Raw genomic sequence first — 56,249 nt, 5'->3', positions numbered from 1 at the left:
CGTGGCGCCGGGTGGTGTGGGTACGAAGGCGTTCTGGCACCTGATCACCGCCGGCCGGACCGCGACCCGGCCGATCACCGCTTTCGACGCTGCCGCGTTCCGGTCGCGGATCGCCGCCGAGGTGGACTTCGAGGCGGCGCAGGCAGATCTGTCCCACCGAGAGCGTCGTCGACTGGACCGAGCCGCCCAGTTCGCCCTGGTCGCGACGAGGGAGGCGATTGTCGACAGCGGCCTGGAGCCGGACCGGTTCGATCCCACCCGGGTTGGGGTGAGTCTCGGCACTGCCGTCGGTTCCACCTGCAACCTGGAGTCCGAGTATCTCGCCCTCAGCGACACCGGTCGGGAGTGGGTCCTGGATCACCGGTATGCCAGCCCACACCTCTACGACTACTTCATGCCCGGCTCGATGGGGGCGGAAATCGCCACGGAGTGCAACGCCCAGGGGCCGGTCACTGTGGTCTCGGCGGGATGCACCTCCGGCCTGGACGCGGTCGGCCACGCGGCCGATCTGATCCGGGAGGGCGCCGCCGACGTGATGGTCACCGGCGGTACCGACGCGCCCATCTCGCCGATCACGGTCGCCTGTTTCGACGCCATTCGGGCAACCTCCCCGAGTAACGACGATGCCGCACACGCGTTGCGGCCCTTTGATCGCACCCGGAACGGCTTTGTTCTCGGCGAGGGCGCCGCCACGCTGGTGCTGGAGTCCGAGGACCACGCGCGGGCCCGTGGCGCCCGGATCTATGCCGAGGTCGCCGGCTTCGCCTCGCGGAGTAACGCCTACCATATGACCGGCCTCCGGCCGGACGGCGCCGAGATGGCCGCCGCCATCACCGCTGCCCTGACCGAGAGCCGGCGCTCGCCCCAGTCCGTCGACTATGTCAACGCCCACGGCACGGCGACCAAACAGAACGATCGACATGAGACCGCCGCGCTCAAACGGGCACTCGGTCCGCACGCGTACCGGACCCCGGTCAGCTCGATCAAGTCGATGATCGGTCATTCGCTCGGTGCCATCGGCTCGATCGAGATCGCCGCCTGCAGTCTCGCCCTCGAACAGGGCGTTGTCCCACCCACCGCGAACCTGCGCGAGCCGGATCCGGAGCTTGACCTGGACTACGTCCCGCTACACGCCCGGGAGCAGCGGCTCGACACGGTGTTGAGCGTCGGCAGCGGCTTCGGCGGTTTCCAGAGCGCGATCGTGCTCACCCGGTTGGGCGCGGGTCCGGCATGACCACAGCGGTGATCACCGGCATCGGCGTCGCGGCGCCGAACGGCGCCGGGACAGCGAACTTCTGGGCCGCGACGCTCCGCGGCGAATCCGGCATCGGCCCCATCCGCCGCTTTGACGCACGGGGCTATCCGGCTCGACTGGGTGGCGAGATCGACGACTTCGATCCGGCTGAGCACCTGCCCCGCCGGCTGCTACCGCAGACCGACCGGATGACCCAGCTCGCCCTCACGGCGTCGGCGTGGGCGTTGGCCGACGCCGGGGTGGAGCCGGGCACCTACGACCCGGGCGAGACCGGGGTGGCGATGGCCGGGGCGTTCGGCGGCTTCGAGTACGGCCAGCGGGAGCTGGAGAACCTCTGGTGTTCCGGCCCGGAGCGCGTCAGTGTCTACATGTCGTTTGCCTGGTTCTACGCCGTCAACACCGGGCAGCTGTCCATCCGGCACGCCATGCGTGGCCCGGCCGGCGTCGTCGTGGGTGACCAGGCCGGCGGGCTCGACGCGGTGGCGCAGGCCCGGCGTAACATCCGCAAGGGGGCACGGCTGATGCTCTCCGGCGGTTTCGAGAGCTCCTTCTGCCCGTACGGGTGGGTCGCCCGGATCAGCGACGGGACACTGAGCACCGACGAGGATCCGCGTACCGCCTACCTTCCCTTCGACCTCCGCGCCCGGGGCCAGGTTCCCGGCGAGGGGGGCGCGGTCCTGGTGGTCGAGGAGGCCGCCGCGGCCCGCCGTCGCGGTACCCGGATCTACGGGGAGATCGCTGGATACGCCGCGACGTTCGACGCCGCGGCCCGGCATGGCGGTGAGCGGGGTCTGGGCCGTGCGGTGGAGGCCGCTCTCGCCGATGCGGGGGTGAGCCCCCGGGAGGTCGGGGTGGTCTTCGCGGACGGTTCCGGCCAGCCGGCCGACGACCGCGCCGAGGCCGAGACCATCGCGGCTGTCTTCGGTCCGCAGGGGGTACCGGTCACGGTCCCGAAGACCATGACGGGACGGATGAGCTCCGGCGGCGCCCCGGTCGACCTCGCCGGTGCGCTGCTGGCGATGCGAGACGGGCTCATCCCACCGACGGTCAATGTGCGAACGGTGGCCCCGGGCGCGCGGCTGGATCTCGTCACCGGTGTGCCCCGACCATGGCAGCCGGGACCTGCGTTGGTACTGGCCCGGGGCCGGGGCGGCTTCAACTCCGCCATGGTGCTCCGGCCTGGCACCGTGGCCCCCGGCCGCACCGGAGCAGCCGGAGTCACCGACCGTGAAGCACCCACCCGATCAGGAGGGAAACGGCATGGAGCAGATGACACTGTCGGCCCTGGAGGAGATCATGCATAGGTGCGCGGGGGACGACGAGTCCACCGAATCGTTCCAACAAGCCCCCGAACGGGCCTTCGCTGACCTCGGTTACGACTCCCTCGCGCTCCTGGAGACCCAGAGCGTGATCCGGCGCGAGTACGGCGTTGACCTCTCCGAGCAGGCGGTGAGCGCGGCGGAGACGCCGCAGCAGCTGGTTGACCTCGTGAACCGATGGCTGTCGGCCGCCTGACCGGCCCGCTGGCCCTGTTGATGCCGGGCCAGAGCGCTCAGTACCAGGGGATGGGTACCGGGCTGTACCGCGACCTACCAGCATTCGCGGGGGTGATGGACGAGCTGTTCCTGCTGATGGGGGCGGCCGGAGACGAGCTCCGCTCGGACTGGCTCGCCGCGTCGCCCCGGGTACCGATTGATCATGCCGACCGCTCCCAGCCGCTGCTCTTCGCGATCGACTATGCGCTCGGCCGGCTCCTGATGGATTGGGGACTGCGGCCGGCAGTTCTACTCGGGCACAGCATCGGCGAGCTGGCCGCGGCGACGCTGGCCGGGATCTTCGATCCGGCCAGCGCGGTCCGGATCGTGCGGCATCGGGTTGGCCAGTTCGCCACGGTGCCGGCGGGCGGGATGGCGGCCGTCGCCGCGTCCCGGGACCAGGTGCAGCCCCACCTCCGGCCGGGGGTCGACATCGGTGCGGTCAACGCCCCCCGGCAGACCGTGATCGCGGGTGCGGCCGAGCCACTGCGGACCACCTTGGACGCGCTCCGCCGTGCGGGCTACACCTGGGCGCCGGTGCCGTCAACGGTGCCGTTCCACAGCGAGCTACTCCGTCCGGTGGCCGTCGCCGCCGGCCCGTTGCTGGCCAGCCTGCCGGCCCGACCGCCACAGATACCCCTGGTTTCCGGGTACACCGCTGGCTACCTGACCGACGCCGAGGCGGGGGACCCCGGGTACTGGGCGCGTCATCCGGTGGACCCGGTGCTGTTCTGGCCGGCCCTGACGACCCTGGCGGACGCCGGGCCGCAGCTGCTGGTCGAGTGTGGCCCGGGCAACGGCCTGGCGACACTCGCGCGGCGGCTGCCGCAGGTTCGCTCCGGGCACAGCAAGGTGCTTGCGCTGCTCGGCCCGCCGGCGGGCCCGTACCGGGAGGCCGAGCAGCTCGCCGCCGCCGCTGCCCGCCTCGGGATTTCCCCGCCCTGACCCGGCTTTCTCCGAACACCAGCCACGGAGGGGATATGCCCCTCCAGAATTGTGGAGGCGAGATGGTGACCTACCAACCGGCCCCGTTCACCCAGGTCGGCCGCCCGGCGCTGGTTCGCGGCCCGGGCGACTGGTGGGGACGCGTCGAGTTGATCACGCCGGCGATGTGCGGCCCCAACTCGCTCTTCGTCGGGCAGCTCGGGGACTGGACGTGGGACGCGGTGGGCGCCGCCTGCCACCTTGACCCCTACTCCGCGGTGGATCCGGACGGTAACCCGGTCTATCTCTCCTTCGCGTACTTCCGGGTTCAGGCCTGCCGGGAGTTGTCCGTCGAGCAGTTGACCTTCGGTGACCGGCTGCGGGTACGCTCCAAGGTCTTCTCCTGCGGTGGTGATTCGGTGCTGACCGTGCACCAGATCAGCCGCCATGAGGGGGCATCCGGCACGGCACTGAGCGGGGACGCTGCCGGCACGGACGCCTTCTTCCGTTACGACACGCCCGGCTGCCTGCATGTCGAGACGTTCAACCGGTGGATTCAGCGCTCCGGTGCGGGAACGAACCATGGGTTGCGGCGGGCCACGCCGGTCGGCTTCCGGGTGGATCACCTGGAGCAGATCGCCGACGAGTACACACCGCGGCGCATCGTGTCGAATGTCCGCCGGGCCGCCGGGTTCCGGTCGGTGGGGGAGCCACCGCCGGAGGTTCGCGTGGCGCTGACCTATCAGGTGAGCGCCAGCCGCGATCTGAACGGTGTCGGCCTCCTGTACTTCGCGTCGTACTTCTCGATCGTGGATTGGGCTGTCCTGCAGCTGTGGCGCTCGCTCGGCCGGTCGGTGGCGGGCTTCCTGCGCCGGCGGGTCCTGGACCGACAGGTCTGTCTGGTGGCCAACGCCAACGCCGACGACGTGCTCGACGTCGACGTCATGATGTACCGAGATCTCTCGGGGGAGGAGGTGGTCGATGTGAGCCTCCGTCGCGGCCAGGACGGCAGCCTGCTCGCCGTGGCGCGTCAGCGGATCACCCCGCCAGCGGACTGACGGCGGGCCGTTCCGCCGTTACGACCCGAGGTGGTCGTTGATGAAGTCGACCAGTGCCCGGGGCGTGTGGACGCGTTCCAGGTCGTCCTCGGAGATCGGGACGCCGTAGTCGCGTTTGATCCGGCTGTGCGTCTCCAGCAACGCCAGCGAGTCGTACCCCAACTCGTCAAAGGGCTGGTCTGGGGCGTGCTCGAACGACTGCCAGTCCCCGTCCCAGACGTACTGGCGCATGAGGAGCTCGAGCTCCCGCAAGGTGATCGGCGGCACGAACGACTCCTTCGCCCAGCGGTCGATGCGGCTGCCGGCACCCGGTGCCGCATCCGGACCATTGTTGGATCGCGTCGTGCCGATCCTGTGGCCCCGACCTCCGGGTGCGCTCGAGGGCGAATCGAACCTCGTCCCGGCGAGTCGACGGCGAACGGCTGGACGGGGGCGGGGAGTCTCTGCAGAATACGTGCGTGCGTGCTCAGCAGCCGAACCCGGACGAGGTCCGATCCCGCCTGCGCCATCTCGCGCGACTGCGGCAGGTTCGGGACCGTATCGACCGGGAGTACGCGCAGCCGCTGGACGTGCAGGCGTTGGCCCGCGGGGTGAACATGTCCGCCGGGCATCTCAGTCGTGAGTTCCGCCTCGCCTACGGTGAGTCGCCGTACGCGTACCTGCTGACCCGGCGGGTGGAGCGGGCGATGACGCTGCTGCGACGCGGCGACATGACCGTGACGGAGGTCTGCTTCGCGGTCGGCTCCTCCTCGCTGGGGACGTTCAGCACGCGGTTCACCGAACTGGTGGGCGTGCCCCCCAGCACGTACCGACGGATGGCGTCGGAGGCGACGGCGGGGATGCCGTCGTGTGTGTCGAAGCAGGTGACTCGGCCGGTGCGGAGCCGACCGGCGGGGGAGCGGCAGCCGGCCTGAAACCGGGACGACCCGAGCCCGGCTTGAGCGCTGCCGGAGCACCGCCGATCAGACTTCGGCCGGGTAGCCACCGGTCGGCTGGGAGTCCTGGTGTGTCCGGTTTCAGGTCGAGGGGTGGCGGCGCCCGCCCGCGGCACTGCCCGGCGGGACGACACGGAGACATCCCGTCGTGAGGAGGACTCAGGTGAAGGGCATCGTCCTGGCTGGCGGCTCGGGGACGCGGCTGCACCCGGTGACCCTGGCGCTGTCGAAACAGCTCCTGCCGGTCTACAACAAACCGATGATCTACTACCCCCTCTCGGTGCTCATGCTCACCGGGATCCGGGACATCCTGGTCATTTCCACGCCACGGGACCTGCCGCTGTTCGAGCGGCTCCTCGGCGACGGCTCCCGGTTCGGCCTGTCGATCTCGTACGCCGCCCAGCCGGTTCCGCGGGGCCTGGCCGACGCCTTCATCATCGGTGCGGAGCACGTCGGACCCGACCCGGTTGCCCTCATTCTGGGCGACAACATCTTCCACGGTTACCGGTTCTCGGAGCGGCTGCAGGCGGAGAGCCGGGACATCGACGGGTGTGTGTTGTTCGGCTACCCGGTCACCGATCCGCAGCGGTACGGGGTGGGGGAGACCGACGCGACGGGTCGGCTTATTTCCATCGAGGAGAAGCCGCGTGTGCCCCGGTCGAATCGGGCGATCACCGGGTTGTACTTCTACGACAACGACGTGGTGGATATCGCCAAGAATGTTCGTCCGTCGGCGCGTAACGAGGTCGAGATCACCCGAGTCAACCAGGTCTACCTGGAGCGGGGTAAGGCGAGACTGGTCGATCTGGGCCGTGGGCTGGCCTGGCTGGACGCCGGTACCTATGACTCGCTACTTCAGGCCAGTCACTACCTGCAGACCCTGGAGCAGCGGCAGGGCATCCATATCGCCTGTCTCGAGGAGGTGGCTCTGCGGATGGGATTCATCGACGCCGAGGCATGTCACGCTCTCGGTGCCGAGTTGGCGCACACCGACTACGGTCGGTACGTCCTGAACGTGGCGGCGGACGCACGCTGAGCTTTCGCTGCTCCTGGCCGGCGGAGCCGGCGCGGTGCCGGTGGTCCGTGGTCGGTGTGGTCATGCGGACGGAACGGACCGGTCGGGCGAGAAGAGATTGATCAGGGACGCTGTCAGTGCGATGGCGAAGAGCCCGACGATGACCAGCACCGGTATGCGGAAGGCGGTCAACCAGTCGCCGGTGCGGTCGAGGCTCGCGAAGAGGGCCGTGCCGACGAGACCAACTCCCAGACCGCCGCCGAGTGCCTGCCCGGCCTCGAGCATCCCGCCAGCGCTGCCGCCCTGGGTCCGTGGCACGGGAGAGAGGGCAACGGTCAGGTTCGGGGCGATCACCAGGCCGCCGGCCACCCCCGAGGTGATCAGTCCGCCACCCAGCCCGAACAGGAGCAGCGGCAGCGTGGCCGCGTGCGGGGAGTCCGGGTCGGGAAGAAGGAGGTCGGCGACGAGTAGGGCGGTGAGCCCGACCGCCGCGAGGAGCAGGCCCGCAACCACCAACGGTTTGCCGAGCCGCCCCGCCTTGGACCCGGAGATCACCGCACTGATGGCGGCTCCCAGGGGCAGTGGGGTGAGCGCGATCCCGGTCACCAACTCGTCATGGCCGAGTCCGTGTTGTAGATATTCCGACATCAGGTAGTAGATGCCGTCGTAGCCGGCGGCGTAGCAGATGGCGATGATGATCCCCGCCGAGAAGGAGCGGAACCGGAACAGCCTCATGTTGAACATCGGTTCACCGTGCCGGGCGTATCGCGTCTCCCAGCGTACGAACCCGACCAGCACCGCCACCGCCGTGGCCAGGAGCGTCCAGGTCAACCAACCCGGCATCTGCTGACCCTGGATCAGCCACACCACGCCCAGCCCGACCATCAACAGGACGGCGCCCACCAGATCCATCCGTGGCCGCTCGGCCTGCTCCGCGACGGGGAGAAATCGCCACCCGAGAACCGCGATGACGATCCCGATCGGCACGTTGACCAGAAAGGCCCACCGCCAGCCCCACTCGGCACCCCCGACGGCGATCAGCCCGGCGCCGAGTACCGGACCGATCAGCCGGGCGACGTTGATCCCGGCGGCGACCGCTCCGAACGGAAGTCCCCGTTCCCGAGGGGGAAATATCCGCTGAATTGCCCCGAATACCTGGGCGAGTGCCAGCCCGATGCCCGCGCCCTGAACCAGTCGGGAGGCGATCAGCCACGCCTCGTGTGTGGCCAACGCCGCGGTTGCGCTCGCCACCACGAACGCCACCACGCCGGTCACGAAGATGTTGCGCCGGCCGTGTATGTCACCGAATCGGCCCGCGGGTACCAGCACCAGGCCGATCGCCAGATAGAACGCCGAGACCAACCACTGCTGGGTGCTCGAATCCAACTCGAGTGCAGCGCGGATCGTTGGCATCGCGATCACCACCAGGGCGATGTTGAGGCCGGTGATGAAGGTGATCAGCGTACTCACCGCCACCACCGGAACCCGCTGCACCGGACGACCCGATCCGGTCCGAGGCAGTCCCCGCTGATTCTCCGTGGTCACGACAGAGCTGCCCGAAGAGCTGAGCGAAGGGTCACGTACGCAATAACGATCCGTGGCGGAGCTAGGCCGCGCCGGAGGGAAGCTCCTCGCGGTGTCCACGCACCGGTGCTGGCGCGTGGTTGTCCGCCACCGAACGTGGTGCGCTCCGCCCGGCTGCTTCCCGGCCAGCGGCGAATGTCACTGGTCCGCGGGATCGGTGTTGGGGCTGGGGCAGCGGGCTGGCAGCATCGGAGGTGTTGCCAACCCGGAGGAGGCCCACCCTGAGCGCCCAACATCCCGCCGCCGTCCTCTTCGACATGGACGGCACGCTGGTGGACAGCGAGAAGCTGTGGGACATCGCACTGCACGAGCTGGCGGTCAGCTACGGCGGCGTGCTCGCCGCGACCACCCGCCAGGCCATGATCGGAACGAGCATGGCGGCCTCGATGCAACTCCTCCACGAGGACCTGGGCCAGCCGGAACGCGACCTGCAGGCCAGCGCCGCGTGGATCAACGCACGGATCCTGGAGCTGTTCCGCGACGGGCTGCAGTGGCGGCCGGGCGCGCTGACCCTGCTGCGCGCCGTTCGTGCCGCGCGGATCCCGACGGCCCTGGTCACCTCCAGCGCTCGGGCGTTGGTGGAGGTTGCCCTCGACACCCTGGGGCGGGACAGCTTCGACGCGGTGGTGTGCGGGGATGAGGTGGATGCGGCCAAACCACACCCGATGCCCTACCTGACCGCGGCCCGACTGCTCGGCGTGCCGATCGGCCGCTGCGTGGCGATCGAGGACTCCCCGGCCGGGGTGGCGAGTGCCCTCGCCGCGGGTGCGGCGGTCCTCGCGGTACCGGCGGAGGTGCCGGTGCAGCCCTGCGCCGACGTACACCAACTGGCGAGCCTGGCCGCGGCCGACCTGGAGCTCCTGGCGGCGCTGCTCGGGGACCGCTCCCCAGATGCCGCCTTCGGCGCTCGGTAGCGCGCCGTCGCTCCGGCCTTCCCACAGCGTGCGGAAGGGCCCCGGTGCCCGGGGCCCTTCCGAGCTGGCTCAGTCGTGGGCGATAGCGCCCAGGACATCGATGCGCGCGGCGCGGACCGCGGGAATCACCGCGGCGAGGACGCCGACGAGCGCGCCGAGGCCGACCATCGTCCCCATGTCCGCCCAGGGCAACACCAGGTCGGTGATGCCCTCGTCGCGCAACGCCTCGACGACGGCCGCGCCGAGGCCGGAGCCGACGGCGATGCCGAGCAGCGCACCGAACACCGAGATCACCACCGCCTCCACAGTGATCATGCCCATGGTCTGCGCCCGGCCGAGGCCGACCGCGCGGAGCAACCCGAGCTCCCGGGTCCGTTCGAGCACCGACAGGGCCAGGGTGTTGATGATGCCGAGCACCGCGATCACGATGGCCAACATCAGCAGGATCTGGATCATTCGCAACAGGCCGTCGAGCTGGGAGGTCTGCTGCTCGATGAACGCGTCCCGGTCGGCCACCGACACCTCCGGGCTGTCCGCCAGAAGCGTCTCCACCCGCGGCAGCACGTCAGCGGCCTGGGCATTGGGCGTGAGCTGGATGAAGCCCATCATCGGCTGGGGGATGGTGAAGCCCTGCGCCGCGGTCGCCGGCAAAGTGATCGGATCGAGGAAGTCAGCGGCTTCGTAGATCCCGCTGACCGTGTAGGTCTTCGCCTCGGCGCGGGCCAACTGCACCGGCACGGTGGAGCCGACGGAGAGTCCGCGCGAGGCCGCCACATCCGAGCTGACCAGCATCTGATCCGGCCCGAGTCGACTGATGTCCCCGGCGGTGGCCCGCGCGCCGAAGATCTGCGTCAGCGTCGACACGTCGCTGTTGGCGCCCACCCAGGTGCGCTCGTCGCCGACCTGGGCCAGATCGCCGTATGATCCGCCGACCAGCGCCACCTCGGGAAGCGCCGCGGTCTTCTCCAGCACCGCCGGGTCGAACGTCGACGGTCGGGGCCCGGTCTGCGCGCCGGCGATCACCAACTCGGCCTTAATCGTGTCCTGGGCCAGGCCGCTGATGCTGCTCTTGGTGGAGTCCAGAATGACGGTGACCCCGGTGACCAGGGCGATGCCGACCATCAGCGCGGCCGCCGTGATCGCCGTACGGCGTGGGTTTCGTCCGGAGTTGAGCCGGCCCAGCTTGCCCGGCATCCACCAGGAGAAGATCCCGCCGAGTAGACCGACCACCGGCCGGCTGATCAGCGGGGTCAGGAACGCCACCCCGATGAAGGCGAAGAGCACGCCGCCGAGGATGGTGATCAGGGTGTTGCCGCCAGCGTGTCCGCCGAGGCCCAGGAAGAGCAGCGTGGCGCCGATCGAGGTCACCGCCGCGCCCGCCACCGTGACCTTGGTCAGCGACCGGTCCGGTGTCGCGACATCCTGCATCGCCGCGATCGGCGGGATCCGGGACGCCCGCAGCGCGGGCAGCAGCGCCGCCACCACCGTGATGATCAGGCCGACGCCGAACGCCCCGACAACCGCTGCCGGCGGTACGCCGATCCCCGCCAGGTCCAGCCCGCCGGAGAGGTTGCCGAACAGGTACGCCAACAGCGCGCCGATGCCGACGCCAGCGCCGAGGCCGAGCACGGAGGCGAGTAGGCCGACCGCCACCGCCTCCAGGATCACCGAGCCGATGATCTGGCGGCGGCCCGCCCCGACGGCGCGCATCAGCGCCAACTCCCGGGTGCGCTGCGCCACGATGATCGAAAACGTGTTGATGATCAGGAATGTGCCCACCAGTAGTGCCACCGCGGCGAAGCCGAGCAGGATTCGGTTGAAGAAGGACAAGCCCTCTTTCAGCGTCGCCGCGGCGTCCGCGGAGAGCTCGGCACCGGTCTTCACCTCGAAGTCGGCCCCGAGCGCGGCGGCGATGTCGTCGCGCAGCCGATCGTTGGTGACGCCGTCTGCGGCGGTGACCGTGACGTTCGTGAAGGCGTCGCCCTGGCCGAGCATCAACTGCTGCGCCACCGGAGTGGTGAACATGATCTCGTTGAGGCCGCCGATGGAGTCGCGGCCTCCGCTGTAGCCGAAGACACCAACGATGGTGAACTCCTGCTTCGGCTCGAGCGTGAGCACGCCCACCCGATCGCCGACGGCGACCCGGCCGGCTTTGGCCAGGGCGGCATTGACCAGGATCTCGTCGGCTGCCTGCGGCTCCCGGCCCTCGCGCAGCTGCACGAGATCGCTCACGCCCACCCAGTTCGCACCGATTTGGGGCGGCCCGAAGGAGGTGACCACCTTGCCATTGCTGCCGATCAGGCGCGCGCCGTCGGCGGCCACGATGCCGGTGGCGTCGGCCACCCCGGCAACGCCCCGGATCCGCTCCACCGTCTCGGCCGGCACCGGCGCCGCCACCGCCTCGCCCTCGAAGTCACCCACCTCCATTCGCGGCTTCGCGGAGACGTTGACGTCCACCCCTTCGTACGCGTCGGCGAAGACGGCGTCGAAGGAACGGCCGAGGGTGTCGGTGAGCACGAACGCGCCCGAGACGAACATGACGCCGAGTACCACCGCCAACCCGGAGAGGAGCAGCCGGAGCTTGCGTGCCAACAGGCTTTTGAGGGTCGCCCGGAACATCAGTCGCCCACCTCGACCTGGGTGTCGAGCTTCTTCATCGTGTCCAGCACCGTCTCCGCCGTCGGCTCGATCAACTCGGAGACGATCTGTCCGTCGGCGAGGAAGACCACCCGGTCGGCGTAGGCGGCAGCGGTCGGGTCATGGGTGACCATGACAATGGTCTGCCCGTGCTCCCGCACCGAGTTGCGGAGGAACTTCAGCACCTCAGCGCCGGCCCGGGAATCGAGGTTGCCGGTCGGCTCGTCCGCGAAGATCACTTGTGGGCGGCTGACCAGTGCCCGCGCGCACGCCACCCGCTGCTGCTGCCCACCGGAGAGCTGCGCCGGCCGGTGACCCAGCCGATCCTGCAGGCCGACGGTCTCGATCACCGTGTCGAACCAGGCCGGGTCCGGCTTACGCCCCGCGATCGACAGCGGCAGCAGGATGTTCTCCTTCGCGGTCAACGTCGGCAGCAGGTTGAACTGTTGGAAGATGAATCCGACCTGATCGCGCCGCAGCTTGGTCAGACCGGCATCCCCCAGGCCGGTGACCGTGGTCTCGCCGATCGAGACCGTGCCTCGGGTTACGGAGTCCAGCCCGGCGAGGCAGTGCATCAACGTCGACTTGCCCGAACCGGATGGACCCATGATCGCGGTGAACCGGCTCTGCTCGAACTCACAGCTGACCCCGCGAAGTGCGATCACCTGTGCCTCCCCGCTGCCGTACACCTTCCACACCTCGCTCGCGCGGGCCGCGGCCTGCGCCTGACGGCCTACCGTCGCGGTCACGTCTTCTCCCTCTCGTCGTTCGGTCCACGCCGTCCCCCTCGGCCGGCGCGGCAGTCCCATCATGGGCGGTACCCTGCCCGGATCCCTCTGACTTGGGGCGGACCCGTGGCGGATTTTGTGCTGCGGGTACCCCCGATCGCCACTCCGGGTTGTCCCTGAGCGTCCGTGATCTCGAACCGCGTCGCGACGGCTCGACCCTGCATGGTGAGGTCCAGTGATGGTCAACCCGTCTGGCCCGCCGTTGGTCACGGTAGGTGAGCGGGACAACCTGCGGCGCGGGGCGGGCCGTCAGCTCCGGGGCCGGATCAGCCGGACCCGTACGCGGGCACCACCGCCGGCACCCGGTGTCCACTCACACGTCGGCGCCGGGCGATATCGGCCGGGGTCGCGAGTCACGGAGCGGGTCGGCCGGGTCCGGGCCGACCGGGAACGGCGGCGGCGTGCCCCCGAAACTCGGACACAACCGCTGGTGGCTGCACCAGTCACAGAGTCGGCTCGGCCGCGGGCGGAAATCCCGGGCGGCGGTGGCCGCCTCGATCGCCCGCCACAGCGCCACCACCGTGCGCTCGAATCGCACCAATTCGTCGGCGTCCGGGGTGTAGTCGCAGACCTCCGCATCTTTCAGGTAGAGCAGCCGCAGTACCCGCGGCACCACGCCGCGGGTACGCCACAGCACCAGGGCGTAGAACTTGAGCTGGAACAGCGCCCGCGCCTCGAACGCCTCCCGCGGTGCGCCGCCGGTCTTGTAGTCGACCACCCGCAGCGCGCCGTCCGGCGCCACGTCCAACCGGTCCAGGTAGCCCCGGATCAGCAACTCCTCGTCCACCACCGCGGAGACCAGACTCTCCCGCTCGGCCGGCTCCAGACGGCGCGGATCCTCCACCGCGAAGTAGCCCTGAAGCAGCCCCGCGGCCGAGCGCAGGAACGTCGACCGGGCCTCGGTGTCGTCGGTGAACAGGGCGGCCAGCTCCGGCTGCTCGGTGACCAGCCGTTCCCACTGCGGAGCCACCAGGTCGCTGGCCGCCCTCGGGGTGCGCTCCGCGGGGGACAGGTCGAACAGGCGCTCCAGTACGGCGTGGACCAGGGTGCCCCGGGCCTGCTCCACGCTGGGCTGCTCGGGCAGCCGGTCGATGCTGCGGAATCGGTAGAGCAACGGGCAGGTCTTGAAGTCGGCCGCCCGGGAGGGGGACAGCGAAGCCCGTACCGTGGCCGGCACCTCCGCCGTGGCCGGCACCTCCGCCGTGGGCGAGAGCTGCTGGGCTGTCACCGGATCCGCTGTCATGACCGGAAAGGGTAGGGCACCGGGGTGACAGCCTGACCCGCGCCGTCTGCAGGGCATGATCCGCTCCCGCGTAGCATCGGGCCGGTGGAGTCCAGAAGGCGAGTCCGGCACCGGCCGGCCGGGGTAACCGTCGGCCGGGTGATCGGGGTGCCGCTGCACCTCGAGTGGTCGATGCTGCTGCTCACCCTGGCCGTGACCGTGCTGTACGCCGAGTTCGCCCGTCAGGAGCTCGCCCTCTCTCCGGCCAGTGGCTACCTGATCGGCCTCGGCTTCGTCGTCTCCCTGCTCGGGTCGGTGCTGTTGCACGAGCTCGGTCATGCCCTCACCGCCCGGAGATTCGGGATCGGGGTCAAGGGCATCACCCTGGAACTGCTCGGTGGCTACACCGAGATGGACCGAGATGCCCCGACGCCCCGGATTGATCTGCTGGTGTCCCTCGCCGGGCCGGCGGTTTCCGCGGTACTCGGTGCGGCGGCGGTCGCCGTCACCCTGGCGTTACCCGAGCACACCTTGGGTCATCAGCTCGCCTTCCAGCTCGCGGTGAGCAACGTCGTGGTCGCGGTGTTCAACGTGTTACCCGGGTTGCCGCTCGATGGCGGCCGCGCACTGCGGGCCGCCGTCTGGGCCGCCACCCGGGACCGGCACCGGGCCACCGAGGTGGCGGGCTGGGTTGGTCGGGTTGTCGCCGTCGGCACGGGCGGGGCCGCCGTCGTACTAGCCCTGAGCGGTCCCTCGACGCCGCTGGTGCTGCTCGCGATGCCGCTGATGTTGCTGGTCGCGTTCACCCTCTGGCGCGGCGCCGGGCAGTCCATTCGGCTGGCCCGGATCACCCGCCGGCTTCCGCTGATCGATCTCCCCCGGCTGGCTCGTCCGGTCTGCGCCGTTCCGGCCGGCACTCCACTCGCCGAGGCGCAGCGCCGCGCCGCCGGAACCGACCCACCGGCCCCGCTGCTGGTCACCGACTCCGCAGGCTGCCCACACGCCCTGGTCAACCCGGCTGCCGCCGCGGCGGTCCCGGTCAACCGTCGGCCCTGGTTGACGGTGGACGAGGTGGCCCGGCCGTTGGCCGAGGTACCGACCGTGCCGGTCGGTCTCGACGGCGAGCAGGTGATGGAGACCGTGCGGCAGCACCCGGGCGCACAGTACGTGGTGACCTCAGGCGAAGATGTCGTCGGCATCCTGTACCTCGCGGATCTTGCTCAACTGCTCGAACCCCACCGGAGATGAACACGTGACCGCACCGCCCTCCGACGTGCCCGACCAGCACGTCCCCGCACCGCCTCCAGCGCGCCGGGGGCCGTTTCAGCCCGGTGACCGGGTGCAGTTGACCGACCCGAAGGGTCGAATGCACACCGTCACCCTCGAGCCGGGCAAGGAGTTCCACACCCACCGCGGCATCCTGCACCACGACGCACTGATCGGTCAGCCCGACGGCAGCGTCGTCAGCACCGCCGGTGGTGGTACGGCGTTCCTGGCTCTGCGCCCGCTGCTCGCCGACTACGTCCTGTCGATGCCGCGTGGCGCCCAGGTGATCTACCCGAAGGACTCGGCCCAGATCGTCGCGATGGGTGACGTCTTCCCCGGCGCGCGGGTGCTGGAGGCGGGGGCCGGGTCCGGCGCGCTGAGCTGTTCCCTCCTGCGTGCCGTCGGCCCCACCGGAGAGCTGCACTCGTGGGAGGTGCGTGACGACTTCGCCCAGATCGCCCGACGGAACGTCGAGGCGTTCTTCGGTGGCCCGCACCCGGCCTGGCGGCTGCGGGTGGGGGACGTGGCGGCGAATCCGGAGACCGGCTTCGACCGGGTCATCCTGGACATGCTCACGCCCTGGGAGAAGCTCGACATGGTCGAGCGGGCCCTGGTGCCCGGTGGGGTGCTGATCGGGTACGTCGCCACCACCCCGCAGCTTTCCGAGCTGGTGGAGGCGCTGCGGGAGCGGGGTGGCTGGACGGAGCCGCGGGCCTGGGAATCCCTGGTCCGGGACTGGCACGCGGAGGGGCTTGCCGTTCGGCCCGACCACCGCATGATCGCGCACACCGCGTTCCTGGTGTCTGCGCGTAAGCTCGCCCCGGGGGTTACCGCCCCACCTCGCCGGCGCAAGCCCAGCAAGGGGATGGAGGCCTACGCGCAGCGCCGTGCAGCGCTGCGGGAGGCGGCGGCGGCCCAGGCCGCATCGGCGGAGGAGGGATGACGGTCATGACGGTCGAGCAGGACGGCGGGGAATGACGCAACAGCGGCCGACCGGCGTGGACCGGTGGTGCGGGGAGGCGGAATGAAGCGGCCGGGCCTGGGCGGTGGTGACGTGCCAGCGGTGTTTCCGGACTGGTCGCCGTATCGGGACCTCGAGTCCGCGGCACGCGCCTACCTGCGCGACCCGGATGTGGCCCTGGAGACTCTCGGCGGGGTGCTCCGCGGCGCCTCCGTGCTCGGCTTCACCCTGGAGCGGTTCGTCAACGAGGTCAACGGAGTCTGGCAGGAGGTGGTTATCTGTGACGGCAGCCGCCTGATCCTGTGGCACGGCGAGGACATCCCGCCGGGAGACGGCCCACCTGGCTCGATGACCTCTTCGCTGCGGGTGGTTCCGGTCTCCTCGGTCACCGAGGTCGGCTGTCGGCGGCGACTCACCCGCGCCGACGACGGCACCGTGCGGGTGGATGGCATCGATGTTTACCTGTTGTTGAAGTCGCTGGACGAGGCACCGTCGGGCGAGGAGGGGGCCGGTGCTCCCCGGCATGACGCGTTGCGCTTCGGCAAGACCCTGGACGACGGCGGCGCCGGGCAGATCGCCCGTCTGGAGGAGTTCGCCCGGTTGGTCGCCTCGGCCATCGGTCGGCCACTGGGCTGAGGAGCGATCACTCGGTTGAGGGCTGACGGCTCGCGTTCGGCCGGGAACGGCTCGGCGCGGCAGCACCACGCCCGGCGGTGGCCGTCAGTCTTCGGCTTCCGGGCCCGCGACTGGTGTGCCGTCGTCGGTGCGGAGCACGTGGATGCACTCGCCCGGGCACTCCTTCGCCGAGTCGATGACCTCAAGGCGGAGGTGTTCCGGCACCTCCACCCGGCCGCCCGGGGCCTGCACCAGCTCACCGTCCGGTCCTTTGACGTAGGCCAGGCCGTCGATGTCGAACTCGAAGACCTCTGGCGCGTACTGGACGCAGAGCCCATCGCCCGTGCACAGGTCCTGGTCCACCCAGACCTGTAGCTGGCCCGTCGCGACCTCGATCACCATTCCCCCAGGTTCGTCCGTCGTTCGCCTTGACGGTACCCGAACCGTCGGAGGTGTTCCCGGGCCCACCCGGAGCGATCAAGGTTCGGTGACGAGGGTGTCGCATGGGACCGAATCGGCCTCATAGCGGCTAGTGTTAGGGCAGAACGTTCAAGCCCGGGGAGGTGGGACGTGGCACGCAGCGACGACGTGGACTCGCGCGCCGCACGGTGGGAGAAGGAGGCCCACGATCTCTCCACGCAGGTCGCGTTCCTGCAAGAGGAACTCGCTCTGGTGCGGCGTAAATTGACCGAAAGCCCCCGACAGGTCCGGCAGCTCGAGGAGCGGCTGGCGGCAGCCCAGGCGCAACTGGCGCGGCTGACTGAGAACAATGAGCGGCTCGTGAGCACTCTCAAGGAGGCGCGAGCGCAGATCGTGACGCTCAAGGAGGAGATCGACCGGCTCGCCCAGCCGCCGAGCGGCTACGGGGTCTTCCTGGCGCGACACGACGATGGCACGGTGGATGTGTTCACGGGTGGCCGGAAGCTCCGGGTGGCCGTCTCACCATCTCTGGAGGTCGCCGACCTGCGCCGGGGGCAGGAGGTGCTGCTCAACGATGCGCTCAACATCGTTGACGCGTTCGGGTATGAGCGGGCCGGTGAGGTGGTCATGCTCAAGGAGGTGCTCGCCGGGCCGGACGGCGCTCCCGCCGACCGTGCCCTCGTGGTCTCCCACTCGGACGAGGAGCGCGTCGTGCACCTCGCGGAGACGTTGATCGACGCCCCGATTCGGGCGGGTGACTCCCTCATGATCGAGCCGCGCTCGGCGTACGCCTATGAGCGGATTCCGAAGAGTGAGGTCGAGGAGCTGGTCCTGGAGGAGGTGCCGGATGTCGACTACACCGACATCGGCGGTCTTCACGCGCAGATCGAGCAGATTCGCGACGCGGTGGAGCTGCCGTTCCTGCACGCTGACCTGTTCCGGGAGCACCAGCTTCGGCCACCGAAGGGCATTCTGCTCTACGGGCCGCCGGGCTGTGGCAAGACGCTGATCGCCAAGGCGGTGGCCAACTCGCTGGCGAAGAAGATCGCCGAGCGACGTGGCGAGGAGAAGCACACCAGCTACTTCCTCAACATCAAGGGCCCGGAGCTGCTCAACAAGTACGTCGGCGAGACCGAGCGGCACATCCGGCTGGTCTTCCAGCGGGCTCGGGAGAAGGCCGGCGAGGGCACACCGGTGATCGTGTTCTTCGACGAGATGGACTCCGTGTTCCGTACCCGGGGTTCCGGTGTCTCGTCGGATGTGGAGAACACCATCGTCCCGCAGCTGCTCAGCGAGATCGATGGGGTGGAGGGCCTGGAAAACGTCATCGTCATCGGCGCCTCCAACCGGGAGGACATGATCGATCCGGCGATCCTGCGACCGGGTCGGCTCGACGTCAAGATCAAGATCGAGCGGCCGGATGCCGAGGCGGCGAAGGACATCTTCTCCAAGTACATTCTCCCCGGCCTGCCCCTGCACCCGGACGACCTGGCCGAGCACGGCAGCGATCCGCAGGCCACCGTGGCGGCGATGATCGACGCGGTCGTTCTGCGGATGTACTCGGAGACCGAGGAGAACCGCTTCCTCGAGGTCACCTACGCCAACGGCGACAAGGACGTCCTCTACTTCAAGGACTTCAACTCCGGGGCGATGATCCAGAACATCGTGGACCGGGGTAAAAAGATGGCCATCAAGGAGTTCCTCACCTCGGCCCGTAAGGGCCTGCGGCTGCAACACCTCCTCGATGCCTGCGTTGACGAGTTCCGGGAGAACGAGGACCTACCCAACACCACCAACCCCGACGACTGGGCGCGCATCTCCGGAAAGAAGGGCGAGCGGATCGTCTACATCCGTACGCTCGTCTCCGGCGGCAAGGGCGCCGATGCGGGCCGGTCCATCGAGACCGCCAGTAACACCGGCCAGTATCTCTGACGACGGAGGGCACGGGCCAGGGTCGTGGTTGGACCCGGGCCCGTAACCTTCGCTGGGCACGGGCCCGTACCGCTCGCTGGGTAATTGCTCCGCACCGCCGCGTCACGATCGGGTGCGATGCCGACTACTCTCGACGAAGGGATCGGTCGGTCGGGGCGAGTGAAGCGGGTAGGTTGATGAGCGTTAGACGGATCATGGGCACCGAGGTCGAGTACGGCATCTCCGTTCCCAGTCAGGTCGGGGCCAACCCGATGGTCACCTCCTCGCAGGTGGTCAACGCCTACGGGGCGCGGCCCGAACTCAATCGCGGGGGGCGTGCTCGCTGGGACTACGAGGAGGAGTCGCCGCTGCGCGACGCCCGCGGCTTCACCTATTCCGGTGCCGCGTACGACCCGGCCGAGGCCCTCGCCGACGAGGATCTCGGCCTGGCCAACGTGATTCTCACCAACGGCGCCCGGCTCTACGTGGACCATGCCCACCCGGAGTACTCCACTCCCGAGGTGACCACCCCGCGGGACCTGGTGCGCTGGGACAAGGCGGGGGAGCTGGTGATGGCCGAGGCGGCCCGACGTGCCGCCACCATCCCCGGTAGTCACCCCATTCACCTGTACAAGAACAACACCGACAACAAGGGTGCCAGCTACGGCGCCCACGAGAATTACCTGATGCGGCGGCAGACCCCTTTCGCCGACATCGTCACGTATCTGACTCCGTTCTTTGTCACCCGGCAGATCGTCGCTGGGGCCGGGCGGGTCGGCCTCGGCCAGGACGGCGGACAGAGCGGCTTCCAGATCTCCCAGCGCGCCGACTTCTTCGAGGTCGAGGTGGGGCTGGAGACCACGCTCAAGCGGCCCATCATCAACACGCGCGACGAGCCGCACGCCGATGCCGACAAGTACCGCCGGCTGCACGTCATCATCGGCGACGCCAATTTGTCGGAGATCTCCACGTACCTCAAGGTCGGCACGACCGCGCTGATCCTCACCATGATCGAGGAGAAGGCGCTCGTCGCTGACCTCGGCATCGCGGACCCGGTCAGCGAGCTCCGTGCGGTCAGCCACGACCCCTCCCTCGGCCACCTCATGCGGCTGCGGGACGGGCGGCGGCTCACCGCGTTGGATGTTCAGTGGGCCTACTACGAGCGGGTGCGCTCCTTCGTGGACGACCGGTACGGCAGCGATGTTGACGAGCAGACCGCCGACGTGTTGGAGCGGTGGGAGAGCGTGCTGGACCGCTTGGGCCGGGACGTCTTCCTCTGCGCTGACGAGCTCGACTGGGTGGCGAAGCTGCGGTTGCTGGAGGGCTACCGGGAGCGGGAGAAGCTCGGCTGGGGGGCGTCCAAGCTGCAACTGGTCGACCTGCAGTACTCCGATGTTCGCCCGGAGAAGGGGCTCTACCACCGGTTGGTGTCGCGGGGCGCGATGAGGACACTGCTGCCCCAGGAGGCGGCCCAGGTCGCGATGACCGAGCCGCCGGAGGACACCCGGGCCTACTTCCGGGGCCGCTGCCTCGCCCAGTTCGCCTCCGAGGTGGTTGCGGCGAGTTGGGATTCGGTCATCTTCGACGTGGGCCGGGAGTCGCTGGTGCGGGTGCCGATGATGGAGCCGGAGCGCGGCACCCGGGCGCACGTCGGTGCCCTCTTTGACCGCTGCGAGAGCGCCAAGGATCTGCTGGAGACGCTCACCGGTGGTTGAGCCGCCCCACGCGGTGGCCCGGGATCACGTGACTGGCGCGCGACGGGCCATTTCGTGGTCCGCGCGAGGTAAGTTCGTCGCAGACGATCGTGGAGGAGGCAGCCATGGCGAGCCGTGACAGTGGTGGGCAGTCGCAGACCGGCCGGTCCCAGCAGAGCGAGGAGATCGAGGACGTCACGACGGAGGCGAGCGCGGAGGCCGCCGAGCGCCACGCCGAGATCACCGAGGACGTGGACGACCTACTCGACGAGATCGACTCCGTCCTTGAGGAGAACGCCGAGGAATTCGTCCGGGGCTACGTGCAGAAGGGTGGCGAATAGGAGTCGGGGCGGGATCCGCCACCACCTGGACACGATCACCGCGCCGGAGGGGTGCGGGATACCCTGCTCTAACCGCAACGGCGGTCCTGGCGGGTCCGGAGAGGTCCGGGCAGACCGACCAGGACGATCACGTACCTGAGAGGAACCACGTGGCAGCGGCTTTCGACCCATCCGGGCGTCTTCCGGATCTGTTCACCAGCGCGGGAACGTCCTCCTTCTCCGCGTTCCTGAGCCAGGCGGCGCCGGAGTTGCTGCCCGGACGGCGGCCGCTGCCGCCCGGGGTGGCCACGGACCTGACGCCGCACGCCACCACCATCATCGCCATCGCCGCCGCCGGTGGGGTCGTGCTGGCGGGTGACCGCCGCGCCACCATGGGCAACCTGATTGCCCAGCGAGACATCGAGAAGGTGTATCCGGCGGACGAATACTCCCTGGTGGGTATGGCGGGTGCCGCCGGAATCGGGATCGAGCTGATCCGACTCTTCCGGGTCGAGCTGGAGCACTACGAGAAGATCGAGGGCGCGATGCTCTCGCTCGACGGTAAGGCCAACCGGTTGGCCGCGATGGTGCGGGGCAATCTCGGCGCGGCGATGCAGGGGCTCGCTGTGGTCCCGCTCTTCGCCGGGTTCGATCTGGCCGCCACGGACCCGGCGAAGGCCGGTCGGATCTTCAGCTTCGACGTGACCGGCGGTCCCTACGAGGAGACCGGTTACGACGCGGTCGGCTCCGGCTCGTTGTTCGCCAAGTCGGCGCTGAAGAAGCGGTTCCGGTACGGGCTCTCCGTTGACGATGCGGTGCGTCTGGCCGTGGAGGCCCTGTACGACGCGGCTGACGACGACACCGCCACCGGCGGGCCGGACCTGACCCGGCGGATCTATCCGGTGGTGATGTCCGCCACGGCGGAGGGCACGCACCGACTCACCGAGGCGGAGACGGCGGCGATCGCCGAAAGTGTGGTCGCCGGCCGGATGGAGAATCCGGGCGGCTGAGCCCGCTACCCGACCCCCCATCGACCAGCACAGCGCCGTAAGGAGAACTTCTGTCGTGGCCATGCAGTTCTACGCCTCGCCCGAGCAGATCATGCGCGACCGTTCCGAGCTGGCCCGCAAGGGCATCGCCCGCGGGCGCAGCGCGGTGGTCCTGAGTTACGCAGACGGGGTGCTCTTCGTCGCGGAGAACCTCTCCAGCGCCCTGCACAAGGTCGGTGAGATCTACGATCGGATCGGCTTCGCCGCTGTGGGCCGATACAACGAGTTCGAGAACCTGCGGCGGGCGGGCGTGCGGATGGCTGACCTGAACGGTCTGAGCTACGACCGGCGGGACGTGACTGGGCGGGCGCTCGCCAACGCGTTCGCGCAGACGCTCGGCGCGATCTTCACCGAGCAGTCCAAGCCGTTTGAGGTGGAGATCTGTGTCGCTCAGGTCGGGGCAACGGCGGCGGAGGACGAGCTGTACCGGTTGACCTACGACGGCTCTGTCAACGATGAGCCCGGCCGAATGGCGATGGGCGGTCAGACCGAGGCGATCGCTGGGGTGCTGAAGTCGAACCACCGTCCGGACATGTCGCTGGGTGACGCGGTCAAGGTGGCGGTGCAGGCCCTGGGTAGCGTCGGCGGGGAGGGCGGGTCCGCCCGCACGATCGCGGCCGACCAGTTGGAGGTCGCCATCCTGGACCGCGGCCGGGCCGGGCGGACCTTCCGGCGGGTTACCGGCGCGGCGTTGGCCGCCCTGCTCGACGGTGGTGGGGCCGCGGCCGCATCGGCGGAAGCCTCGACCGAGGCGGTGGACTCGACCGAGGCGGTGGACTCGACCGAGGCGGCGGAACGCCCCGATTCCTAGGCCCACCAGGGCCACCGGATGTGGCCGTTCACGCCTCGATCAGCGGCTCCCACCAGGCCCGGTTCTCCCGGTACCAGTCGATGGTGGCGGTCAAACCCTGATCGAAGTCGACGGTGGGTTCCCAGCCGAGATCGCGCTTTGTCGCGGTGATGTCGAGGGCGTACCGGCGGTCGTGGCCCTTTCGGTCGGTTACCGGTGTCACCCGATCCCAACCGACGTCGAATGTGGTGAGCAGTGCGCCGGTCAGTTCCCGGTTGGTCAGGGCAGTGCCCCCGCCGAGGTGGTACACCATTCCGGCCTGGCCGTCCCGCTGTGCCAGCGAGATGCCGCGGCAGTGGTCCTCCACGTGTAGCCAGTCCCGGATGTCACCGCCGTCACCGTACAGCGGCAGGTTGTGTCCATCGATAAGGTTGGTGACGAAGCGCGGGATCAGCTTCTCGGGGTGCTGAAAGGGACCGTAGTTATTGGCGCCCCGGGTGATGACCACGTCCAGCCCGTGGGTGCGGTGGTAGGAGAGGGCGAGCAGGTCGGCGGCGGCTTTGCTGGCCGAGTACGGGGAGCTCGGGTTCAGCGGCGCTGAGGGGGGCCACGAGCCCTGGTCGATGGAGCCGTACACCTCGTCGGTGGAGACGTGGAGAAACCGTCCGGTGCGGTGCCGCAGGGCGGCGTCGAGTAGGACACCGGTGCCGCCCACGTTGGTGTTGACGAATGGGCTGGCGCTGTGGATGGAACGGTCCACGTGGGATTCGGCGGCGAAGTGGACGATGACATCGTGTCCGGCGACGGTGGCGTCCACCAGCCGTACGTCGCGTACGTCGCCGCGGACGACGTGTAGGCGGGGGTCGTCTCGGACGGTGGCGAGGCTGCCGTCGGTGCCGGCGTACGTGAACGAGTCGAACACGGTTACCCGGTCTGGCCGGGGAACCGGTTCGGTGCCGCGGAGCAGCCGGCGCACATACGCTGAACCGATGAAGCCGGCCCCGCCGGTGACGAGGATCCTCACGGCTTGCACCGTACCCCGCGGGCGGGGTGGGGCGGGCCGCAGCCGGCCCCGAGCCGGCGGGGACAGGTGTGGTGAGCACTGCCCAGATGTCGCCTTGTGCGGCTAGTGTCTCATCATGGAGCGGCGAATCTTCGGCCTCGAGACCGAGTACGGCGTCACCTGCACCTATCGTGGGCAGCGCCGGTTGTCCCCCGACGAGGTCGCGCGGTACCTGTTCCGGCGGGTGGTGTCGTGGGGCCGGTCGAGCAATGTATTCCTGCGCAACGGCGCCCGGCTGTACCTGGATGTCGGCTCGCACCCGGAGTACGCGACGCCGGAGTGCGACTCGGTGGCCGATCTGGTGGCGCACGACCGCGCCGGCGAGCGGATCCTGGAGGGACTGCTCGTCGATGCGGAGAAGCGGCTGCACGACGAGGGCATCGCGGGTGAGATCTACCTGTTCAAGAACAACACCGATTCGGCCGGGAACTCGTACGGGTGCCACGAGAATTTCCTCGTCTCCCGGCACGGCGAGTTCGGCCGGTTGGCGGATGTGTTGATCCCGTTCCTGGTCACCCGGCAGTTGATCTGTGGTGCGGGGAAGGTCCTCCAGACGCCGCGGGGGGCTGTCTACTGCCTGTCGCAGCGGGCCGAGCACATCTGGGAGGGGGTCTCGTCGGCGACCACCCGGAGCCGGCCGATCATCAACACCCGGGACGAGCCGCACGCGGACGCGGAGCGGTACCGCCGACTGCACGTGATCGTCGGCGACTCGAACATGAACGAGGTCACCACCCTGCTGAAGGTGGGCGCCGCGGACATCGTGCTCCGGATGATCGAGTCCGGGGTGGTGATGCGGGACCTGACGCTGGAGAACCCGATCCGCGCGATCCGCGAGGTGTCGCACGACATCACCGGGCGGCGGAAGGTCCGGCTGGCTTCCGGGAAGGAGATCAGCGCGCTGGAGATCCAGCAGGAGTATCTGGCGAAGGCCACGGAGTTCGTCGAGCGGCGCGGCGGCGATCAGACGGCGAAGCGGGTGGTGGAGCTCTGGGGTCGGGTGCTGCGGGCGGTGGAGACCGGTGATCTGGAGCCGGTGGCCCGGGAGATCGACTGGGTGACCAAGCTACATCTGATCGAGCGGTATCAACGCAAGCATGAGCTGCCGTTGTCGCATCCGCGGGTGGCACAGATGGATCTCGCCTACCACGACCTCCGTCGCGGCCGGGGCCTGTATGGCTTGCTGGAACGGCGCGGCCAGGTGGACCGGGCGGCAACCGACCCGGAGATCTTCGAGGCGAAGGAGACGCCGCCGCAGACCACCCGGGCACGGCTGCGGGGCGAGTTCATCCGGCACGCCCAGGAGAAGCGGCGGGACTTCACCGTTGACTGGGTGCACCTGAAGCTCAACGACCAGGCGCAGCGCACCGTGTTGTGCAAGGACCCCTTCCGGGCGTACGACGAGCGGGTGGAGCGGCTGATCGCCAGCATGTGAGCGGGACGGGCGCGGGTGAGCCTACCCGGCGGTTGCCGGGTAGGCTGGCCAGGCCATGATGCCAAGTCACCCGGGCGGTTCCGGCTCCGAGAAGCAGAGCTGGACCGAGCGCCGCCGCCAGAAGATTCGTGCCGAGATCGAGCGAAACCGCCGCGGCGAGTACACGGTGCCCACCTGGGTGCTGGCGCTCGCCCTGGCCGCGATGGTGGTGGGTTTGGCCATCCTGTTGATCATGGCCTGAGCGGCGGTCAGCGGGCGAGCCGCGCGGCGTACCGTCCGGCCGCCGCCGCGGCGAGGAAGTAGGCGTGGTCCGCATCCAGGCCGCGACCCATCGTCGACAGCGGCACCGGGCTGGCCCGCAGCGCGGCGTCGAGGCCGGTCACCGGCACCCGGCGCACCTGGTGCCGGGCGGTGAGCGGAGCCAGTGCCGCCTCGACCGCGGCGGCCAGCGCCGGGTCGAGTTGGTCCGGCACGACCAGCTCGGCGGGGGCCAGGGCTACCCGACCGTACGCGGTCAGGCTGTGGTGGGAGACGCCCTGGTGCCGGGGACGGGGATCCGCGGCAGAGATGCGGAGGGACCCGACCGGCCGTCCGCCCAGTGCGGCGATCGCGTTGACCGCTTCGCCGACCGCCACCCCGGAGAAGCCCCAGCGGGTACCGGTACCGAGGTTGCCGGGTCCCTGGGCGACGACGGCCAGGTCGGCGTGGAGCACATGCCGCGCGGCGAGTAGGCCGGAGTGCAGGGTGCTCGCCTCCAGGTCGCCGCCGAACGCCTGCCCCACGCTGATCGTGCCGGCAAGGTGTCCGTGGAGCCCGGCCAGGGTGCGGGAGAACCAGGCCGGCAGCGCGCCCCCATCGGTGAGCAGGTACGCCACCCGTGCGTCGGGTGCGTCGGCGCGGATCCCGGCGAGTACCGCCGGGAGAGCGGAGTGCAGGTCGGCGGTGACCACGGGCAGGCCGCCCAGGTCGTCGGCGTCGGCCAGGGCCGCCCGGTGCGGGGACGCCTCCTCGTCAACGCCGAGCAGGATCGGCTGCAACGGGGTGTAGCGGGCTTTGACCAGGTGGCCTCCGGCCCGATTGTCCGCCGGCGCGGGCGGATCCGGTGGCAGCCGGTCCGGCAGGGCCACGACCAGGGCGTAGCCGCCGGTGCCGAGGCCCATCAGCAGGGCGCCGACGTTGAGCAGCACCCGATCGCCGACGCGGGGTTGACCCACCAACTCGGGGTAGGCGAGCGCGCGCATCGTCGAGTCGTCGGGGAGCGTGACGGCCAACTCGACCGCGCCGCTCCATTCCCGCCGGACCGCCGTTACCGTTCCCGACCGCCATCGCACCATGCGCGCGACGCTAGCGGTCGAGCCGGGTGGGCCCCGCGTCCGGGGTGCCCCGGCCGGCGGGACCCCGCCGGCCGAACCGGTCCCGGTGACCGGCCGGGGCGAGACGCGCGGCGTGATAGGTACATTTGTTCGGCAGCGATGGCTGCTAGCGTCGTACCGTGTCGCGGACCCGTACCGAACGCCTGGTCAACCTGGTGATCTGTCTCCTGTCCACGCGACGGTTCCTGACCGCCGTGCAGATCGCCGCGACCGTGCCCGGCTACCAGCATGATCCGCACGACGTGCGGGATCACGAGGCGTTCCAACGCAAGTTTGAGCGGGACAAGGCCGAGCTGCGCGAGCTCGGTGTCCCGCTGGAGACCGGGACGGCCAGCGCCTTCGACCTCGAGCCGGGCTATCGCATCGCCCGCCGGCAGTATGCGTTGCCCGAGATCCCGCTCGAGCCGGACGAGGCCGCGGCGGTCGGCATCGCGGCCCGGCTGTGGCAGCACGCTGGTCTGGCCGCCGCCGCGTCGTCCGGGTTGGCGAAGCTGCGCGCGGCCGGCGTCGACGTGGACCCACAGGCCACGCTCGGGCTGGAGCCGATGGTGACCGTCGATCCGGCCTTCGCGCCGCTGACCGCCGCAGCCCGGGACCGCCGCGAGGTGGCCTTCGACTATCGGGTGCCGGACCGGGACGAACCATCTGCCCGCCGACTGCAGCCGTGGGGGGTGGTCTGCTGGCGGGGCCGGTGGTATGTGGTGGGGCACGACCTGGATCGGGCCGCAGCCCGCTGCTTCCGCCTCTCCCGGGTGGTGGGGGCGGTTCGGACAGTGGGCCCGTCGGGGGCGTATGAGCCGCCGGCCGAGGTGGACCTGATCAGCTATGTTGCTCGCTCGTCCGGTCCGGTGGAGCGCGCCGGCCGCGCCCGGGTGCTCGTCGCGCCCAACCGGGCTGCCGGGCTGCGTCGGTGGGCGGTGGAGACGACCTCGGGCTCCACCGGTGACCAGCTCGTCCTGCCGTACGCGGATCCGGAGGCGCTCGCCGGTCAGCTCGTCGGCTACGGCCCGGACGTGCGGGTGCTCGACCCACCGGAGGTGCGGGAGGCGGTCATCCAGCGACTCAAGGAGACCGCCGCGCGCCACGACATCGTTGCGGGGAGTGCCCGATGACCGGGTCGGCCCGGCCCGGGTCCCGTACCTCCGCCGACCGGTTGGCCCGGCTGCTCAACCTGGTGCCCTTCCTGTTGGCCCGGCCCGGCATCGAGATCGCCGAGGCGGCGGGTGACCTGGGGGTGACCGAGCGGCAGCTGCGGGAGGATCTGGAGCTGCTCTGGGTGTGCGGGCTGCCGGGCTACGGCCCGGGGGACCTGATCGACATGGCCTTCGACGGCGACCGGGTGACGATCACCTACGACGCCGGCATTGATCGGCCGTTGCGGCTGACTCCCGACGAGGCCCTCGCGCTGGTCGTGGCGCTGCGCATGCTGGCGGAGACGCCGGGGGTGGCCAACCGGGAAGCGGTGGAGCGGGCTCTGGTCAAGATCGAAAATGCCGCGGGTGACGGGCTGGGCACCCCGGTCGCGGTACGGCTGCCGGCGGACAACCACCGGGTGGCGGAGCTGCGGGCGGCGGTGGAGAGCGGCCGGGCGTTGCGGATCACCTACTACTCGGTGGCCCGGGACGAGACGATCGAGCGGACCGTTGACCCCCTGCGAATGCTCGTCATCGGCGGCCGGGCGTACCTGGAGGCCTGGTGCCGCCGGGCGGAGGGGATGCGGATGTTCCGGGTCGACCGGGTCGACGCGGTGACCCGGTTGGACGAGCCGGCGCGGGTGCCGGCGCAGGCGGTGCCGCACGACCTCACCGGTGGTGCGTTCCGGCCCACGGCGGATCTGCCGCTGGTTACCCTGCGCATCGGTCGGAGCGAGCGGTGGATCACCGAGTACTACCCGTGTGAGCGGGTCGAGCCAGGTGACGGTGAGTGGTTGGTCTCGCTCCGGGTCACCGACCTGGGCTGGGCCCGCCGCTTCGTGTTGGGCCTGGGCCCGGAGGTCACCGTGGTGGCGCCGGCGGAGCTGGCCGCACAGGTGCATGCCGCGGCGACCGCGGCCCTTGTGGCGTACGCGACCCCGCCGCCGGGTGTGGTGGCCGACCCGCCGCCGGGCGCAGTGGCCGACCCGGCGGCGGCGCGGCCGGGCCAGTAGGCTGGCGCCGTGGTGGTGTGGATCGTGGTTGCGCTGGTGCTGATCCCGTTCGTGCTGCTCGGGCTGGCCGTGCGGCCGGTGTTGACCCGGCTGCGTCGGCTGCGGCGGGCGGCGGTGGCGTTGCAACGGCACGCGGATGAGGCCGCGGCGCTCCAGACGACCGCGGTGGCGCTGCAGGCACGGGCCGAAGGGTTGCAGGAACAGCTGGCGACCATCCAGCAGCGGGCCGCCGCGGTCCGGTCCCGCCGCGGCGGGTAGCGACCCGCGCCGCCCACGGCGGCCCGGGTCGGGGCGAAGCGGCCTGCCGGGAACATCCGCGGTTGGCCTAGACTTCACCCAGCCGGCATGGTCCCGTAGCGCCCGGCGGGTGGCAACGCCGCCGGACGCACGTACGATGGCTGCGACACCACCTGCCCGACACCGAGAGACCGGAGCTTCCCATGGGTGCCCTAAGGCCATGGCACATCGCCGTACTCGTGGTCGTGCTGATCCTGCTCTTCGGCGCGAAGCGGCTCCCCGACGCGGCCCGCTCGCTGGGCCGTTCGCTGCGGATCATCAAGGCCGAGACGAAGAGCCTGCACGACGACGACCATGACCTGGCCGAGAAGGCCGATGCCCAGGCTGGCTACCAGCCGCTGCCGCCGCAGCAGCAGGTGCAGCAGGGGCAGCCGTACCCCCAGCAGCCGCCCTACCCGGCCCCACCACAGCAGCAGCCGGTCGTTGACCCGGTGCAGCGCACCCGCGACAACTGATCGAGGGGCCCGACCACCGTGGCCTTCGCCCTGCGTAAACGCGGCCCGAGTAGTTTCCAGCGGGCCTCGGAAGGCTCGATGACGCTGGTCGAGCACGTCCGTGAGCTGCGCAACCGGCTGTTCAAGGCGTCGCTGGCGATCCTGATCGGCTTCGGCATCGGCCTCTGGCTCGCCGGGCCGGTGCGTGGCATCCTGCAGCGGCCCTACTGCGAACTTCCGCAGGCGCAGACCACCGACGGCGCCTGCGACTTCGTGCAGCTCGGTCCCGCTGACCTCTTCCTGCTCAACCTCAAGATCGGTCTGTGGGTGGGGCTGATCCTCGCCGCGCCGGTGTGGCTGTACCAGCTGTGGGCCTTCATCGCCCCCGGCCTACACAAGCACGAGCGGCGCTACGCGTACGCCTTTACCGCGCTCGCCGCGCCGCTGTTCGCCGCCGGCGCGGTGCTGGCGTACTTCGTGACCTCCAAGGGCCTGGAGTTCCTGCTGCAGGTCTCCGGCCCCGAGATCAATACCACTCTCGACATCACCCGGTACATCTCGTTCGTCACCAACCTGATCCTGCTGTTCGGGGTGGCGTTCGAGTTCCCGCTGATCGTGTTGATGCTCAACTTCGTCGGCGTGGCCAGCGCGAAGCGGTTGCTCGGCTGGTGGCGGGTGGCGGTGTTCGTGTTCTTCGCCTTCGCGGCGGTGGTCACGCCCACGCCCGACCCGTTCGGTATGACCGCGTTGGCGTTGTGCCTGTGTGCCCTCTACTTCGCGGCCGTCGGTGTCGCGTTCCTCAACGACAAACGTCGGGGCCGCGGCAAGGAGACCTACGCCGACCTCGCCGACGACGAGGCGTCGCCGCTGGCGGAGGGGAGTGACCCGATCGAGGCGAGCGCCCCGGTTGGGGCGCCGGAGTCGGTCGCGGAGCCGGAGCCGGTCGCCAAGCCCACGCCGATCGAGCGCCGCTACGACGACATGACATGACCTGATGCTGGTGCCCCTGCCCGCCAGCGGCGTCGGGTGGGGGTGCGGCGCCGGTCCCGTCCCGGTACGGTGCACGCCGTGACCGCAGTCGATTTTGCCGGTACCGGTCGTCCGGTCGCCGTCCTGGCCAACCCGAGCGCCGGTCGGGGACGCCACCGCGGGCTGCTGCCCACCGTGGTGCACCGGCTGGCGGCCGGCGGTCATCCGGTGCGGGTGCTCGCGGCGGGGACTCCGGCGGAGGCTCAGGCGGCCTGTCGCGCGGCGGTGGCCGACGGCGCGGTAGCGCTGGTCGCGGTCGGCGGTGACGGGACCGCGCACCTGGCGCTACAGGCGGTGGCGGGCACTGCGGTGCCGTTCGCGGTGGTGCCGGCGGGGACCGGGAACGACTTCGCCGGTGACACCGGCTTCCCGACCGACCCCCTCGCCGCGGCCGACGCGATCGCCGCCGCGCTGCGGCACGGCCGCTCCCATCCGATCGACCTGGCCCGCACCACTGCGGCGGACGGCACGCAGCGGTGGTACGGGGCGGTGCTCGCCGCCGGCATCGACGCGATCATCAACGAGCGGGCGAACCGGATGCGGTGGCCCCGTGGCCCGCGCCGTTATGACCTGGCGATCCTGGTGGAGCTGGCCCGGCTGCGGCCCCGCCGTTACACGTTGCGCCTGGACGGGGTGACCCACGAGTTGGACGCCGTGTTGGTGGCGGTCGGCAACTGTGCCCGCTACGGCGGTGGGATGCGGATCTGCCCCGCCGCCGACCCGACCGATGGGCTGCTCGACGTGGTGGTCGGCGGGCGGTTCAACCGGCGGACGCTGCTACGGATCAAACGCCGCATCTATCCGGGTACGCACGTTGACCACCCGCTGGTGCGCAGCTTCCGGGCGCGCACGGTGGAGGTGGCCGCCGCGGGCATCACCGGTTACGCCGACGGGGAGCCGGTGGCCGAACTGCCGATGACGATCACCGCGGCCCCGGCAGCGGTGCGGCTGCTGCGTTGATCGCCGGGGTCAGCCCGGTACCGCCAGGTCCAGCACCGCACCGAGCCCGTTCGGCCGGCCCGCCTCGCCGGGCGGGAGCACCAGCACCGCGCAGCCGGCCGCCACCGCGCCCGCGTCGGCGGGGGTGTCCCCCACCATGAGTACCCGTTCCGGGTCAACAGCCAGCGTCCCGCAGGCGTGCAGGAAGATACCCGGGTCGGGCTTGCAGCGCCCCACCTCGTACGACAGCACGTACCCGTCCACCAGGTCGGCGAGCCCCCAGGCGGCAAAGAGCGGCCGGATGTCGAAGCCGATGTTGCTGACCACACCCACCCGTACCCCGGCGGCACGCAGCGCGGCCAGGGTGGGGGCGGCGTCCGGGTACGGCACCCACCCCTGGGGCACCAGCAACCGCTCGTAGAGTGCGTCGGCGAGCCCATCGATCCCGGCGTCGATCGTCGCCGCGAGTCCGGTGTACGCGCCGCGGTGCGCATGCGGGTACAGGTCCCGGTCGGCCCAGAGTTCGGCCAGCGCGGGCGGGACCCGCTGGGGCAGTGGTCCCCCGGCCCGGCCGGCGGTGACCAGCCGGTCGGCGAGGGCGGTGGCGCGGATCCGGTCCAGCGTGGTTCCACAGCTGGCAGCCGCCGCGGTCACCCAGGCGGTGGCCTCCTCCACCTGCGCGAGGGTCCCGTGGAAGTCGAAGAGCACCGCTTCCACGGGACGGCGGGATGCCGTCGGGGCAACAGCACGACCCGGGGCGGTTGTCTGAGCGGCTTCGGTACGGTCCGGCACGCCGTGCACCCTACCGACCGCCCCGGACGGCCCCGGACGGGACGGCCTCGTGGGGCGTACCGGCGCGGCACGCACTAATCTTGGTCCCATGTCGAGCCCCGCCGAGCGGTACGCCGCGTCCCGTCGCCGGGCCGCACAGGCCCCCCTGTCCCCGGCGTTGGACGAGTTCGCCCTCGACCTCGGCGTCGACCTCGACGATTTTCAGCGGGAGGCCTGCCAGGCGTTGGAGCGCGGCAGCGGCGTCCTGGTCTGCGCCCCCACCGGCGCCGGCAAGACGGTCGTCGGCGAGTTCGCCGTCCACCTGGCGCTGCGGGGTGGGACCTCAGCCGACGCGGGACGCCGCAAGTGCTTCTACACCACCCCGATCAAGGCGTTGTCGAATCAGAAGTACCACGATCTCGTTGACCGGCACGGCGCCGACCAGGTCGGGTTGCTCACCGGTGACAACGCGATCAACGGTGATGCGCCGGTGGTGGTGATGACCACCGAGGTACTGCGCAACATGCTCTACGCCGGCTCGGCGACGCTGCAGGGGCTGGCGTACGTGGTGATGGACGAGGTGCACTACCTCGCCGACCGGTTCCGCGGCGGCGTGTGGGAGGAGGTGATCATCCACCTGCCCGCCTCGGTCACGCTGGTGTCGCTGTCGGCGACGGTGTCCAACGCGGAGGAGTTCGCCGACTGGCTGGTCACGGTGCGCGGCGAGACCGAGGTCGTGGTCAGTGAGCACCGGCCGGTGCCGTTGTGGCAACACATGCTGGTTGGCCGGCGGATGTTCGACCTGTTCCACGACGCCGACGCCGCGCGTAAGCACGATGTGCATCCGGAGTTGCTGCGCTACACCCGGGACACGCTGCGCCGCCTCGAGTTGGGGGAGGGGCGTGGTGCCGGCCCCGGGGGTCGGCGTGGGCCGCGTTGGCGGGGGCCGATGCGCCCGGACATCGTCGACCGGCTGGACCGCGAGGGGCTGCTGCCGGCGATCCTGTTCATCTTCAGCCGTGCCGGCTGCGACGCGGCGGTGCAGCAGTGTCTCGCCGCCGGGCTGCGGCTCACCGGCCCGGAGGAGCGGGCCGAGATCCGTCGGGTGGTGGAGAGCCGGATCACCACCATCCCGGGCGAGGACCTGTCGGTGCTCGGCTACTGGGACTGGCTGGACGGGTTGGAGCGGGGCCTCGCCGCACACCACGCCGGCATGCTGCCGGCGTTCAAGGAGGTCGTCGAGGAACTGTTCGTCCGCGGGCTGGTGAAGGCGGTGTTCGCCACCGAGACCCTCGCGCTGGGCATCAACATGCCGGCCCGCTGCGTGGTGTTGGAACGCCTGGTCAAGTACAACGGCGAGGCGCACGTGGACCTGACGCCCGGCGAGTACACGCAGCTCACCGGCCGCGCCGGCCGCCGTGGCATCGACGTGGAGGGGCACGCCGTGGTGGTCTGGTCCCCGGAGACCGACCCGCGGCACGTGGCCGGCCTGGCATCCACCCGTACCTACCCGCTGCGGTCGAGTTTCCGGCCGTCGTACAACATGGCCGTCAACCTGGTCGGCAGCGTGGGTGCGGAGCCGGCCCGGGCGTTGCTGGAATCCTCGTTCGCGCAGTTCCAGGCGGACCGGTCGGTGGTCGGGCTGGCGCGGCAGGTCCAGCGCAACACCGAGACGGTCCAGGCGTACGGCGTGGAGGCGGCCTGCCAGCACGGTGACTTCGACGCCTACTTCGCGATCCGGGTGGCGATCGCCGACCGGGAGCGGGAGTTGGCCCGGCAGGGGCAGAGCCAGCGGAAGGCGGCGGCGATCGTCTCGCTGGAGCGGCTGCGGGTCGGCGACGTGATCCGGGTGCCGTCCGGCCGGCGCGCCGGCCTCGCGGTGGTGCTGGACCCGGCGGCCGCCGGCTTCGGGGAGCCCCGTCCGTTGGTGCTGACCCAGGACCGCTGGGCGGGCCGGGTGGGCCCGGGTGACTTCACCACCCCGGCGGAGGTGCTCACCCGGATCCGGGTGCCCAAACACTTCAACCACCGCTCCCCGGCCGCGCGCCGGGACCTGGCCGCCGCGGTCAGCGGCACCGGGCTGAACCGGCACGGCAGCCGGCGGGGTGGCCGGTCGCGGCGCGGTGGCGGGGAGGACGACCGGCTGGTGCAGCTCCGCGCCGAACTGCGCCGCCACCCGTGCCACGCCTGCCCGGAACGGGAGGAGCATGCCCGCTGGGCGGAGCGTCGCCGCCGGCTGGAGAAGGACACCGAGGAGCTGCGGCAGCGGGTGACCGGCCGGACCGGTTCCCTGGCCCGCACCTTCGACCGGATCGTGGCGCTGTTGACGGCCCGCGGCTACCTGGCCGTCGACGGGGGCGTCACCGATGCCGGTCGGATGTTGAGCCGGATCTGGACGGAGGCGGATCTGCTGGTCGCCGAGTGCCTGCGTCGTGGCGTGTGGAATGGGCTCAGCCCGGCCGAGTTGGCGGCGGCGGTGTCGGTGGTGGTCTTCGAGGCCCGCCGGGACGTTGACGAGCGCGCGTCGCTGCCGCGGGGCGCGGTGGCGACGGCGGTTGACGAGACGTTGAAGCTGTGGGGGGAGATCGAGGCCGACGAGGCGGCACAGGGGCTGACCGTGACCCGGGAGCCGGATCTCGGCTTCGCCTGGCCGGTCTACCGCTGGGCCCGCGGGGAGCCACTCGCGAAGGTCCTCGTCAGTGGCCACATCGACGGCGAGATGCCGGCCGGCGACTTCGTCCGCTGGGCCCGGCAGGTGGTGGACCTGCTCGGCCAGCTGGCCGAATCCGGCGGCGCCTCGTCCGAGCTGCGCAGCACCGCGCGGCACGCCATCATTGCGGTGAACCGCGGGGTGCTCTCCTACCAGGCCACCGCCTGACGAGTCAGCTCTCGTCCGGCACCGCACCGTCTCGCCCACCGCACCGTCTCCAGCACCGCGCGCGTGGTGCGGCTGGCGGCGGCGGTCAGTCGGCGCGGTGGGCCAGGGCGTCGACCAGGCGCCGGACGGCGCCGGCGAGATTCCACCGCTCGGCGAGGTCGAGCAGCCGAGCGGGGTCGGCCGGTGCGGCCGGCAGGTCGGTGGGCAGTGCCGGCAGCGGCACATCGAGGGCGACCCGGACCACCGTCGGCGCGACGGCCAGGTACTCCCGCGCGGCGCTGAGTTTCGCCCGTAGCCCCGGCGCGAAACCGGCAGCCGGATCGTCCAGGGCGGCGAGCACACCGGCGATGTCGCCGTACCGGTCAACGAGCCGGGCCGCGGTCTTCTCGCCGACGCCGGAAACCCCCGGCAGACCGTCGCTGGGGTCACCACGCAGCGCGGCGAAGTCGGCGTAGCGGGCGGCGGGCACCCCGTATCGGGCCTGGACCGCAGCGTCGTCGCAGTCTGCCAGCTTCGCCACCCCCCGACCGACATAGAGCAGCCGCACCCGGCGGGCGTCATCGACCAGCTGGAACAGGTCGCGGTCACCGGAGACCACCTCGACGGGGCCCGGCTGGGTGACCGAGAGGGTGCCGAGCACGTCGTCGGCCTCGTAGCCGGTGGCGCCGACGCTGGTGATGCCGAGCGCGTCGAGCACGTCGAGGATCACCGGGACCTGCGGACTCAGCGTGTCGGGAACCACCTCACCCCCCTCCGGCGCCACCCGGTGCGCCTTGTACGACGGCAGGAGGGCCACCCGCCACTGGGGTCGCCAGTCGTGGTCCATCGCGCACACCATCCGGCCCGGCCGGCGGGTGCGGACCAGGCTCGCCAACATGTCGAGGAAGCCGCGGACCGCGTTGACCGGCTGGCCGTCGGGTCCGACGGCGGCGGACTCCGGGATGCCGAAGTATGCCCGGAAGTAGAGGCTGGGCGCGTCCACGAGCATGAGCGGGGCTGGCATGCGCGACAGCCTGGCACACCGCACCGACATCGGCGTGGATGCGGGCAGCGGGGGACCCGGCGGACGGCGTCCGCTGCGCGTTCCGGTGCCGCGGCGGTGCGGTGAACCGAACGACCGTTAAGCTGGTGGGTGCGACGGCTCAACCCCACCCCCACGGAGCTCATCAACCCATGACTGTCGACCGGATCCTCCCCACCGACGAGGCCCACGACCTGCTGGACCTGGCCACCGAACTCGCCGACCGGGAGCTCGCGCCGAAGGCCACCGACCACGAGGAGCGCGCCGAGTTCCCCCGGGAGGTGCTGCGTACCCTGGGCCGGTCGGGCCTGCTCGGCCTGCCGTACGCGGAGGAGTACGGCGGCGCCGCCCAGCCGTACGAGGTGTACCTGCAGGTGTTGGAGATCATGGCCAGCCGCTGGCTCGCGGCCGCCGAGGCGATCAGCGTCCACACCCTCTCCTGCTTCCCGCTCGCCGAGTACGGCACGGCGCAGCAGCGGAAGTTGCTGCCCGAACTGATCGGTGGGGAGTTGCTGGGCGCGTACTGCCTCTCCGAGCCGCAGGGCGGTTCGGATGCCGCGAGTCTGACCACCCGGGCCGTCCTCGACGGCGAGGAGTACGTCGTCTCCGGCACGAAGGCGTGGATCACGCACGCCCACGTGGCGGACTTCTACAACATCTTCTGCCGTACCGGCGGTGCCGGCGCGTCGGGCATCTCCTGCCTGCTCGCGGACCGGAACCTGCCCGGGATCGAGCCACAACTGCCGGAGCGCACGATGGGGCTGCACGCTTCCCCGGTGGCGCAGGTCGTCTTCGATGGGACGCGGGTGCCGGCGGAGCGGCTGATCGGCGGGGAGGGCAGGGGCTTCGGCATCGCGATGTCCGCGCTGGACTCGGGCCGGCTGGGGATCGCGGCCTGCGCGGTTGGCCTGGCCCAGGCGGCGCTGGACTACGCGGTCGGTTATGCCCGGGAGCGGCAGCAGTTCGGCCGGGCGATCGTCGACTTCCAGGGGTTGGGATTCCTGCTCGCTGATGCCGCCACCCAGATCTCGGCGGCCCGGGCGCTGATGCTGGCGGCGGCGCGGCTGCGTGACGCCGGCCGGCCGTACTCGATCGAGGCGGCGAAGGCGAAGCTGTTCGCCACCGATGTGGCCATGCGGGTGACCACCGACGCGGTGCAGGTGCTGGGCGGCGCGGGCTACGTCGCTGATCACCCGGTGGAGCGGTACATGCGTGAGGCGAAGGTGCTGCAGATTGTGGAGGGGACCAACCAGATCCAGCGTCTGGTCATCTCCAGGGCGCTGGCGAAGGGCTGACGGAGGGGGCGGGCCTGCGGCCGCGCCGTGTTCTGGTGGCCCAGCGTCGCGTGGTGGGCCTTTTCCCGGTAGGTTGCTCGCCGTGGAGGAGATCGACCGGGCTATCGTCGCGGAGCTGGCCGTGGACGGCCGGCTGTCCTATACCGATCTCGCGGAGCGGGTGGGGTTGTCGGTCTCCGCGGTGCACCAGCGGGTCCGCCGGCTGGAGCAGCGCGGGGTCATCAGCGGGTATACGGCCCGGGTGTCCTTCGAGGCGCTGGACCTACCACTGACGGCATTTGTGGCGATTCGGCCGTTTGATCCCTCGCAGCCGGATGACGCGCCGGAGCGGCTGGCCCACCTACCGGAGATCGATTCGTGTTACTCGGTCGCGGGGGAGGACTTCTACCTGCTGTTGCTGCGGGTCGCCGGGCCGACCGACCTGGAGCGGGTGCTGCAGGAGATCCGGATGGCGGCGAGTGTGACCACGCGGACCACGGTGGTGTTGTCGACGCCGTACGAGGGCCGGCCGCCGAAGTTCACTGCCCAGCGGGCTAGGCGGTTGCGGCCGCGGGGGCCGGGGGAGCCGGCTGGTTCCACCGAAGGATGACCGGCCGGCCGTGTTCGTGGCCGAGCACGCTGACGGTCGCGGTTTCCAGCCGGAACAGGGCCCCGGCGGAGGGCGGTAGGCCGAGCCACCGGGCGGTGAGCACCCGGAGGCTGTGCGCGTGTCCGACCACGGCGACGGTTCCGTGGTCGAGGACGGGGCCCAGTCGGGTGAGGAGTCGGCCGAGCCGCGCACCGACCTGGCGGGGAGACTCCCCACCGGGGCAGCCGTCGGTCCAGAGGTTCCAGTCGGGATCTTCTTCGTGGACCTCGGCGGTGGTGCGTCCTTCGATCTCGCCGTAGTTCCACTCGGCGAGGTCGTTGTCCGTCCCGGTCGAGGTGAGGCCGGCGAGCCGCGCGGTGCGTACCGCGCGGGCGCAGGGGCTGGTCAGGACGGTGGCGAAGCGCCGGCCGGTGAGCATCGGGCCGAGTGCGCGGGCTTGCCGTTCGCCGTCGGGGGTCAGCGCGAGGTCGGTGTACGAGGTGTGCCGCCGACGGGCGCTCCACGTGGTCTCACCGTGTCTGATCAGGAGGAGCTCACCCATGCGTTCAGTCAACCATCGGGACCGCGATCCTTCCTGGCTAGCGTCCTAGGATGCACAACGCGATGTGTCCCCACACACTGGCCCAGACGAATAGCCGCCATCGACACGGGAAACCCGATGGCCGAAACGCCACGAGGGGAGAGCGGAGATGGGCTTCGCCGCCAAGACGAAGAACCTGGTGGACGAGCTGACCGGCGCCACCAAGGAACGGGTGGGCGATGTCTGCGGCGACGAGCGGCTGCGGGTCGAAGGGGTCCAGCAGCGGGACGACGCCCGTGCTCGCCAGGCCAGGGAGGAGCGCGCTGAGCAGTCGGATCAGACTGGGGCGCGGTGACGGGACCGCTTGACCACGACGGCCCGGCAGCACCTTCCTGCCGGGCCGTCGTTGTGGCGACTGGTTTGGCCACGGCCGGATCGCCGTTGGCCGCTGCCGCCCACGGGGTCACCCGGGCGGCGGATCGTGGTGGGTCAGTCGTCGCGGTGGGCCGCCCACCAGGCCTGACCGGTCTCGGGCAGGGTGTCGATCGGGTCGTAGTACGCGTACCGCTTGTTGAGCGCCTCCAGGTCAGCGGACTCGATGGAGGTGCGGTAGTTCTTGGTCCAGTACGAGATGCCCCGCTCTCGGTCGTATTCGGTGAGCATGTGCACCCAGCGCTTGCCGACGAAGGGGACATCGCAGACGATTCGCGGAGTGGCGTAGCCGGGCAGGTAGCCCATGATGTCGTGTTGGAGTTGTTGGGCGTGGCTGACCGGGACCCGCCAGTGCTCGGCGTTGGGGATCATGTCGCACAGGTAGAAGTAGTACGGCAGGATGCCGGCTTCGCCCTGCAACGCGAAGCAGAGATCAAGTAGGTCGGGCGTGGTGGCGTTGACGCCGCGCATGAGCACGCCCTGGTTGCGGACGTCGCGAACTCCGACGTTCAGGGCGGTCTGGGCGGCCTTGGCGACCAGCGGGGTGAGGGACTGGGCGTGGTTGACATGGGTGTGGATCGCGAGGTTGACGCCGCGGCGCGCGGCGGTGCGGGCGACCCGCTCGAGGCCTTCGACAACATCAGCCCGGAGCCAGTGCTGGGGCAGGCCCATCAGGGCCTTGGTGGCGAGCCGGATGTCGCGCACGGTCTCGATGTCGAGCAGGCGCATCAGATACGACTCGAGGTTCTTCCACGGCACGTTGGCCACGTCACCGCCGGAGACGACGACGTCGCGGACGCCCGGGTGGGCCCGGAGGTAGGTGATGTGGGCGTCGTAGCGGTCGACGGGTTTGAGGGTGAGTTTGAGTTTGTCGATGGCGGGGGTGGAGTTGCCGACCAGGTCCATCCGGGTGCAGTGCCCGCAGTACTGCGGGCAGGTGGAGAGTAGTTCGGCGAGTACTTTGGTGGGGTAGCGGTGGGTGAGGCCCTCGGCGACCCACATGTCGTGTTCGTGGAGGGAGTCGCGGCTGGCGTACGGGTGCGAGGGCCAGTCGGTGCGTCGGTCGGAGGCGACGGGGACCATGTAGCGCCGGATCGGGTCGGCGTAGAGGGCGTCGGTGGTCATCGCCTCGAAGGGCACCATGGTGTTGAGCATCTGGGGTGGCAACAGCATGGACATGGTGGCCAGGGCCTTTTGGTCGGCTTCCAGGTCGGCGTAGAAGGTCTCGCCTACGAGGTCGCCGAGGACGGCGCGGAGCTGCTTTATGTTCTTGATGCAGTTGGTGCGTTGCCATTGGGCGGATTCCCACTGGTCGCGGCTGATGTGGCGCCAGCCGGGGAAGCGGGTCCAGTCGGGTTCGACGAGGGGGGCTCGTCGGTATTCGTAGGGTTGGCCCGTGGTGGGGGCGGCGGCTGCAGGCTGGGCTGCGGAGATGGTTTCCGCGGGGTGGGTCTGGGTCACGGCCCCCTCCTTCTGGGTGGTGGTGTGGATGATCAGTGACTCCGTAGGTCTGGAAATTATCCGGTGAAGTAACTATTCTGCCGTAAGTTTTCCCGCTTTGCGAGTCGCGGTCCGGGCTTCAGGCGGCTGGACAGGGAGGTCGGCGTGATTTCACCGGTGGGTTTGCACCGCGTTCTGGAGCCCGCGGGGGTGCTGCCGCAGGGGGCTTGGCGACTGGACGCGAGTCCGGCGGTCGCCCCGAACGAGGTACGGATCCGGGTGGAGCGGCTGAACCTGGACGCGGCGAGCTTTCGGCAGTTGTGGGAGAAGCACGGCGGGGACGGCGCCCGGATCCGTGCCGAGGTGCTGGAGATCATCGCCGCGCGGGGCAAGATGCAGAACCCGGTGACCGGCTCGGGTGGCATGTTGATTGGCACGGTTGAGGAGGCTGGTCGGCGGTCGCCGCTGGGGCTGCGGGTGGGCGACCGGGTGGCGACTCTGGTGTCGCTGACGCTGACCCCGTTGGCCGTCGCGGATGGGCTGGCCCGGTGGGATGGGCGCAGTGCGCAGGTCCCGTGTGACGGTCATGCGATCCTGTTTGCCCGCTCCATCGCGGCGGTACTGCCGGGGGATCTGCATCCGGAGTTGTCGCTCGCCGCGCTGGATGTGTGCGGGGCTCCGGCGTTGACCGCGCGGGTGGTGGAGCGGTATGTGGCCGGGCGGGAGGGGGCGGCCGGGCAGGTCAGCGTCGCGGTGATTGGCGGTGCGGGCAAGAGTGGGTCGCTGTCGCTGGCTGCGGCGCGGCGGGCGGGCGCGGCGCGGACCGTCGGGGTGGTGCCGGTGGCGGGGGAGCGGGACGCGTTGGCGGCGGCGGGGTTGGCCGATGCGGTGGTGTTGGCCGATGCGCGGGATCCGGTGGCGCTGTCGACGGCGGTGACGTCGGCGCTGGGGGTGCCGGCGGATGTGACGGTGGTGTGTGTGGATGCGCCGGGTTGTGAGCATGGGGCGGTGTTGGCCACGGCTGACGGTGGCACGGTGGTGTTCTTCTCGATGGCGACGAGTTTCGCGGCGGCGGCGTTGGGCGCGGAGGGCCTGGCGGCGGATGTGACGATGCTGGTGGGTAACGGGTATGCGCCGGGGCACGCGGAGTTCGCGTTGGATCTGGTGCGGGGCGAACCGGGGGTGCGTCGTCTCTTCGAGGCGCGGCTGGCGGCAGACTGATTGCCATGACGAACCCCTCGACGTTGTACCGCGGCGGTGTGCTGCATTGTCCTGCTGACCCGGGTGCGACTGCCTTGTTGGTCGCCGATGGCCGGATTTCCTGGTTGGGTGCGGACGCTGATGCGCCGGTGGCCGATCAGGTGGTGGAGCTGGATGGGGCGTTGGTGACGCCGGCGTTCGTGGACGCGCATGTGCACACGACCGACACCGGGTTGGGGCTGTCGGGGCTGGACGTGTCGGGCGTGCGGTCGGGGCGGGAGTTGTTGGCGGCGGTGGCGGCGTTCGCCGAGGGGTTGCCGCCTGATGGTGTGGTGCTGGGGCATGGCTGGGACGAGTCGATCTGGCCGGTGCCGGTGCCTCCGGGGGCGGAGGAGTTGGGCCGGGCGGCGGCCGGGCGGCAGGTGTATCTGTCGCAGGCGTCGATGCATTCGGCGGTGGTGTCGACGGCGTTGTTGGCTGCGTGTCCGGGGGTGGTTGCCGCGGCTGGTTTCGACGAGTCGGGGTGGTTGCGGCGGGATGCGCATCATGTGGTGCGGGCGGCGGCGTTCGGCACGGTTGGTCGGGTGCAGCGGGCGGCGGCGCAGCGGGCGGCGTTGGCGCATGCGGCGTCGTTGGGGGTCGCGGCGGTGCATGAGTGTGGTGGGCCGGAGATTTCTGGCGAGGAGGATTTCACGGGGTTGTTGGGGATCTCCGGGGTGGGGGTGCCGGAGGTGTACGGGTACTGGGGTGAGTTGGGTGGGGCGCAGCGGGCGCGGGAGTTGGGTGCGGTGGGCGCTGGTGGGGATGTCTTCGCTGATGGGGCGTTGGGGGCGCAGACGGCGCAGCTGACGGTGCCGTATGCGGATGGGGGTGGGCGCGGGTACGGGTATCTGTCGACCGAGCAGGTGCGGGATCACTTGTTGGGGTGCGCGAGGTACGGGGTGCAGGGGGGTTTTCACGCGATTGGGGATGCGGCGATCGCGACGGTGTTGGCGGGGTTCGCGGCGGTGGCCCAGCGGCTGGGCACGGATCGGGTGCGGGCGGCTCGGCATCGCGTGGAGCATGCGGAGCTCGTGAACAAGCAGACGATCGCCGGGTTTGTGGAGTATGGCGTGGTGGCGTCGGTGCAGCCGGCGTTTGACCGGTTGTGGGGTGGTGCGGGTCGGATGTATGAGTCGCGGTTGGGGCCGGATCGGTCGTTGGCCGCTAATCCCTTTGGGGCGATGCATTCGGTGGGGGTGTCGTTGGCGTTCGGGTCGGATTCGCCGGTGACTCCGGTGGATCCGTGGGGGTCGGTGCGGGCGGCGGTGGCGCATCACAATCCGGCGCAGCGGATGAGTGTGCGAGCGGCTTTCGCGGCGCATTCGCGGGGTGGCTGGCGTGCGGTGCGGCGGGATGGTGACGGGGTGTTGGCGTTGGGCGCGCCGGCGACGTTCGCGGTGTGGGACACCCCGGCGGGCGTGGAGCGGGGATTGCCGGTGTTGCAGGCGGAGGATCCGGAGGTGCGGGGTGCTTCGGACCCGACGCCGTTGCCGGTGTGTCGACGTACGGTGCTGCGTGGTGCCGTGATCTATGGGGAGGGCGGCTTGTGAGCGGGAAGCTCGATCTGGATCCGGTGTTGGTGGCGCGGGCGCGGGAGTTGGCTGCTCGGGCTGGGGCGCCGGTGGTGGAGTTGGCGCGTAGCCACACGACGGTGTCGGTGGAGCGGGCGGTGCTGCGGCTGGCCGGGGTGCAGGGGGCGGATCCGGATGGGATTCCGTGGGTGAACCGGTTGGTGGATGCGGTGGTCGCGGATGTGGGCTTGGGGCATGGGGTGGCTGCTCCGGTCTTCGATGCCCTGGCGCGGGAGCAGTTGGCGGATGTGACGCTGTTGGCGCAGAAGGCGGCGGCCGGGTCGGTGCGGTTTGAGGTTCCGGCGGGGCGGGCGGCGACGGCGTCGCGGCGGGCGTCGCGGCGGGCGGTCGCGGCGGGGGTGCGGCGGATTGATCGGCGGCGGGCCGAGCGGGAGCGGTTGGTGCGACGGTTCGGGGATCCGCCGCGGCGGCCGTGGATCTATCTGATCGTGGCGACAGGGGATATTTACGAGGATATTCCGCAGGCGCAGGCGGCGGCTCGGGCGGGGGCGGATGCGATCGCGGTGATCCGGTCTACGGGGCAGTCGTTGTTGGATTATGTGCCGGAGGGTGCGACTCGGGAGGGTTTTGCCGGTACGTATGCGACGCAGGAGAATTTCCGGTTGATGCGGGCGGCGTTGGATGAGTCGTCGCGGGAGTTGGGCCGGTATGTGCGGTTGACGAATTACGCGTCGGGGCTGTGTATGCCGGAGATGGCGGCGTTGGCGGGCCTTGAGCGGCTGGACATGATGTTGAACGATTCGATGTATGGCATCTTGTTCCGGGATATCAATCCGATCCGTACCTTTGTCGATCAGCGCTTCTCCCGGCAGGTGCACGCCCGGGCGGGGATCATCATCAATACCGGTGAGGACAACTACCTGACGACTGCCGATGCGGTGGACGAGGCGCACACGGTGACGGTGTCGCAGCTGCTCAATGAGTACTTCGCGCATGAGGCGGGGTTGGCGGACTGGCAGGTGGGGTTGGGGCACGCGTTCGAGGTCAACCCGGATGTGCCGGAGTCGTTGCGGTTGGAGTTGGCGCATGCGCTGTTGGCGCGGGAGTTGTTCCCGGATGCGCCGTTGAAGTGGATGCCGCCGACGAAGCACATGACCGGGGATGTGTTTCGGGGCAACCTGCTCGACGGCTTCTTCAACCTGGTGGGGGCGCTGACCGGGCAGGGGATTTTGCTGGTGGGGATGATGACCGAGGCGGTGGTGACGCCGTGGCTGTCGGATCGGGACATCGCCCTGCAGAACGTCCGGTATGTGCTGGGTGCCGCGGGTGGGCTGCATGAGGATTTCGTGCCGGCGCCGGGCGGGTTCATTCAGCAGCGGGCACACCAGGTGTTGGGTTCGGCGGTGGAGTTGTTGGAGCGGGTCGGGGAGCAGTCGTTGCTGACGGCGATCGGCGAGGGCACGTTCGGGATCATGAAGCGGCCGGCGGACCGGGGTAGGGGGTTGGACGGGGTGGCGCGGCACGAGGGCGACTACTACAACCCGGCAGTGGAGATCCTGGAAGGGGCGGGGTCGTGACAGTTGTGCCGGAGCAGGCGGTGGTGCCGGAGAAGCAGGTCGTGCGGCCGTACGGGGACACGACCGGTGACGGCATGGTGCAGGTGTCGTTCACGTTGCCGCTGCCGCATGACAAGCGGGCCGAGGGTGCGGCGATCCAGCTGGCCGGGAAGATGGGCATTGACCCGGCGATGCTGGTGCATGCCCGGCCGATGGGGGACGGGTTCACCTTCTTCGTGGTGTACGGGCGGGTGAACCATCTGGTGGACACCTCGGCGGTGCGGGTGGTGGAGCGGGACTTTCCGTTGCTGTCGGCGAAGGAGGTCAACGCGATGGTCAAGCGGCAGCTGCGGCGGAAGCTGTCGGTGGTGGGGGCGTGCATCGGCACCGACGCGCACACCGTGGGGATCGACGCGATTCTCAACGTCAAGGGCGTTGCCGGGGAGAAGGGGCTGGAGTACTACCGGGAGTTGCGGGTCAGCAATCTGGGCGCGCAGGTGGGGGTGCCGGATCTGGTGGCGGCGGCTCGGGCGGAGCGGGCGGATGCGGTGCTGGTGTCGCAGGTGGTCACGCAGCGGGATGCGCATCTGCACAACACGCGGGAGATGTCGGCGGCGGTTCGGGAGGCGTGGCCGGCGGGGAAGCGGCCGTTGTTGATTGTCGGTGGGCCGCGTTTCGACGAGGCGATGACCGCCGAGTTGGGGGTGGACCGGATCTTCGGCCGTGGCACCACTCCGGGTGAGGTGGCCTCTTACCTGGTTCATGCGTTGATCACGAGCCGGAGGGCGGCGACGGTATGAGTGACCCGAGGGTCGGGGTGACGGTGACGCACCGGAGGTATGTGCCCTACTCGCATGCGCACTACGCGGGCAGTCTGGTCGACGGGGCGTACGCGTTGGGTCTGTTCGGGGATGTCGCCACGGAGGTCTGCATCCGGACCGACGGGGATGAGGGGTTGTTCGCTGGCTATGCGGACGTGCAGTTCCTGGCGCCGGTGCGCGCCGGTGACGTGGTGGAGGTGACCGGACGGGTCACCCGGGTGGGTACACGCAGCCGCACCCTGCAGTTGAGCTGTGTGGTGGTGTGTCGGGCCTGTCCGGGGCTGGGGGAGTCCGCCGCGCAGGTGTGTGATCCGCCGATCGTGGCGGTTTCTGCGACGGGCACCGTGGTCGTGCCGCCAGTGGCGTGAACATCGCGATCTGCGCCGATGTCGGCTCCACGTACACGAAGGTGGCGGTGGTCGATCTCGACGGCGCGGGTCTGGTGGCGACGGCGGCGGCGCCCACCACGGTGGGCAGTGACGTGTTGCGGGGGTTGGACGCGGCGGTCGCGGCGGCGACCGACGGCCTGCCGGTGGGGGACGCGCCGTGGTACGTGTGTTCGTCTGCCGGGGGCGGGCTGCGGTTGGCGGTGGTCGGCTACGAACAGTTGGTGACCGCGCAGGCGGGCCGTCGGGTGGGGCTGTCGGCGGGGGCGAACGTGGTGCATGTGGCTGCGGGTCGGCTCGGCGCGGCGGGTCTCGCGGCGGTGCGGGCGGCCCGCCCGGATGTGCTGCTGCTGGTCGGCGGCACCGACGGCGGCGACGCGGAGACGTTGACGCACAACGCGACCCGGCTGGCGCGGGCCCGCTGGCGGGTTCCGGTGGTCCTCGCCGGTAACGCCGAGGTCCGCGACGACCTGGTGTCGATGCTGGTGTCGGCGCGGGTGCCGGTGACCGTGGCGGAGAATGTGCTGCCCCGGATCGGGGCGTTGGCGCCGGCTGGGGCGCGGGCGGCGATCCGTGCGGTGTTCCTGCGGCATGTGATCGGCGGTAAGCGGCTGTCGCGGGGTCCACGGTTTCCGCGGCTGGTGCGGGCGGCTACCCCGGATGCGGTGCTGACCGGCGTGGAATTGCTCGCGGACACGCTCGGCGGTGACCTGGCGGTGGTGGATGTCGGTGGGGCGACCACCGACGTGTACTCGGTGCTGACGCCGGATGAGCGGGAGAGCGGGCCGGGTCGGGAGGTGGCGGGCAGCCTGTGGCGGGCCCGTACCGTCGAGGGGGACCTGGGGGTGCGGTGGAGCGCGCCGGGTGTGGTGCGGGCAGCGGTGGAGGAGCGGCTGCTCGACGCGGCCGACGCCGAGGTGTTGGCGGTGGCGGCGCGGCGGCGCGCCGACGACCCGGCGTATCTTCCGGTGGACGGGGTGCAGCGGGCGACAGATACGCGGCTGGCTGCCCTGGCGGCGACGGTGGCGTTGCGGCGGCACGCCCGCGGGGCGGCCACCGGTGAGCGCGCGGGACGGGATCTGCGGGATGTCCGGCTACTGGTCGGTTCGGGTGGGGTGCTCCGGCATGCCGGGTCCGCGGACGCCGCGGGGGTGCTCGCCGGGGTGCTCGCCGACTACGCCGGCGGGTGGCCGTTACCGCGCGCCGCCCGGCCGGTGGTTGACGTGGATTATGTGCTGGCCGCCGCCGGGTTGCTCGGCGCCGAGCAACCGGTCGCGGCGCGCGCTCTGGTTGACCGGTTGCGCTCTGGTTGACCGGTTGCGCGCGGGGGTCCCTGGTTGCCCGATCTGCGGGTCGCTCGGTGCGGCCCGGCCGGCGCGGATGGCGCGACACGCCGGGTGGTGGCGACGACTCGTCGGGGCCGGGTTGACAGCGCCCCGGGGGGAGCACGTACCGTCTTTGAGTCCTACTACGGGAAGCGGCTGTTGTTCGCTTCGTCCCTTCGTCCGCTGGCCGAGCGACACCGAGTGTGTGGTCGCGGCGGCCAGGTCCAGCGGGCGGGGGTCGGCGGGGCGGCGCGGACCGGCCGCGGTTACCGGTGTACGGGCAGGGTGAGAGGCACGGCCAGTAGACAACGGCCAGGCGGGGGCAGCCAGTCTGCCGTCCGGTCGGTCCGAAGGTCGGCGCGTCCCATTCTCGCCCCACCGGCCGGGAAGGGCCTGGGAGCATCGGGGTGCGGCGGTTGCCGTACCCCGATTTCCGTTTACCCGGGGTGCCGGTCGAGGTGAGGCCGCCGTGGTCTGCACTGGCGAAGCGGTGCGGATCAGGCCGGGTACCCTTCGGCAGGTGATCGTGGACATGCCGGCGACGGCTGTGGGAATGATGCGGGAACGTCGGCTGCCGCTGCCGCTTGCGATCGTGGCGGCGGTCGGTGGGGGCGTGGCGATGTTGCTGGCGTTTCCGCCGTACGGGGTGTGGCCGCTGGCGGCGGTCGGGGTGGCCCTGCTGGCCGGTGCCACCCACCGTCGGCGTCCGCGCGCCGGTGCTGGCCTCGGGTTCCTGACCGGGGTGGCGTTTTTCGCCCCGCTGCTGGGTTGGGCCAACCTGCACACCGGCTCCTTGCCGTGGGTGCTGCTGTCGCTGTTGCAGGCCGGCTATCTGGCGCTGCTCGGCGCGGCCACCGCGTGGGTTTCTCCGCTGGTTGACCGGTTCCGGTGGGGGTGGCCGGTGGTGACCGGGGTGCTGTGGGTGGCGCAGGAGGCGCTGCGTGATCGCACTCCGTTCGGTGGTTTCCCGTGGGGTCGGCTGGCCTTCAGCCAGGACGGGTCGCCGTTGCTGCGGTTTGCTGCCCTGGGCGGGGCGCCGCTGGTGACCTTCGTGGTCGCGGTGATTGGTGGGCTCCTGGTGGCCGCCGCCTGGGCGGGCTGGGCGGCGTATCGCCACCCGGGCCGACGGTGGTCGCCGGTGGCGGGGGCGGTGGTGGCGGCGCTGGCGGTGCCGGCTGTGGGGCTGCTCGTGCCGATCCGCGCCGACGGCGGTGGGGAGGCGGTGACGGTGGCGATCGTGCAGGGTAACGTGCCGCGGCTGGGACTGGACTTCAACGCCCAACGGCAGGCGGTGCTGAACAACCACGTCCAGGCCACCGTCGAGCTGGCCGATCAGGTGGCATCCGGCGCCCGCCCCCGCCCTGACCTGGTGGTGTGGCCGGAAAATTCCAGCGACATCGATCCGCTGCAGGATGCTTCCGCCGGGGACCGGATCCAGTCTGCTGCCGACGCGGTGGGTGTGCCGATCCTGATCGGGGCGGTGCTGCGCGGCCCGGACGAGGGGCAGGTACGCAACGCGGGGCTGCTGTGGCGGCCGGGGACCGGCCCGGACCTCGACCAGTTGTACACGAAGCGGCATCCGGTGCCGTTCGCCGAGTATGTGCCGTTTCGTGAGGTGGCCCGCCTGGTCAGCAAGCAGGTTGACCGGGTGCGGTCTGACTTCGTGCCGGGTAGCACCCCGGGCGTGCTGACCACTGGTCCGGTGGTGCTCGGTGATGTGATCTGCTTCGAGGTCGCCTACGACGAGGTGGTCCGGGACACTGTTACCGGTGGGGCACAGCTGCTGGTGGTGCAGACCAACAACGCCACCTTCGATGTGGCTGAGGCCCGGCAGCAGTTGGCCATGGTGCGGCTGCGGGCGGTCGAGCATGGTCGTCCGGCGCTGATGGCCTCGACGGTGGGTGTTTCCGGGTTCGTTTCCCCGGATGGACGGGTAAGCGATGCCACCGAGTTCAACACCCGCGCGATCGTGGTGCGGAAGCTGTACCTGGCCGACGGAGACACCTTCGCGACCCGGGTCGGGTTGTGGCCGGAGGTGGCGCTGACGGTCCTGGCCGTGGCGGCCCTGGCCGCAGCCGGGGTGCGGCGACGTGCCCGCGGTGCGGCGACGGCCGGTACGCCGGCGCGAGGGAGGCAGGACGGTGCGTGACGAGACCGGTCATCCTGGGGTGGGGCGGGTGCTCGTGGTCATCCCGACCTACAACGAGGCCGACAACCTGACCTGGATCGTGGAACGGGTGCGTCGGGCGGTGCCGTCGGTGGACATTCTGGTTGCCGACGACAACAGCCCGGATGGCACCGGTGCCGTCGCCGAGGCCCTCGCCGGTCGGGATCGGCGGGTGCATGTGCTGCACCGGGAGGGCAAGCAGGGGCTCGGTGCCGCCTATCTGGCCGGGTTTGGGTGGGCGCGCCAACGCGGCTACGACGCGGTGGTGGAGATGGACGCCGACGGCTCGCACGCCCCGGAGGACCTGCCGGCGATGCTGGCCGCGGCCCGTGACGCGGACGTGGTGATCGGGTCCCGGTGGACCCGGGGCGCGCAGGTGGTCAACTGGCCGCTGCGGCGGCTGCTGTTGTCGCGCTGCGGCAACCTGTATGCCCGGCTGGCCCTGGGGATGCCGGTCTCCGACGCCACCGGCGGCTACCGGGTGTATCGGCTCAGTGCCCTGGACGCGTTGGACCTGGGGTCGGTGTGCTCGCAGGGGTATTCGTTCCAGGTGGAGTTGTCCCGGCTGGCGCACCGGGCCGGTGCGCGGATCGTGGAGGTGCCGATCACGTTCGCCGAGCGCGAACGCGGTAGCAGCAAGATGAGTCCGTTCATCGTCGCCGAGGCGTTGTGGCGGATCACCGCGTGGGCGGTGGCGGACCGGCGGCTGGCCTTGCGCCGAGGGCTGCACGGCACCCCCACGGGGCAGGTGCGTTGGCCGTAGTGCCCACTGCGCCGGTTCCCCTCCGCTGCCCGGTGGCGCCCGCGCCCCGGCCGCTGGTGGTGCGGGCTGGCGGCGGCGCGGCCGTGTCATGCTGGACGGGCGGGACGACGTACTCCACCCGGGGAGCCGGGTAGTGGGGGCGTGGCGGTCGGGTGGTGAGGTGAGGATGCGCCGGGGACTGAGGTTCGTACCGTTGGCGTTGTTGCTGGCGGCGTTGGTGGAGCTGGCGGTATTCGTGGCCGTGGGCCGGGCTGCCGGGTTCGGGATTGCGGTGCTGGCCGTGTTCGCCGCATCGCTGCTGGGCATGGCGCTGCTGCGCCGGGAGGGGATGCGCGCGTGGCGGGGCTTCCAGACCGCCGCGCGGTCTGGTCAACCGCCGGGCACGCAGGTCACCGATGGGCTGGTGGGGTTGCTCGGCGCGCTGTTGTTGGCCACTCCGGGTCTGCTCAGTGGGGCGCTGGGGCTGGTGCTGCTGGTGCCGCCGGTGCGTCAACTGGCCCGCGCGGGGGTACGACGCACGACGGAGCGGCGAGTGTCGTCGATGGTCGCCGGTGACCTGTTTGGGCCGCGCCGGGTGCGGGTGCACCGGGGCGCCCCGCAACAGCAGCAGCCGGCGGCGGAGCCGACCGTGGTGGACGGCGGCCAGCCCATCGAGGGTGAGATCGTCGAGCCCCGGCAGGGCTGAGCTGCTGCGGCCATCCCGCCCGTGAGACCACTGCACCCGCCCCGGGCGGGATGGCCCAGGGCGGGTGCAGTGTCGGATGGTTCAGGCGCGCCCGCGGCGGGTGCGGACCTCCTTGAGCCGTTCGGCAAGAATGTCCTCCAGCTCGGCGATTGATCGCCGCTCCAACAGCATGTCCCAGTGGGTGCGCGGCGGCTTCGCCTTCTTCTGCTCCGGCTCGTTGCCGTCAACCAGTCGGGCGACGCTGCCGTCGAATTTGCATTCCCAGGTCATCGGGACCTCGGCGTCAACGGCGAACGGCACCTCGAACTGGTGACCCTTGGCGCACAGGTATTCGCGGGTCTGACGCGGCGCGAGCTCGGTGTTACGGTCGGATTCGTAGCTGACCGCGCCCAGACGGCTTCCGCGCAGCATGCGCTCGCCCATGATCGTCTTCCCCTCGGTTGTGGTGCTGGTCTGTTTCGGTGTAACAGTCGGTGTCCGTCGGGCCATTCCCGCCCGGTGTACGTGACGGGCCGGCAACCAGGGTAGCCGGCGGGTAGCTCGGCCCGGCGGGGGTCGCCCCCGACCTGGCCGAAAGGTCGATCGCCCCGACCTGGCCGAAAGGTCGCCGGGTGGCCGAACCGGGGTGATGTCGCCCGCGCGTCAGCGTGCGGGCGTGGACGCCTCCCGGTGGGCCAGAGCAGCCGCCAGCTGGGCGACCTGGTCGGCGAGCTGGGCGACTCGTCGATGCGCCTCGTCCCGGTCGCTCTCGGCGGCCCGCAGCCGCGCCGTCAGCTCCGCCAGTTGGCCCTGCACGGTGGTCATGTCCTGCTGGGTGGCGGTCAGCTGCCCGCGTAGTGCTTCGCCCTGCTCGGCGAGGGCCGTCGCGTCCGCGTGCGCGCGCTCCGCGTCCCCCACCGCCTGCTGACGGTGCGCCTCGGCCCGGTCCCGGTCGGCCACCGCCTGGTCCCGCTCCTGCGTCGCCGCCGCGGCCTGCGCCTGCGCCCGTTGCGCGTCCTGACGGGCCTGTTGCGCGTCGGCGCGGTGTCCGTGGGCCTGCTCGGTCGCCGTGGCCTGCGCCTGCGCGGCCTGTTGGGCGTCGGCGCGGGCGGCGTCGCGTTCCGCGACCAGGTCCGCGACGTGCTGCCGCTGGGCGGTGAGTGCGGCGTCGGTGCTGCGTAGCTGCGTACGGGCATCGAGTTCCCTGGCCCGCGCGGCGTCACGGTCCTGCTGGGCCTGCCCCAGTAGCGCCTGTGCCGCGCTCGCCTCCTGGCGGGCCTGGTCCCGAGCCTTTCGGGACTGGTCGGCGCGATCCGCGGCGGCGGCGGCCTCCGCGACGGCGCCGGCCGCTTCGGCGCGGGCGCGCTCCTGCTCGGCGGTGGCGCTGCGGGCCTGCTCCCGGGCCTGGACCGCGGCGGCGGTGGCATCTTCGGCGGCGCGGCGTGCCTCGTCCCGATCGGTCTGCGCCGCCGCCACCTGGTTGGCCGCGTCAGCGCGCGCCTGGGCCAGTTGCTGTTCCACCCCGACCGGGGACAGCTGTGCGTGCAGCGTCTCGGTGAGCGAGGCCACGATCTGGTCGAGTCGGTCCACCGCCTCCCACGTGCGGGCGACCTGTCCGGGTAGCCCGGGGGCGTTGCGGTGTCGCATCCGGCTGGTCCGGGCGGCCTGTTGGCAGGCGCCGTCGTTGTCCCGGCAGTAGCGGAAGGGTCGACCCGCTCCGGCCCGCTGCGGCACCGGACGTCCGCAGTGGGCACAGGGGCGGGGGTCGGTGGGGGCGGCCTGCTCGTCCATCGGACGCCGAGTCTAGATGCCGTGGCTGCTGCCGGTGGCGTGGTGGGCCGTCACGTGCGGGCCCGCTGTCGTCGCGGCGGCTCACCGTCCTGGTGGACGGCGATCCCGGCGACCACCAGACCCACCCCGACGATCTCCGGTGCGGTGGGGACCTGGGCCAACACGACGACCCCGATCACGGTCGCGGTCGCCGGGAACAGGCAGACCAGGAGGGCGTAGGTGGCCCGGGGCAGCCGGGCCATGGCGAGCTGGTCGGCGACGTACGGGATGACCGACGAGGTGATGCCGACACCGACCCCGGCCGCCAGGGCGACCACGTCCAGGGCGGCGGGTGCGGCGTCAACGATGCCGACCGGTAGCGCGAGGACGGCGGCGATCAGCATGGACAGCGCGAGGCCGTCGATGCCGGACAGCTGCTGACCGCGGGCGACGCGATGCCCGAGCACAATGTAGGCGGCGAACAGCACGGCGTTGGCCGCGGCGAAGGCGATTCCGAGCGGTTCGGCGACCAGGCGGACGTCGGTGAGCAGGTATACCCCGGCAACCGCGCAGACCAACGCGAGCAGGTTGCGGCGGGTTCTGGCCGCGTAGGCCGCCAGCACGATGACCGGCAGGAATTCGACTGCGGCGACCGTGCCCAACGGCAGCCGCTCCAGCGCCAGGTAGAAGACGCTGTTCATGGCCGCCAGGACGGCGGCCCACCCGATCAGTAGCCGGCGGGTGGGCCGGTCCAGGTGCCGCCAGCGCCGCCACGGCCGCCGCCACAACGCGAACACCGCGGCGGCGGCGGCGATCCGCAGCCACGCCACGCCCAGGGCGTCCACGCGGACGAAGAGCAGTACCGCGAACGCGGGACCGAGGTAGTGGAACACCGAGCCGACGACAAAGTAGGCGTGCGGTGGTATCCGCGGTGCGGCGACCGCCGCCGACGTCCGGGTGTCCGAGCGGAGAACTGATCGTGGCATTGCCCTATCGTCGAAGGTGGTAGCGCCTAACACCATGCACGATCGAAGGCTAAAGGAGTATGACGATGACGCATCGTGAGCCGAGACCCCCGGCAGGCCTTCCAGATGGAAATTCGTTGCTCGACGACACCAATCGCCGCCTGCTCGGCGTACTGCGCGACGACCCACGGGCCAGCGCCGCCGAGTTGGCGCGCCAGGTCGGCATGTCCGCGCCGGCGGTGCGAGAGCGGCTGCACCGACTCGAACACGCCGGGGTCATCCGCGGCTACCGCGTCGATATCGACCCCGCGGCTCTGGGCCTCCCGGTCGCCGCCTGGGTGCGGATCCAACCCGGTCCCGGCCAGCTGTCAAAGATCGCAGAGTTGGCCGACCGCGTCCCCGAGGTCAGTGAGTGCCACCGGATCTCCGGCGAGGACTGCTTCCTCCTCAAGGTGCACGTAGCCGCCGTGGACGCCCTGGCGGCGGTCCTCGACCAGTTCCTGCTCCACGGCCAGACCACCAGTTCCTTCATCGTCGCCACCCCGGTGGCACCCCGCACCCCCGGACGAAGCTAGCTCCCGCCCGAGGCGCCCGAACCCGGGGGCCCTACCGGTGTTGGGGCCGAGTAACCGTCGTCATCGGGGTGCGGTGGCGTCAGCGCCTGCCGTGCCGCCCGCACCGCGTTACGGAACACCATCGCCACCGTCGTCGGACCGACCCCGCCGACACGGGGAGTCATCGCCCCCGCCACCGTCGCGCACGCCTCGTCCACGTCCGGCAGCAGCCGCCGCCCCGCGTACCGCACCCCACCACCGACGACAACCGCTCCCGGGCGCAGGTGCTCCGGGCGTACGAGACCCGGCACCCCCGCCGCCGCCACCAGGATCTCCGCCCGGCGGGTGTACCGCGGCCAATCCGTCACGCCGGTGTGCACCACCGTCACCGCGGCGTTCGCCGTCGGCCGCTTCTGCGCCAGCAACATCGCCAGCGGACGCCCCAACGTGGCACCCCGGCCCAGCACCACCACCTCCCGGCCGGCCACCGGCACCCCGTGGTACGCCAGCAACGCCTCGATTCCCGCCGGCGTACACGGTGCCGGTCCCGGCAGCCCCAACGCCAGCCGGCCCAGGTTCACCGGGTGCATCCCGTCCACGTCCTTCTCCGGATCCAGCGCCTGCATCGCCCGGTCGAAGTCCAGGTGCCGGGGAACGGGGTGCTGCACCAACACGCCGTGCACCGCCGGGTCCGCACTCAACTGCGTCACCACTGCCTGTAGGTCCGCCTGCGACGCCGACTCCGGCAGCTGCACGTGTGGGGAGGCAAACCCCAACCGCATGGCCTGCCGCTGCTTGATCCGGATGTATCCGACGCTCGCGTCGTCGTCGCCCACCAGCACCGTGGCCAGGGCCGGGGTCATCCCGGCCGCCCGCAGCTGCGTGACCTCCTGCGCCACCTCGGCCAGGATCTGCTCTGCTACCGGTCCACCCGGCAGTGACCGGGCGACCGCAAACGACGTGGACATGGCTCACCTCGCCCCACGGAAGGCCCAGGCGGTCGACCCTCCGCGACGAGCTCCCTGATGGTCATTCCATCCTCGGTGCCGCCAGTCGCGTCGACTTCAGCCTGCCACAGCCCGCCCAGGGTGAGCCAGCCCTGACCCGCCGCCACGGCACTACGCTGACGAGCGTGCACATCCGTCCGATCCCCCTGGCCGGTGCGATCGTGATGCGTCTGGTGGAGGAGCCCGATGCGGGGCCGCTGACCGAGGCATACCTTGTCAATCGTGAGTACCTCCAGCCGTGGGCGCCACGGCGGGCGGATGCCTACTTCACGACGGAGGGGCAGCCGAGTCGGGCGCGCGTGTAGCGGAGGAACAGGTTGCCCTGCTCGTCGAGGAGGGACCGGTGGAGCTGCCACTGCCCGCCCGCGGGCTGCCCCGCCGGACCGGCGGTGATCCGCGGGCCGGCCACCGCCGGTAGCTGCGGCGTGATCGTCATGCAGATCTCGTCGAGCAGGTCCGCCTGGGCCAGCTGGCCGGCCAGTGCGGGGCCACCTTCGCAGACGATGCGTCGGTGCCCCCGCTGTCGAAGCAGCTGGATCGCCTGGTCGAGGTCGACGTCGTAGTCGCCGGCGACCAGGAGTTCGGCGGCTTCGGCTACCGCCGTGCTGGCCTCGGCCGCCGCAGCGGCGGGGATGATCAGGATCGGTCGTGGCTGGCGATGACCTGCGGTACTGGGCTGGAACAACGGGCCATTCAGGTCGAGGTCGAGGCTGCGGGTGACAACCGCGACGGCCGGATAGGACGCTAGGCCGTTGGCTCGTCGACGGGCGATCTCGGGAGCCGACAGGGCGGTCTGCCCGTACCGCTCGGCGCGGACCGTGCCCGCGCCCAGCAGTAACAGGTCGGCGTCTCGTTTGATCAGGCGATAGACCCGCTGGTCACCGCTGCTGGTCAGGGCGGTGCTGGAACCCTCCACCGCCGCGAGACCGTCGATGCTCGACA

Annotated in this window: 55 protein-coding genes, 1 pseudogene and 1 riboswitch (2 of these 57 only partly in view); of the genes and pseudogenes, 39 read left to right on the top strand and 17 right to left on the bottom strand. The window is 70.8% G+C overall.

Annotated elements, in window-relative coordinates:
* The 5 genes from H0524_RS00925 to H0524_RS00905 all read left to right on the top strand — a co-directional run.
* Window positions 1–1,234, top strand: the 3' portion of a protein-coding gene (locus H0524_RS00925) for a beta-ketoacyl-[acyl-carrier-protein] synthase family protein (protein ID WP_309224968.1). The gene continues 107 nt to the left of window position 1, outside the view; the window shows 1,234 of its 1,341 coding nt (coding positions 108–1,341); its start codon lies beyond the left edge, outside the window; it ends in the stop codon at window positions 1,232–1,234.
* Window positions 1,231–2,559, top strand: a complete 1,329-nt coding sequence (locus tag H0524_RS00920) for a ketosynthase chain-length factor (protein ID WP_180196951.1) — start codon at window positions 1,231–1,233, stop codon at window positions 2,557–2,559. Before H0524_RS00925 ends, H0524_RS00920 begins: the two co-directional genes overlap by 4 nt.
* Entirely contained in the window at window positions 2,525–2,770 is a 246-nt protein-coding gene (locus H0524_RS00915; RefSeq protein ID WP_018215380.1) for an acyl carrier protein, read from the top strand. Before H0524_RS00920 ends, H0524_RS00915 begins: the two co-directional genes overlap by 35 nt.
* Window positions 2,752–3,735 (top strand): acyltransferase domain-containing protein, encoded by a 984-nt coding sequence (locus H0524_RS00910; protein ID WP_180196950.1) that lies wholly within the window; start codon window positions 2,752–2,754, stop codon window positions 3,733–3,735. Before H0524_RS00915 ends, H0524_RS00910 begins: the two co-directional genes overlap by 19 nt.
* 62 nt (window positions 3,736–3,797) lie before the next feature.
* Window positions 3,798–4,772: an LnmK family bifunctional acyltransferase/decarboxylase gene (locus H0524_RS00905; RefSeq protein ID WP_180196949.1), complete on the top strand. Its 975-nt coding sequence runs from the start codon at window positions 3,798–3,800 to the stop codon at window positions 4,770–4,772.
* Between the two features lie 18 nt (window positions 4,773–4,790).
* On the opposite strand, the gene H0524_RS00900 is transcribed toward H0524_RS00905, so the two are convergent.
* Window positions 4,791–5,039 (bottom strand): acyl carrier protein, encoded by a 249-nt coding sequence (locus tag H0524_RS00900; protein WP_309224967.1) that lies wholly within the window; start codon window positions 5,037–5,039, stop codon window positions 4,791–4,793.
* A gap of 191 nt (window positions 5,040–5,230) precedes the next feature.
* Here H0524_RS00900 and H0524_RS00895 point away from each other — a divergent pair, with 191 nt between their 5' ends.
* Together H0524_RS00895 and rfbA are read left to right on the top strand one after the other, a co-directional pair.
* Complete coding sequence (locus H0524_RS00895) at window positions 5,231–5,686, top strand: helix-turn-helix domain-containing protein (protein ID WP_018725033.1); 456 nt, start codon at window positions 5,231–5,233, stop codon at window positions 5,684–5,686.
* Between the two features lie 184 nt (window positions 5,687–5,870).
* Entirely contained in the window at window positions 5,871–6,743 is an 873-nt protein-coding gene (gene rfbA / locus H0524_RS00890; RefSeq protein WP_180196948.1) for a glucose-1-phosphate thymidylyltransferase RfbA, read from the top strand.
* Window positions 6,744–6,803: 60 nt separating this feature from the next.
* On the opposite strand, the gene H0524_RS00885 is transcribed toward rfbA, so the two are convergent.
* Entirely contained in the window at window positions 6,804–8,216 is a 1,413-nt protein-coding gene (locus H0524_RS00885) for an MFS transporter (RefSeq protein ID WP_180197116.1), read from the bottom strand.
* A gap of 287 nt (window positions 8,217–8,503) precedes the next feature.
* Between H0524_RS00885 and H0524_RS00880 the strand changes: the two genes are divergently transcribed.
* The gene (locus tag H0524_RS00880; RefSeq protein WP_255435725.1) at window positions 8,504–9,220 is read left to right on the top strand and encodes an HAD family phosphatase; all 717 of its coding nucleotides are present in this window, start codon (window positions 8,504–8,506) and stop codon (window positions 9,218–9,220) included.
* A gap of 69 nt (window positions 9,221–9,289) precedes the next feature.
* On the opposite strand, the gene H0524_RS00875 is transcribed toward H0524_RS00880, so the two are convergent.
* From H0524_RS00875 to H0524_RS00865, 3 genes are all read right to left on the bottom strand, one after another.
* Complete coding sequence (locus H0524_RS00875) at window positions 9,290–11,839, bottom strand: ABC transporter permease (protein ID WP_180196947.1); 2,550 nt, start codon at window positions 11,837–11,839, stop codon at window positions 9,290–9,292.
* Complete coding sequence (locus H0524_RS00870; protein WP_180196946.1) at window positions 11,839–12,606, bottom strand: ABC transporter ATP-binding protein; 768 nt, start codon at window positions 12,604–12,606, stop codon at window positions 11,839–11,841. Before H0524_RS00870 ends, H0524_RS00875 begins: the two co-directional genes overlap by 1 nt.
* Before the next feature lie 352 nt (window positions 12,607–12,958).
* A complete protein-coding gene (locus H0524_RS00865) occupies window positions 12,959–13,888 on the bottom strand; it encodes a PD-(D/E)XK nuclease family protein (RefSeq protein ID WP_180196945.1) in 930 nt (309 codons plus the stop codon).
* Window positions 13,889–14,026: 138 nt separating this feature from the next.
* Between H0524_RS00865 and H0524_RS00860 the strand changes: the two genes are divergently transcribed.
* The 3 genes from H0524_RS00860 (at window position 14,027) to H0524_RS00850 (ending at window position 16,730) form a co-directional block, all read left to right on the top strand.
* Window positions 14,027–15,115 (top strand): M50 family metallopeptidase, encoded by a 1,089-nt coding sequence (locus H0524_RS00860; protein WP_180197114.1) that lies wholly within the window; start codon window positions 14,027–14,029, stop codon window positions 15,113–15,115.
* A gap of 4 nt (window positions 15,116–15,119) precedes the next feature.
* Window positions 15,120–16,076 (top strand): tRNA (adenine-N1)-methyltransferase, encoded by a 957-nt coding sequence (locus tag H0524_RS00855; protein ID WP_180196944.1) that lies wholly within the window; start codon window positions 15,120–15,122, stop codon window positions 16,074–16,076.
* Window positions 16,077–16,157: 81 nt separating this feature from the next.
* Entirely contained in the window at window positions 16,158–16,730 is a 573-nt protein-coding gene (locus tag H0524_RS00850) for a hypothetical protein (protein ID WP_180196943.1), read from the top strand.
* A gap of 84 nt (window positions 16,731–16,814) precedes the next feature.
* Here the strand turns inward: H0524_RS00850 and H0524_RS00845 are convergent, their stop codons facing one another.
* The gene (locus H0524_RS00845; RefSeq protein WP_180197113.1) at window positions 16,815–17,108 is read right to left on the bottom strand and encodes a ferredoxin; all 294 of its coding nucleotides are present in this window, start codon (window positions 17,106–17,108) and stop codon (window positions 16,815–16,817) included.
* A 171-nt stretch (window positions 17,109–17,279) separates the two neighbouring features.
* Between H0524_RS00845 and arc the strand changes: the two genes are divergently transcribed.
* From arc to prcA, 5 genes are all read left to right on the top strand, one after another.
* On the top strand, window positions 17,280–19,061 hold the full coding sequence (gene arc / locus H0524_RS00840; protein ID WP_180196942.1) for a proteasome ATPase: 1,782 nt from the start codon (window positions 17,280–17,282) through the stop codon (window positions 19,059–19,061).
* Between the two features lie 176 nt (window positions 19,062–19,237).
* A complete protein-coding gene (dop, locus tag H0524_RS00835) occupies window positions 19,238–20,755 on the top strand; it encodes a depupylase/deamidase Dop (RefSeq protein ID WP_375371982.1) in 1,518 nt (505 codons plus the stop codon).
* A 104-nt stretch (window positions 20,756–20,859) separates the two neighbouring features.
* A complete protein-coding gene (locus H0524_RS00830) occupies window positions 20,860–21,075 on the top strand; it encodes a ubiquitin-like protein Pup (protein ID WP_018219802.1) in 216 nt (71 codons plus the stop codon).
* A 149-nt stretch (window positions 21,076–21,224) separates the two neighbouring features.
* Window positions 21,225–22,064: a proteasome subunit beta gene (gene prcB / locus H0524_RS00825; protein WP_018725019.1), complete on the top strand. Its 840-nt coding sequence runs from the start codon at window positions 21,225–21,227 to the stop codon at window positions 22,062–22,064.
* A gap of 55 nt (window positions 22,065–22,119) precedes the next feature.
* Entirely contained in the window at window positions 22,120–22,914 is a 795-nt protein-coding gene (gene prcA, locus H0524_RS00820; RefSeq protein ID WP_180196941.1) for a proteasome subunit alpha, read from the top strand.
* Between the two features lie 28 nt (window positions 22,915–22,942).
* Here prcA and rfbB read toward each other — a convergent pair whose 3' ends face one another.
* On the bottom strand, window positions 22,943–23,917 hold the full coding sequence (gene rfbB / locus H0524_RS00815; RefSeq protein ID WP_180196940.1) for a dTDP-glucose 4,6-dehydratase: 975 nt from the start codon (window positions 23,915–23,917) through the stop codon (window positions 22,943–22,945).
* 115 nt (window positions 23,918–24,032) lie between these two features.
* Between rfbB and pafA the strand changes: the two genes are divergently transcribed.
* Both pafA and H0524_RS00805 read left to right on the top strand, forming a co-directional pair.
* Window positions 24,033–25,391, top strand: coding sequence for a Pup--protein ligase (pafA, locus tag H0524_RS00810; protein WP_018725016.1), 1,359 nt, complete (start codon window positions 24,033–24,035; stop codon window positions 25,389–25,391).
* A 55-nt stretch (window positions 25,392–25,446) separates the two neighbouring features.
* Window positions 25,447–25,632, top strand: coding sequence for a hypothetical protein (locus H0524_RS00805; RefSeq protein ID WP_018725015.1), 186 nt, complete (start codon window positions 25,447–25,449; stop codon window positions 25,630–25,632).
* A gap of 7 nt (window positions 25,633–25,639) precedes the next feature.
* Here the strand turns inward: H0524_RS00805 and H0524_RS00800 are convergent, their stop codons facing one another.
* Window positions 25,640–26,725, bottom strand: coding sequence for a DUF3866 family protein (locus H0524_RS00800; RefSeq protein WP_180196939.1), 1,086 nt, complete (start codon window positions 26,723–26,725; stop codon window positions 25,640–25,642).
* A 158-nt stretch (window positions 26,726–26,883) separates the two neighbouring features.
* Here H0524_RS00800 and H0524_RS00795 point away from each other — a divergent pair, with 158 nt between their 5' ends.
* The 6 genes from H0524_RS00795 to H0524_RS00770 all read left to right on the top strand — a co-directional run bounded on the left by H0524_RS00795 (window position 26,884) and on the right by H0524_RS00770 (window position 31,630).
* Window positions 26,884–27,876 carry a YafY family protein gene (locus H0524_RS00795; protein ID WP_180196938.1) on the top strand — a complete coding sequence of 331 codons (993 nt, stop codon included), beginning with the start codon at window positions 26,884–26,886 and terminating at the stop codon, window positions 27,874–27,876.
* The gene (locus tag H0524_RS00790; RefSeq protein ID WP_180196937.1) at window positions 27,873–28,910 is read left to right on the top strand and encodes a YafY family protein; all 1,038 of its coding nucleotides are present in this window, start codon (window positions 27,873–27,875) and stop codon (window positions 28,908–28,910) included. The genes H0524_RS00795 and H0524_RS00790 overlap by 4 nt, the downstream gene beginning before the upstream one ends.
* Window positions 28,911–28,919: 9 nt before the next feature.
* A complete protein-coding gene (locus tag H0524_RS00785; protein ID WP_180196936.1) occupies window positions 28,920–29,168 on the top strand; it encodes a hypothetical protein in 249 nt (82 codons plus the stop codon).
* A gap of 182 nt (window positions 29,169–29,350) precedes the next feature.
* Complete coding sequence (tatA, locus tag H0524_RS00780) at window positions 29,351–29,662, top strand: Sec-independent protein translocase subunit TatA (RefSeq protein ID WP_180196935.1); 312 nt, start codon at window positions 29,351–29,353, stop codon at window positions 29,660–29,662.
* 18 nt (window positions 29,663–29,680) lie between these two features.
* Window positions 29,681–30,631: a twin-arginine translocase subunit TatC gene (gene tatC, locus H0524_RS00775; protein ID WP_018725009.1), complete on the top strand. Its 951-nt coding sequence runs from the start codon at window positions 29,681–29,683 to the stop codon at window positions 30,629–30,631.
* A gap of 78 nt (window positions 30,632–30,709) precedes the next feature.
* The gene (locus H0524_RS00770; RefSeq protein ID WP_180196934.1) at window positions 30,710–31,630 is read left to right on the top strand and encodes a diacylglycerol kinase family protein; all 921 of its coding nucleotides are present in this window, start codon (window positions 30,710–30,712) and stop codon (window positions 31,628–31,630) included.
* A 9-nt stretch (window positions 31,631–31,639) separates the two neighbouring features.
* Here the strand turns inward: H0524_RS00770 and H0524_RS00765 are convergent, their stop codons facing one another.
* Window positions 31,640–32,401, bottom strand: a complete 762-nt coding sequence (locus H0524_RS00765; protein ID WP_180196933.1) for an HAD family hydrolase — start codon at window positions 32,399–32,401, stop codon at window positions 31,640–31,642.
* 88 nt (window positions 32,402–32,489) lie between these two features.
* On the opposite strand from H0524_RS00765, the gene H0524_RS00760 reads away from it, so the two are divergent.
* Window positions 32,490–35,258 carry an RNA helicase gene (locus H0524_RS00760; RefSeq protein WP_180196932.1) on the top strand — a complete coding sequence of 923 codons (2,769 nt, stop codon included), beginning with the start codon at window positions 32,490–32,492 and terminating at the stop codon, window positions 35,256–35,258.
* Between the two features lie 85 nt (window positions 35,259–35,343).
* Here the strand turns inward: H0524_RS00760 and H0524_RS00755 are convergent, their stop codons facing one another.
* Window positions 35,344–36,261: a 5'-3' exonuclease gene (locus tag H0524_RS00755; RefSeq protein ID WP_180196931.1), complete on the bottom strand. Its 918-nt coding sequence runs from the start codon at window positions 36,259–36,261 to the stop codon at window positions 35,344–35,346.
* 170 nt (window positions 36,262–36,431) lie between these two features.
* Here H0524_RS00755 and H0524_RS00750 point away from each other — a divergent pair, with 170 nt between their 5' ends.
* Together H0524_RS00750 and H0524_RS00745 are read left to right on the top strand one after the other, a co-directional pair.
* Window positions 36,432–37,574 carry an acyl-CoA dehydrogenase family protein gene (locus tag H0524_RS00750; protein WP_180196930.1) on the top strand — a complete coding sequence of 381 codons (1,143 nt, stop codon included), beginning with the start codon at window positions 36,432–36,434 and terminating at the stop codon, window positions 37,572–37,574.
* 82 nt (window positions 37,575–37,656) lie between these two features.
* Complete coding sequence (locus H0524_RS00745; RefSeq protein ID WP_180196929.1) at window positions 37,657–38,163, top strand: Lrp/AsnC family transcriptional regulator; 507 nt, start codon at window positions 37,657–37,659, stop codon at window positions 38,161–38,163.
* On the opposite strand, the gene H0524_RS00740 is transcribed toward H0524_RS00745, so the two are convergent.
* Window positions 38,108–38,704, bottom strand: a complete 597-nt coding sequence (locus H0524_RS00740; RefSeq protein WP_180196928.1) for a histidine phosphatase family protein — start codon at window positions 38,702–38,704, stop codon at window positions 38,108–38,110. The two genes, H0524_RS00745 and H0524_RS00740, sit on opposite strands and share 56 nt — an antisense overlap.
* 148 nt (window positions 38,705–38,852) lie before the next feature.
* Here H0524_RS00740 and H0524_RS00735 point away from each other — a divergent pair, with 148 nt between their 5' ends.
* The gene (locus tag H0524_RS00735) at window positions 38,853–39,038 is read left to right on the top strand and encodes a CsbD family protein (RefSeq protein WP_180196927.1); all 186 of its coding nucleotides are present in this window, start codon (window positions 38,853–38,855) and stop codon (window positions 39,036–39,038) included.
* A gap of 134 nt (window positions 39,039–39,172) precedes the next feature.
* On the opposite strand, the gene H0524_RS00730 is transcribed toward H0524_RS00735, so the two are convergent.
* Window positions 39,173–40,576 carry a KamA family radical SAM protein gene (locus H0524_RS00730; RefSeq protein ID WP_180196926.1) on the bottom strand — a complete coding sequence of 468 codons (1,404 nt, stop codon included), beginning with the start codon at window positions 40,574–40,576 and terminating at the stop codon, window positions 39,173–39,175.
* A 147-nt stretch (window positions 40,577–40,723) separates the two neighbouring features.
* On the opposite strand from H0524_RS00730, the gene H0524_RS00725 reads away from it, so the two are divergent.
* From H0524_RS00725 to H0524_RS00685, 9 genes are all read left to right on the top strand, one after another.
* A complete protein-coding gene (locus H0524_RS00725) occupies window positions 40,724–41,776 on the top strand; it encodes a zinc-binding alcohol dehydrogenase (protein ID WP_180197111.1) in 1,053 nt (350 codons plus the stop codon).
* 5 nt (window positions 41,777–41,781) lie between these two features.
* Window positions 41,782–43,347 (top strand): amidohydrolase, encoded by a 1,566-nt coding sequence (locus tag H0524_RS00720; RefSeq protein ID WP_180196925.1) that lies wholly within the window; start codon window positions 41,782–41,784, stop codon window positions 43,345–43,347.
* Window positions 43,344–44,906: a lysine 5,6-aminomutase subunit alpha TIM-barrel domain-containing protein gene (locus tag H0524_RS00715; RefSeq protein ID WP_180196924.1), complete on the top strand. Its 1,563-nt coding sequence runs from the start codon at window positions 43,344–43,346 to the stop codon at window positions 44,904–44,906. Before H0524_RS00720 ends, H0524_RS00715 begins: the two co-directional genes overlap by 4 nt.
* Window positions 44,903–45,685, top strand: a complete 783-nt coding sequence (locus H0524_RS00710; RefSeq protein ID WP_180196923.1) for an OAM dimerization domain-containing protein — start codon at window positions 44,903–44,905, stop codon at window positions 45,683–45,685. The genes H0524_RS00715 and H0524_RS00710 overlap by 4 nt, the downstream gene beginning before the upstream one ends.
* On the top strand, window positions 45,682–46,074 hold the full coding sequence (locus tag H0524_RS00705; protein WP_180196922.1) for a hotdog domain-containing protein: 393 nt from the start codon (window positions 45,682–45,684) through the stop codon (window positions 46,072–46,074). Before H0524_RS00710 ends, H0524_RS00705 begins: the two co-directional genes overlap by 4 nt.
* Window positions 46,071–47,405, top strand: coding sequence for a glutamate mutase L (locus tag H0524_RS00700; RefSeq protein WP_180196921.1), 1,335 nt, complete (start codon window positions 46,071–46,073; stop codon window positions 47,403–47,405). The genes H0524_RS00705 and H0524_RS00700 overlap by 4 nt, the downstream gene beginning before the upstream one ends.
* 565 nt (window positions 47,406–47,970) lie before the next feature.
* Window positions 47,971–49,566: an apolipoprotein N-acyltransferase gene (gene lnt, locus H0524_RS00695; protein WP_180197110.1), complete on the top strand. Its 1,596-nt coding sequence runs from the start codon at window positions 47,971–47,973 to the stop codon at window positions 49,564–49,566.
* The gene (locus H0524_RS00690; protein ID WP_180196920.1) at window positions 49,559–50,347 is read left to right on the top strand and encodes a polyprenol monophosphomannose synthase; all 789 of its coding nucleotides are present in this window, start codon (window positions 49,559–49,561) and stop codon (window positions 50,345–50,347) included. Before lnt ends, H0524_RS00690 begins: the two co-directional genes overlap by 8 nt.
* A 166-nt stretch (window positions 50,348–50,513) precedes the next feature.
* Window positions 50,514–51,032 carry an FxsA family protein gene (locus tag H0524_RS00685; RefSeq protein ID WP_026322241.1) on the top strand — a complete coding sequence of 173 codons (519 nt, stop codon included), beginning with the start codon at window positions 50,514–50,516 and terminating at the stop codon, window positions 51,030–51,032.
* A gap of 81 nt (window positions 51,033–51,113) precedes the next feature.
* On the opposite strand, the gene H0524_RS00680 is transcribed toward H0524_RS00685, so the two are convergent.
* The 3 genes from H0524_RS00680 to H0524_RS00670 all read right to left on the bottom strand — a co-directional run bounded on the left by H0524_RS00680 (window position 51,114) and on the right by H0524_RS00670 (window position 53,767).
* The gene (locus tag H0524_RS00680; RefSeq protein ID WP_012013503.1) at window positions 51,114–51,455 is read right to left on the bottom strand and encodes an RNA polymerase-binding protein RbpA; all 342 of its coding nucleotides are present in this window, start codon (window positions 51,453–51,455) and stop codon (window positions 51,114–51,116) included.
* A gap of 219 nt (window positions 51,456–51,674) precedes the next feature.
* Window positions 51,675–52,802, bottom strand: a complete 1,128-nt coding sequence (locus H0524_RS00675; protein ID WP_180196919.1) for a hypothetical protein — start codon at window positions 52,800–52,802, stop codon at window positions 51,675–51,677.
* A gap of 50 nt (window positions 52,803–52,852) precedes the next feature.
* A complete protein-coding gene (locus H0524_RS00670; RefSeq protein WP_180196918.1) occupies window positions 52,853–53,767 on the bottom strand; it encodes a DMT family transporter in 915 nt (304 codons plus the stop codon).
* 65 nt (window positions 53,768–53,832) lie between these two features.
* Here H0524_RS00670 and H0524_RS00665 point away from each other — a divergent pair, with 65 nt between their 5' ends.
* Window positions 53,833–54,321 carry an Lrp/AsnC family transcriptional regulator gene (locus H0524_RS00665; protein ID WP_180196917.1) on the top strand — a complete coding sequence of 163 codons (489 nt, stop codon included), beginning with the start codon at window positions 53,833–53,835 and terminating at the stop codon, window positions 54,319–54,321.
* Here H0524_RS00665 and H0524_RS00660 read toward each other — a convergent pair.
* Window positions 54,318–55,268: a bifunctional 5,10-methylenetetrahydrofolate dehydrogenase/5,10-methenyltetrahydrofolate cyclohydrolase gene (locus H0524_RS00660; protein WP_180196916.1), complete on the bottom strand. Its 951-nt coding sequence runs from the start codon at window positions 55,266–55,268 to the stop codon at window positions 54,318–54,320. The genes H0524_RS00665 and H0524_RS00660 overlap by 4 nt on opposite strands.
* Before the next feature lie 15 nt (window positions 55,269–55,283).
* Window positions 55,284–55,367, bottom strand: a riboswitch (ZMP/ZTP riboswitch).
* Window positions 55,368–55,432: 65 nt separating this feature from the next.
* Between H0524_RS00660 and H0524_RS24385 the strand changes: the two are divergent.
* Window positions 55,433–55,606: pseudogene (locus H0524_RS24385) on the top strand (GNAT family N-acetyltransferase); the annotation flags it as partial.
* Here the strand turns inward: H0524_RS24385 and H0524_RS00655 are convergent.
* Window positions 55,570–56,249 carry the 3' portion of a dihydrofolate reductase family protein gene (locus tag H0524_RS00655; protein WP_180196915.1) on the bottom strand. 583 nt of this gene lie beyond the right edge of the window, so only the last 680 of its 1,263 coding nucleotides appear in the window; its start codon lies beyond the right edge, outside the window; its stop codon occupies window positions 55,570–55,572. The pseudogene H0524_RS24385 and the gene H0524_RS00655 overlap by 37 nt on opposite strands.

This window comes from Salinispora sp. H7-4, from assembly GCF_013416675.1.
Classification (GTDB): Bacteria; Actinomycetota; Actinomycetes; order Mycobacteriales; family Micromonosporaceae; genus Micromonospora; species Micromonospora vitiensis.
This window is presented reverse-complemented; position numbering and strand designations above follow the sequence as displayed.

Excerpts from the sequence above, each read along its gene's own strand:
- H0524_RS00920 (WP_180196951.1), top strand. The coding sequence starts at position 1,231 with ATGACCACAGCGGTGATCACCGGCATCGGCGTCGCGGCGCCGAACGGC.
- H0524_RS00915 (WP_018215380.1), top strand. The coding sequence starts at position 2,525 with ATGACACTGTCGGCCCTGGAGGAGATCATGCATAGGTGCGCGGGGGAC.
- H0524_RS00910 (WP_180196950.1), top strand. The coding sequence starts at position 2,752 with ATGGCTGTCGGCCGCCTGACCGGCCCGCTGGCCCTGTTGATGCCGGGC.
- H0524_RS00905 (WP_180196949.1), top strand. The coding sequence starts at position 3,798 with ATGGTGACCTACCAACCGGCCCCGTTCACCCAGGTCGGCCGCCCGGCG.
- H0524_RS00875 (WP_180196947.1), bottom strand. The coding sequence starts at position 11,839 with ATGTTCCGGGCGACCCTCAAAAGCCTGTTGGCACGCAAGCTCCGGCTG.
- H0524_RS00865 (WP_180196945.1), bottom strand. The coding sequence starts at position 13,888 with ATGACAGCGGATCCGGTGACAGCCCAGCAGCTCTCGCCCACGGCGGAG.
- H0524_RS00850 (WP_180196943.1), top strand. The coding sequence starts at position 16,158 with ATGAAGCGGCCGGGCCTGGGCGGTGGTGACGTGCCAGCGGTGTTTCCG.
- dop (WP_375371982.1), top strand. The coding sequence starts at position 19,238 with ATGAGCGTTAGACGGATCATGGGCACCGAGGTCGAGTACGGCATCTCC.
- H0524_RS00830 (WP_018219802.1), top strand. The coding sequence starts at position 20,860 with ATGGCGAGCCGTGACAGTGGTGGGCAGTCGCAGACCGGCCGGTCCCAG.
- pafA (WP_018725016.1), top strand. The coding sequence starts at position 24,033 with ATGGAGCGGCGAATCTTCGGCCTCGAGACCGAGTACGGCGTCACCTGC.
- H0524_RS00805 (WP_018725015.1), top strand. The coding sequence starts at position 25,447 with ATGATGCCAAGTCACCCGGGCGGTTCCGGCTCCGAGAAGCAGAGCTGG.
- H0524_RS00800 (WP_180196939.1), bottom strand. The coding sequence starts at position 26,725 with ATGGTGCGATGGCGGTCGGGAACGGTAACGGCGGTCCGGCGGGAATGG.
- H0524_RS00790 (WP_180196937.1), top strand. The coding sequence starts at position 27,873 with ATGACCGGGTCGGCCCGGCCCGGGTCCCGTACCTCCGCCGACCGGTTG.
- tatA (WP_180196935.1), top strand. The coding sequence starts at position 29,351 with ATGGGTGCCCTAAGGCCATGGCACATCGCCGTACTCGTGGTCGTGCTG.
- H0524_RS00760 (WP_180196932.1), top strand. The coding sequence starts at position 32,490 with ATGTCGAGCCCCGCCGAGCGGTACGCCGCGTCCCGTCGCCGGGCCGCA.
- H0524_RS00755 (WP_180196931.1), bottom strand. The coding sequence starts at position 36,261 with ATGCCAGCCCCGCTCATGCTCGTGGACGCGCCCAGCCTCTACTTCCGG.
- H0524_RS00750 (WP_180196930.1), top strand. The coding sequence starts at position 36,432 with ATGACTGTCGACCGGATCCTCCCCACCGACGAGGCCCACGACCTGCTG.
- H0524_RS00740 (WP_180196928.1), bottom strand. The coding sequence starts at position 38,704 with ATGGGTGAGCTCCTCCTGATCAGACACGGTGAGACCACGTGGAGCGCC.
- H0524_RS00735 (WP_180196927.1), top strand. The coding sequence starts at position 38,853 with ATGGGCTTCGCCGCCAAGACGAAGAACCTGGTGGACGAGCTGACCGGC.
- H0524_RS00720 (WP_180196925.1), top strand. The coding sequence starts at position 41,782 with ATGACGAACCCCTCGACGTTGTACCGCGGCGGTGTGCTGCATTGTCCT.
- H0524_RS00705 (WP_180196922.1), top strand. The coding sequence starts at position 45,682 with ATGAGTGACCCGAGGGTCGGGGTGACGGTGACGCACCGGAGGTATGTG.
- lnt (WP_180197110.1), top strand. The coding sequence starts at position 47,971 with ATGATGCGGGAACGTCGGCTGCCGCTGCCGCTTGCGATCGTGGCGGCG.
- H0524_RS00685 (WP_026322241.1), top strand. The coding sequence starts at position 50,514 with ATGCGCCGGGGACTGAGGTTCGTACCGTTGGCGTTGTTGCTGGCGGCG.
- H0524_RS00680 (WP_012013503.1), bottom strand. The coding sequence starts at position 51,455 with ATGGGCGAGCGCATGCTGCGCGGAAGCCGTCTGGGCGCGGTCAGCTAC.
- H0524_RS00675 (WP_180196919.1), bottom strand. The coding sequence starts at position 52,802 with ATGGACGAGCAGGCCGCCCCCACCGACCCCCGCCCCTGTGCCCACTGC.
- H0524_RS00670 (WP_180196918.1), bottom strand. The coding sequence starts at position 53,767 with ATGCCACGATCAGTTCTCCGCTCGGACACCCGGACGTCGGCGGCGGTC.
- H0524_RS00665 (WP_180196917.1), top strand. The coding sequence starts at position 53,833 with ATGACGCATCGTGAGCCGAGACCCCCGGCAGGCCTTCCAGATGGAAAT.
- H0524_RS00660 (WP_180196916.1), bottom strand. The coding sequence starts at position 55,268 with ATGTCCACGTCGTTTGCGGTCGCCCGGTCACTGCCGGGTGGACCGGTA.